This window comes from Glycomyces dulcitolivorans, from assembly GCF_003265355.1.
GTDB classification, from domain to species: domain Bacteria; phylum Actinomycetota; class Actinomycetes; order Mycobacteriales; family Micromonosporaceae; genus Glycomyces; species Glycomyces dulcitolivorans.
Map to the genome: position 1 here is coordinate 32,843 of NZ_QFRW01000095.1, position 56,233 is coordinate 89,075.

A 56,233-nucleotide genomic window follows, 5' to 3' on the forward strand; every position below is an offset into this window, starting at 1 on the left:
ACCGACGCGGTCCTGACCGCGCGGCGGCGGCGCGGCGGCCGTCCCAATCGCCCCGCCGGGCCGATGCAGCGCCGCGAAGCGCGCTGGGGCTACGCGTTCATCAGCCCCTGGCTCATCGGCTTCCTGCTGTTCTGGGCCGTCCCCATCGGCGCCTCACTCGTCTTCTCCACCCTCGACTTCCAGCTCACCGACCCCGACGCGACCACCTTCGTCGGCACCTCCAACTGGGAGCGGGCCCTGTCCGACCCCGACACGTGGACCGCCCTCGCCGCCACGTTCCGCTTCACCGTGCTCTTCCTGCCGCTCAGTCTCGTGGTCGCCCTCGGACTCGCGCTCCTGCTCAACTCCAAGCACCTGAAGTTCACCGGGTTCTTCCGGCTCCTGTTCTACGCGCCCTCGATGATCCCGCTGGTCGCCGGCGTCCTCATCTGGCAGCAGGTCCTCAACCCCCAGACCGGCTGGGTCAACCGCCTCATCGGCCTCACCGGCATCGACGCCACCGGCACCGACGGCATCCGCTGGTTCGACAACCCGATCCTGGTCCTGTTCGCCTTCAGCTTCATCGGCCTGTGGGGCATCGGCAACGCCATGATGGTCAACCTCGCCGGCCTCCAGGGCATCCCCACCGAGCTGTACGAGGCCGCCGAGATCGACGGTGCCGGCTGGTGGCGGCGCCTGCGCTCGGTCACCCTCCCGCTGCTGTCCCCGATCATGTTCTACAACCTGGTGATCGGCTCGGTCGCGATCCTCCAGTACTTCGTCGTCCCGTGGGTCCTCTTCGGCGCCACCGGCCGGCCCGGCGGCGCCAGCCGCTTCCTGCTCGTGCACTTCTACCAGCAGGCCTTCGTGTTCGGCGACATGGGCTACGGCGCCGCCCTCGCCTGGCTCATCTTCATCCTCGTCGCCCTCTTCACCGGCGTGCTCTTCGGCACCTCCCGGTACTGGGTCCACTACGGAACGGAGCGCTCGTGACCGCCACCGCCACCGCGCCGCCTCTCGACGCCGCCGACGCGCCCCCGCCCGCCGAGAAGGCCCTGCGCCGCAGGCGCCGCGGCATCACCGCCACCATCGTCACCACCCTCGGCGCGCTCCTGCTCGCCGTCGTCTTCCTCATGCCCCTGGGCTACGGCGCCGCCACCGCCCTCAAGGACAAGGACGGCGTCTCCGACCCGAACGCCGACATCCTCCCCGTCTCGGCCCTCACCTACGAGTACGACGGCGAGGTCCACGACGTCTACGCCGTCCCCATGCCCGACGGCACCACCCGCGACCTCGCCCTCATCGAACCCGGCCGCGAGTCGAGCGTCTTCATCGACCCCGACGACCCCGGCGCCGGCCCCGTCGAATGGGACGGCCGCTGGCGCACCCTCGAACCCGTCACCGGCCTCAACCCCCAGTGGGGCAACTTCGCCGAAGCCTGGAACACCATCTCGTTCCTGCGCCTGACCGGCTGGACCCTCATGTACGCCCTGGTCACCATGGTCCTGACCGTGGTCTCCTCCGCCGTCGTCGCCTACGGGTTCGCGCGCTTCCGCTTCCCCGGCCGCGGCCTCCTCTTCGGACTCCTCATGGCCACGATCCTCCTGCCCCCCGCGGTCACCCTCGTCCCCAAGTACGCGGTGTTCCTCCAGATGGGCTGGGTCGGCACCTACCTGCCGCTCATCGTCCCGCAGCTGTTCGCCAACGCCTTCAACGTGTTCCTGCTGCGCCAGTACTTCCTGACCATCCCCAAAGAACTCGAAGAGGCCGCCCGCATCGACGGCGCCGGCCCCATCCGCACCTTCCTGCGCGTCATCGTCCCCCAGTCGGTCCCGGCCCTGACCGCCGTGAGCCTCTTCCACTTCTTCTACGCCTGGAACGACTTCTTCGAACCGCTGCTCTACCTCGCCGGCAACCGCGAGATCGTCCCCATCGGCGTGGGCCTGAGCTACTTCAGCGGCGTCTACAACTCCGAGCCCCACCTCATCCTCGCCGCCTCGCTCCTGGCGCTGGCCCTGCCCGTCGCGATCTTCCTCGCGGCGCAGAAGGTCTTCGTCCAGGGGATCGTGGTCACCGGCGTGGACAAGTAGCCGGCGGACAAGCGACACCACCACCATCAAGGAGCACACCATGACCAGTCCCTTCCCCGACGGCTTCCTCTGGGGCGCCTCGACCGCCGCCTACCAGATCGAGGGCGCCGCCGCCGAGGGCGGCCGCGGACCGTCCATCTGGGACACCTTCGCCGCGACCCCCGGCAAGGTCAAGAACGGCGACACCGGCGCCGTCGCCTGCGACCACTACCACCGCTGGAGGGACGACTTCGCGATCGCCGCCGACCTGGGACTGCAGGCCTACCGCCTCTCGGTGTCCTGGGCCCGCCTCCAGCCCGCCGGGCGCGGCGACCTCAACCCCGAAGCCGTCGCGTTCTACCGCGAGCAGCTGGCCGACCTGCGCGCCAAGGGCATCCGCTCGGCGGTGACCCTCTACCACTGGGACCTCCCGCAGCCCCTCGAAGACGAGGGCGGCTGGCCCGAACGCGTCGTCGCCGAATGCTTCGGCGACTACGCCGGCCGCACCGCCCGCGCCCTGGGCGACCTGGTCGACGAGTGGATCCCGATCAACGAGGCCTGGTGCGCGGCCTTCCTCGGCTACCACGTCGGCGTCCACGCCCCCGGCCGCCAGGACCGGACCGCGGCCCTGCGCGCGGCCCACCACCTCAACGTCGCCCACGGCCTCGCCGTCACCGCCGTCCGCGAGCACGCCCCCGCGGGCAAAGTCGGCTCGGCGGTCATCATGACCGACATCGAGGCCGCCACCGACAAACCCGAGGACGTCGCGGCCGCGCGATTGTCCGACGGCGGCGGCAACCGGCTCTTCCTCGACCCGCTCTTCCGCGGCGCCTACCCCGAGGACATGCTCGCCCACTTCGCCCCCACCGGCGCCTTCGACGCCGTCCAGCCGGGCGACATGGAGCTCATCGCCGCGCCCCTGGACTTCGTGGGCGTCAACCACTACCACCGCTTCGTCGTCGAAGCCGACCCGAACGACACCCACCTGGGCAACCGGAGCCTGCCCCCGCAACACGCGGTCACCGGCTTCGGCTGGGAGATCCACCCCGAGAGCCTGCGCCGCGTCCTGGCCCGCCTCTCCGACGAGTACACCGACCTGCCGGTGTACATCACCGAATCCGGTGCGTCCTTCGAGGACTCCGTCGCCGCCGACGGCTCGGTCGACGACGCCGACCGCGTCGACTACCTCGACGGCTACATGCGGGCGGCCGGACGCGCGATCGAGCAGGGCGTCAACCTCCAGGGCTACTTCGTGTGGTCCCTGCTCGACAACTTCGAATGGGCCGAGGGCTACTCCAAGCGTTTCGGGATCGTCCGCGTCGACTACGACACCCAGCGCCGCACCCCCAAGCGCAGCGCCGAGTGGTACCGGGCCGTCATCGCCTCCAACGGCGCGTCCCTCGCCTGGTGAGACTCCCGGCTCGCGGGCTCTTGCCGGGCCCCGCGAGCCGGGCCTCAGGACGGGGGAGGACCGGCCGTGCCCCGCTCGATGAGCGCCACGTCCAACGAGACCGCCTGCGCCGGGCGGTCTTTCCCTGCGAGGCGGTCCATCATCAACCGGACCGCCTCGGCGGCCTTCCCCGGCAGGTCCTGCGCGATCGTGGTCAGCTTCGGGGTCACGTACACGGCGATCTCGGCGTTGTCGTAGCCGACCACCGACACGTCGCCCGGCACCGAACGCCCCGCGGCCGCCAGGCCCTCGATGAGGCCGATCGCGAGGATGTCGGCGGTGGTGAACACCGCGGTGACCTCCGGGTGCTCGGCGGCGAGGCGCCGCCCGTACGCGAGGCCCGCGGCGTGCGTGGTCTCCACTTCGGACGCCAGGGCCGGGTCGAAGGCGATGCCGTGCTCGGCGAGGACCGTCCGGTAGCCCTCGAAGCGCTGGCGCACGACGCCGGTGTCGGAGAACGCGGGCCCGGCGAAGGCGATGCGCTCGTGCCCGAGGCCGACCAGGTGCCTCGTGGCGAGGACGGCGCCGCCGAAGTCGTCGGAGCGCACTTCGAGGGCGAGCGGGTTCTCCGAGTAGGAGTCCATGGCGACCAGGGCGACGCCGCCGACGTCGGCCGCCGAGAGCCGGTCGATGACGATGTCGTTGAAGCCCAAGAGCACCGCGCCGTCCAGGTTCCACGAGCGCAGCGCCTCGGTGATCTCGCCGTGGCGGGAGATCCCGCGCAGCATCAGGTGGTAGTCCAGGCGCCGCAGCTCGCGCTCCAGCATGCCGACGACCTCGACGGTGTGCGGGTCGATCGTCAGGCTCGACTCACCGACGGCGGGGACGAGGAGCCCGACCAGGCGCGAGGAGCGGGCCGCGAGGCTGCGCGCCGAGGCACTGGGGACGTACCCGCGCTCCTTGACGATGCGCATGATCCGCTCGCGGGTGGCGGCCGAGACCCGGGCCTGCTTGCCGTTGACCACGTTGGACACGGTCATGAGGCTGACGCCGGCCTCCGCCGCGATGTCCTTCAGCGTGACGCCCAAGAGGGCTCCTCTCCATCAGGCGAGCGGTTACCGCACCCCCGCCGTTGACAAGTCTGACATCCGTCGTCTACGCTACCGTCCAAGGTATAGCGCTAAACCTAGCATGTGCAGGGAATCCACCCTGCCCTCACCCACCCCTAGGCCGCGCTCGACGGACGAACGGAGCCACATTGCAATCGCGACAGCAGCCCCCGGCGGCCCCCGAATGGTGGCGGAACGCGGTGATCTACCAGGTCTACCCGCGCAGCTTCGCGGACGCCGACGGCGACGGCACCGGCGACCTCGCCGGCGTGCGCGAGCGCCTGCCCTACCTCGCCGCCCTCGGCGTCGACGCGCTCTGGTTCACCCCCTGGTACCGCTCGCCGCAGGCCGACGGCGGCTACGACGTCGCCGACTACCGCGAGATCGACCCCGCCTTCGGCACCCTCGCCGACGCCGAGGCCCTCATCAGTGACGCGCTCGCCCTCGGTATCCGCACCATCGTCGACGTCGTCCCCAACCACGTCTCCTCCGAGCACGCCTGGTTCAAGGAGGCCCTCGCGGCGGCCCCCGGCGACCCCGCCCGCGACCGCTTCTGGTTCCGCGACGGCAAAGGCGAAGGCGGCGACGAGATGCCCACGAGGTGGACCTCCAGCTTCAGCGGCGACACGTGGACGCGCACCGCGGGCCCCGACGGCGAGCCCGGCCAGTGGTACCTGCACCTGTTCGCCCCCCAGCAGCCCGACCTGAACTGGAACCACCCCGACGTCGTCGCCGAGCACGAGGCGGTCCTGCGCTTCTGGTACGACCGCGGCGTCGCCGGCATCCGCATCGACTCCGCCGCGCTCATTGCCAAGGACCCCGACCTGCCCGAGGTGGGGGAGCACCACGCGCCCGGCGAGCACCCGCACCTGGACCGCGACGAGCTCCACGACGTCTACCGCGGCTGGCGCAAGGTCGCCGACTCCTACGGCGACGACCGCCTCCTGGTCGGCGAGGTGTGGCTGGAGGACATCGACCGGTTCGTGCGCTACCTGCGCGAGGACGAGATGCACATGGCCTTCAACTTCGACTTCATGACCCGCCCCTGGGACGCCGAGTCCCTCGCCGAGTCGATCCGCGCGACCCTCGCCGCCCACGCCGGCGTCGGCGCCCCGCCCACCTGGGTCCTGTCCAACCACGACGTCACCCGCCCCGTCACCCGCTACGGGCGCGAGGACTCCTCGTTCGCCTTCCTCGCCAAGCGCTTCGGCACCCCCACCGACCCCGCCCTCGGCGAGCGCCGCGCCCGCGCCGCCGCCCTCCTCACCGCGGCCCTGCCCGGCGTCCTCTACGTCTACCAGGGCGACGAACTGGGCCTGCCCGAGGTCGAGGACCTCCCTGAAGGCACCCGGCAGGACCCCATGCACTTCCGCACCAACGGGATCGACCCCGGCCGCGACGGCTGCCGCGTCCCCCTCCCGTGGACCGCCGAAGGCGACACCTTCGGCTTCAACACCACCGGCACCACCCCCTGGCTGCCCCAGCCCGCCGACTGGGGCCGCTACGCCGCGGCCCTCCAGGAGGCCGACCCCGGCTCCTTCCTCACCCTCTACCGCGACGCGATCCGCCTGCGCCGCACCGAACCGGCCCTGGCCGCAGGCGGCTTCGCCTGGACCGCCGCCGCACCCGGCACCCTCGCCTTCCGGCGCGGGACCGACCTGACCTGCGTCGTCAACTTCGGCGACGCCCCGGTCGACCTCCCCGCACACGCCGAGGTGCTGCTGGCCAGCGCCCCAGTAGTCGACGGCCGCCTCCCCGGCGACGCCGCCGCCTGGCTGCGGGACTGACCACCGCCACAACCGAACACGACCCCTCCAGCACACAGGAACCGACAAGGAGCAACGATGCTTACCTCTCGCGCCGCCGCAGCAAGGACCGCGGCCGCCCTCACCGCCCTCGGCGTCTCGGCCCTCGGCCTCGCCGCCTGCTCGGACGAACCCGACGACGGCAAGACCCACATCACCGTCACCATCGACGCCGGGCTCGAACAGGAGGCCATCGACGCCTTCGACGCCCGCGTCGAGCAGTTCGAGGACGCCAACCCCGACATCGACGTCGAGACCCAGGAGTACACCTGGACCGCCGGGACCTTCACCGCCCAGCTCGCCGGCGGCACCCTCCCCGACGTGTTCACCATCCCCTTCACCGACGGCCGCGGCCTCATCGAGCGCGGCCAGATCGCCGACATCTCCGCCTACACCGCCGACCTGCCGTACCGCGACGCGTTCAACCCCAACATCGCCGCCGCCGGCGAAGACCCCGACGGCAACCTCTGGGCGATCCCGATCGCCGCCTACGGCCAGGGCCTGCACTACAACCGGACCCTCTTCGAGGCCGCCGGCCTCGATCCCGACGCCCCGCCCACCACCTGGGCCGAGATCCAGACCGCCGCCAAGGCCATCAGCGACGCCACCGGCGAGGCCGGCTACTCGGTGATGACCAACGACAACACCGGCGGCTGGATCCTCACCACCGTCGTCAACGCCCTCGGCGGCCGCACCGAGGACGGCGACACCGCCACCATCGACACCCCGCAGATGCGGGAAGCCCTCACCCAGCTCCAGACCATGCGCTGGGACGACGACTCCATGGGCGACACCCTCCAGTACGACTGGGCCGGCATCAACCAGGACTTCGCGTCGGGCCGCATCGGCATGTACGTCTCCGGCGGCGGCAACTACGGGAACCTGTTCACCCAGAACGGCCTCGACCCCGACGACTACGGCCTGTCGATCCTCCCGCTCGCCGCCGACGCGAACGCCGGCATCCTCGGCGGCGGCACCCTCGCCGCCGTCAGCCCCGACGCCGAGCCCGCCGAGCAGGAGGCCGCGGTCGCCTGGATCGACTTCTACTTCATGGAGAAGCTCACCGACCAGGCCGCCGCCGTCGCCGACGCCGAGGTCAAGGCCGAGACCGGCCAGCCTGTGGGCGCCCCCGAGCTCCCCGTGTTCGACAAGGCCACCTACGACGAGCAGCAGACCTGGATCGCCGAGTACGTCAACGTCCCCGTCGAGCAGATGGCCCCCTACACCTCCCAGGTGTTCGACCAGCCCCTGCTGACCGAGCCCGTCTCGGCCACCCAGGAGGTCTACGCCGTGCTCGACACCGTCGTCCAGTCCATCCTCACCGACGAGAACGCCGACATCGACGCGCTCCTGGAGACGGCCCAGGCCGACGCCCAGGCCGCCATGGACGCCGCCGCCTAACCCGAAGGCCGACACCGACATGACCACCACCGACACCCGCCCCGCCGGTGTCACGGGAGACCAGGCCGGGCCGCGCAAAGCGGCCCGGCCCGGCCGCCCGGGCGCCCGCCTCGCCCGCGCCACCACGGGCCTGCACACCCTCGTCTTCCTCGCCCCCATGCTCGTCGTCTTCGGCGTCTTCTCCTGGTACCCCATCGCCCGCGCCGTCGTCATGAGCTTCCAGCGCACCAACCTCGTCACCGACCCCGTCTTCGTCGGCTTCGCGAACTTCCAGCAGGTCTTCGCCGACCCCCTCCTGTGGACCGCCGTCCAGAACACCGGCTACTTCGCACTCCTGGCCCTGCTCTTCGGCTACCCGATCCCGCTGGTCGCCGCGATCCTCATGAGCGAGGTCCGCAGACTGCGCGGCCTGTTCTCGGCCCTGGCCTACCTGCCGGTGGTCGTCCCGCCGGTCGTGGCGGTCCTGCTGTGGAAGCTGTTCTACGACGCGGGCGAGGACGGCGTCTTCAACACCGTCCTCGGCTGGCTCGGCATCGCCCCCATCGCCTGGCTCCAGGACGCGAACGCGGTCATGCCCTCCCTGGTCCTCGAAGCGACCTGGGCCGCCGCCGGCGGCACCGTCATCATCTACCTCGCCGCCCTCATCGGCGTCGACCCCAGCCTGTACGAGGCCGCCGAGATCGACGGCGCCGGCGTGTGGCGCAAGCTCTGGCACATCACCCTCCCGCAGCTGAGGGGCGTCCTGCTCATCACCTTCATCCTCCAGATCATCGGCACCGCCCAGGTCTTCCTGGAGCCGTTCCTGTTCACCGACGGCGGCCCCGCCAACCGGACCCTGACGCTCCTGCTGCTGATCTACCGGTACGCGTTCACCAACTCCCTCGGCGGCGACTACGGCGCCGCGGCTGCCCTCAGCCTCATGCTCGCGGTCGTCCTCGCCGCCTTCTCCATGCTGTACTTCCGCCTCACCCGATCCTGGAGCAGCTGATGGCCGCCGCCGCCAACGACCGGGGCCTGCTCGCCCCCACCGACCGCAAGCGCGCCAGCGTCCGCTGGAGCACCCGCGCCCTCCACGGCCTGCTCCTGGCGGTCCTCGCCGTCGCCGGGCTCGGGCCCATGCTCTGGCTCGCCAAAGCCGCCGTCACCCCCACCCAGGACACCCTCCGCCACCCCATGGCCCTGTGGCCGGGCGGCATCGACCTCGCCAACCTCACCGAGGCGTGGACCCGCGTCGAGATCGACAAGTACTTCTTCAACACCATCGCCCTCGCCGCCGGGTCCTGGGCCGTCCAGCTCCTGGTCGCCGCCACCGGCGGCTACGCCCTCGCCGTCCTGCGCCCCCGCATCGGCCGCTACCTCTCCGGCGCGGTCCTGGCGACCCTGTTCGTGCCCAGCGTGGTCCTGCTCGTCCCGCTCTACCTGACGATCCTCGACCCGCCCGTGCTCGGCACCTCCATGCTCAACACGTTCTGGGCCGTGTGGCTCCCCGCCGGCGCCAACGCCTTCAACGTCCTGCTCATGCAGCGCTTCTTCGCCAACCTCCCCAGGGAGATCTTCGAAGCGGCGAAAGTGGACGGCGCCGGGCCCTACCGCCTGTTCTGGTCCATCGTCCTGCCCATGTCGCGCCCGGTGATCGGCGTCGTCTCCGTCTTCGCCGTCATCGCGTCCTGGAAGGACTTCCTGTGGCCGATGCTGGTCCTGCCCGACCCGGCCCTCCAGCCGCTGTCGGTGCGCCTGCCGGCCCTCCAGCAGTTCGTCGAGCTCGACGTCTTCCTCGCGGCGCTGGCGATCTCCTCGCTCATCCCGATCGCGCTGTTCCTGGTCTTCCAGCGGCTCTTCCTCTCCAGCGCGGGGCTGGGCGGGGCGGTCAAGGGCTGAACCGCGGGCGGGGGACCGGCGCTGCTCCCGGCCCCCCGCCCGGCTTCGGCAGCCTTGTAAGTGCTTGCCCGGCTTGCACTATTGACAATGGTCTATCCCGATGTTAAAAAGACAGGGCTATTTAGAGAGAGCGCTCTCCCAGCGTATCCGCGCCGTCACGCGCTCTCTTCCACTGCACGAGAGGACGCCTCCGTGAGACCACCCCGAGTCCGCGCCCCCATCCGCAAGGCGCTCGCGATATCCGCCGCCGTACTGGCGGCCGCGGCCGCGGTCACCGTCGGCCTCACCCAAGCCGGGGCCGCCGAGACCGACGACCCCCAAGCGCAAGAGCAGGTCCAGGCCCAGGCGCTGACCTGGAGCGACGAGTTCAACGGCGCCGCCGGGACCGCGCCGGACTCGTCGAAGTGGAACTTCGACACCGGTGGCGGCGGCTGGGGCAACAACGAGCACCAGTACTACACCAACTCCACCTCGAACGCCGCCCACGACGGGGCCGGCAACATGGTGATCACCGCCCGCAAGGAGAACCCGGCGAACTACCAGTGCTGGTACGGCACCTGCCAGTACACCTCGGCGCGGCTGCTGACCCAGGGCAAGTTCACCCAGGCGTACGGCACGTTCGAGGCGCGCATCCAGATCCCGCGGGGCCAGGGCATCTGGCCGGCGTTCTGGATGCTCGGCGACGACATCGGCTCGGTCGGCTGGCCGCAGTCGGGCGAGATCGACGTCATGGAGAACGTCGGCTTCGAGCCGAACACGGTGCACGGCACCATCCACGGCCCCGGCTACTCCGGCGGCGCCGGACCCGGCGGGACCTACGGGATCGGCGAGCCGTTCGCCAACGCTTTCCACACCTTCGCGGTGAACTGGACGCCGACCTCGATCAGCTGGTCGGTGGACGGCGTCACCTACCAGACGAAGACCGCCGCCGACATCGGCGGCAACGAGTGGGTCTTCGACCACCCGTTCTTCCTGCTGCTCAACGTCGCCGTGGGCGGCAACTGGCCCGGCTACCCCGACGCCTCCACGGTCTTCCCGCAGACGATGAAGATCGACTACGTGCGCGTCTACTCCGGGTCGACCTCCTCGGGCGGGGCGATCACCGGCCTGGCCGGCAAGTGCCTCGACGTCGAGGGCGCCAACAGCGCCAACGCCACCCCGGTGCAGCTGTACACCTGCAACGGGACCGCGGCCCAGCAGTGGACGGTGCCCGGCGACGGGACGATCCGCGCGCTCGGCAAGTGCCTCGACGTGGCCAACTCCGGCACCACCGACGGCACCCCGGTGCAGCTGTACCAGTGCAACGGCACCGGCGCCCAGCAGTGGGTGTTCTCCGGCGCGAACGACATCGTGAATCCACAGTCGAACAAATGCCTGGACGTGCCATGGGCGAACTCCGCCGACGGCACGAACCTGCAGATCGTGACCTGCAACGGCAACGCCGCCCAGAAGTGGTACCGCTGACCTGACACGCGATGAGGGCCGGAGGGGATCAGCGACCCCTCCGGCCCTCATGCGTTCGGCCCCTAGGAGACCGGGTAGGCCTCGTCGAGCGCGAGGTTGAGCTCCACGACGTTGACCGCCGGGTCGCCCATGAAACCGAGGAACCGGCCGGTCGTGTGCTCCTCGACCAGCGCCTCGATGTCCGCTTCGCTCACGCCGCGTTCGGCGGCGATGCGGGCGGTCTGGAGCCGGGCGTACTCGGGGCTGATGTGCGGGTCGAGCCCGGACCCCGAGGCGGTCACCGCGTCGGCCGGGACGGCCGGGTGATCCGAGGCGTCCCCTTCGACCGGCGTGATGATCGCGGCCGCATAGTCCCCGCCGTACTCGGCGCATTCGACCTGCACGCCTTCATATTCGGCCAGGAACGGCGCCTCCACGGTCCCGCACTCCTCGTTCAGGCTCACCACCCGGGTCACCTCACCGGTGGTCCCTTCGGAGTAGAACACCCCCAGGACCGCGCCGACCGCGCTCGCACCGGAGTCGGTGCAGTACGGCCGCGACCCGTCCACGCCCTCGCGCGCACCGATGGCAAAGGACCGCTCGCACACCTGCGTGAGCAGGCTCTTGGCGGCGTTCGCGTCCCCGTCCCAGCCCAGATCCGGGTCGGGCAGGGCGTCCACGACGTCCTCCGGCCCCAGGTTCGAAGCCCCGGTGACGAGCGGGTCGTAGTCGCCGGTCTCGCCGACGGCCATCGAGGGGCGCGACTGGAAGTACTCCAGGAGCGCGTTCCCGTCCGCGTCGGTGAACGACTGGCCCAGGAGCGAGGAGCCGACGACGTTCCCGGCCTCGTCGTAGATCAGCGACCCCTCGGCCCGGTCGTCGAGCCCGGGTATCTGCGCCACCGCGAGGATCGCGAGCGGGTACAGGACCCCGGTGATCAAGGTGAGGACCAGCAGCGCGCGGAGCGCGGCCAGGTGCTGGGCGACCCAGCGCGGCAGACGTGCCATTTCTATGCCATCCCAGGGATCAGGGCGACCAGCAGGTCGATGAGTTTGATGCCGATGAACGGCGTGACGATGCCCCCGAGTCCGTAGACCAGGAGGTTGCGGCGCAGCAGCGCCGAGGCCGACCCGGGCTTGTAGCCGACGCCCTTGAGCGCCAGGGGGACCAGCGCGATGATGACCAGCGCATTGAACACCACCGCCGAGACGATCGCCGACTCCGGGCTGGCCAGGCGCATGATGTTGAGCGCGTCCAGCCCGGGGTAGATCACGGCGAAGATCGCCGGGATGATCGCGAAGTACTTGGCGATGTCGTTGGCGATGGAGAACGTCGTCAAAGCGCCGCGGGTCATGAGCAGCTGCTTGCCGATGGCGACGATCTCGATGAGCTTGGTCGGGTCGGAGTCGAGGTCGACCATGTTCCCGGCCTCCTTGGCCGCCGAGGTGCCGGTGTTCATCGCGACGCCGACGTCGGCCGCGGCGAGCGCGGGCGCGTCGTTGGTGCCGTCGCCGGTCATGGCGACCATGCGCCCGGCCTCCTGCTCGCGCTTGATGAGCGCCATCTTGTCCTCGGGCTTGGCCTCGGCGAGGAAGTCGTCCACGCCGGCCTCGGCCGCGATGGCCTTCGCGGTGCGCGGGTTGTCGCCGGTGACCATGACGGTGCGGATGCCCATGGCCCGCAAGCGGGCGAACCGCTCGGCCATGCCCTCCTTGACGACGTCCTTGAGGTAGATCACCCCGAGGACCCGCGCCGCTTCGCCGTCCCGGTGCTCGGCCACGGCCAGCGGGGTGCCGCCCTCGCGGGAGACCTGGTCGACCAGGTCGTCCACGCGCGGGTTCGGGTCGCCGCCGCAGGAGCGGACCCACTCGATGACTTGAGCGGCCGCGCCCTTGCGGATGCGGTGCACCGTCCCGTGCTCGTCCAGGTCCACCCCCGACATGCGCGTCTGGGCGGTGAACTCGATCCACTCGGCGTGCGCCAGCTCCCCGGCGTCGCGCTCGCGCAGCCCGTAGGACTCCTTGGCGTACACCACGATCGAGCGCCCCTCAGGGGTCTCGTCGGCGAGGCTCGACAGCTGCGCCGCATCGGCCAGGTGCGCGGCCGAGACGCCGGGCACCGTCAGGAACGAGGACGCGCGGCGGTTGCCGTACGTGATCGTCCCGGTCTTGTCCAAAAGGAGCGTGTCGACGTCGCCGGCGGCCTCCACGGCCCGGCCCGACATCGCCAGGACGTTCCGCTGCACGAGCCGGTCCATGCCGGCGATGCCGATCGCCGACAGCAGCGCCCCGATCGTGGTCGGGATGAGGCACACCAGGAGCGAGACCATGACGATCCCGGTGACCCCGTTCCCGTCCAGCACCGCGGAGTCGGGTGCGGCGGCCATGTAGTCCTTGGAGAACACCGCGACCGGCTGCATGGTCACGACCGCGAGCACGAAGATGATCGTCATCGCCGACAGCAGGATGTTCAGGGCGATCTCGTTGGGCGTCTTGCGCCGCTCGGAGCCCTCGACGAGGGCGATCATGCGGTCCAGGAAGGACTTGCCGGGTTCGGCGGTGATCTTGACGACGACCCAGTCCGACAGGACCCGGGTGCCGCCCATGACCGCGCAGCGGTCGCCGCCGGACTCGCGGATCACCGGCGCCGATTCACCGGTGATCGCCGACTCGTCCACCGAGGCGATCCCGGTGACCACATCGCCGTCGCCGGGGATCGTCTGCCCGGCCTCGACCAGCACGTAGTCGCCGCGCTTCAACTCGGGCGCAGGGACGTCGACCGTCTCCACCTGCGGGGAGGTGATGTCGGGGTCCTGCTTCGCGAGCTTGCGGGCGACGGTGTCGGTCTTGGCCTTGCGCAGCGAGTCGGCCTGGGCCTTGCCGCGGCCTTCGGCGATCGCCTCCGCGGCGTTCGCGAACAGCACCGTCAGCCACAGCCACACGGTGATCAGCCACGCGAACACGCTCGGGTCGCCGATCGCCAGGACCGTGGTGAACAGGGCCCCGATCTCGACGATGAACATGACGGGGTTGCGCCACATCAGGCGCGGGTCCAGTTTCCTGAGCGCCGACGGCGCGGACTTGACCCACTGCCCGGGGTCGAGCAGTCCGCCCTTGGCCTTCGGCGCCACTGTTGCCATTGAGGACATTGCGAGGGTCTCCTATCGGAGCCCCTCGGCCAGCGGGCCGAGGGCGAGGACGGGAAGGAAGGTCAGCGCGATGAGGACGAGCGTCACGCCCACGACCATGCCGACGAACAGGGGCCGGTGCGTCGGCAGCGTCCCCGCCGAAGCCGGCACCGGTCGCTGCCGCGCCAGCGACCCGGCCAGCGCCAGGACGAACACGATCGGCAGGAACCGGCCGAACAGCATGCACAGGCCCAGCGCGGTGTTGAACCACGGCGTGTTCGCACCGAAGCCCCCGAACGCGGACCCGTTGTTGTTCGACGCGGACGTGAAGGCGTACAGCATCTCCGAGAGCCCGTGAGGGCCCGCCTCCTGCATCGAGTCCAAATTGACCGGCAGCGCGAACGACGCCGCGAGGCCGGTCAGCAGCAGCGCCGGGGTCACCAGGAAGTACAGGCTCGCGAGCTTCATCTCCCGGGCCCCGATCTTCTTGCCCAGGTACTCCGGGGTCCGCCCGACCATGAGGCCGGCGACGAACACCGTGATCACGGCGAGCACGAGCATCCCGTACAGGCCGCCGCCGACGCCGCCGGGGGCGACCTCGCCGAACATCATGTTCAGGATCAGGACCCCGCCGCCGAAGGACGTGAACGAGTCGTGGAAGGAGTTCACCGCGCCGGTCGAGGTCAGCGTGGTCGCCGCGGCGAACAGGCTCGAATCCCCGACGCCGAAGCGGACCTCCTTGCCCTCCATGGCGGCCGTGACCGCCTGCGGCACGGTCCCGTTCGCCATCGACTCGAAGCCGAACACGGCCGCGATCGAGGCGAGCGCCAGCACCGACATGACCGCGACGATCGCGTACCCCTGCCGGTTGTCCCCGACGATGCGCCCGAACGTGCGCGGCAGTGCCACCGGGATCATCAACAGCAGGTAGATCTCGATGAAGTTCGTCCACGAGGTCGGGTTCTCGAACGGGTGCGCCGAGTTGGCGTTGTAGAACCCGCCGCCGTTGGTGCCCAGCTCCTTGATGGCCTCCTGGCTCGCGACCGCGCCGCCGGTGATCGACTGCGTGTCCCCGGTCGCGGTGACGGCCTGTGTGACGTCGGTGAAGTTCTGCACCACGCCGCCCGCGACGAGGACGATCGCGCCGATCGTTGCGATCGGCAGCAGCACCCACACGGTGATCCGGACCAGGTCGACCCAGAAGTTCCCGAGCTTGTCGGTGGCCTTGCGCGCGAACCCGCGCACCAGCACGACCGCGACGGCGATCCCGACCGCGGCCGACACGAAGTTCTGGACCGCCAGACCCGTGGTCTGCACCAGGTGCCCCATCGTGGACTCACCCGAATAGGCCTGCCAGTTCGTGTTCGTCACGAACGACACGGCGGTGTTCCACGAGACGTACGGGTCCACACCCGCGAACCCGAGGCTCAGCGGCAGGAACGCCTGCAACCGCAGGAAGCCGTACAGGAAGAGGACGCTCACGGCCGAGAAGGCGAGCACGCTCTTGGCGTACCCCGCCCAGTTCTGCTCCTCGCCGGCCCGCGCCCCGATGACGCGGTAGATCCCGCGCTCGACGCGGTAGTGGGTCTCGCGGGTGACGACGCGGTAGATGTAGTCGCCGAGCGGCCGGTAGGTCGCGGCGAGCGCCACGGCCATCGCCGCGATGAAAACAATGCCCGCAGTGGTGGCGCTCATCAGAAGCGCTCCGGTTTCAGCAGGGCGATCACCAGGTAGACCCCGATGAGGACGGCCAGGACGAGGCCGATGGCGTTGACGGCGCTCACAGCTTCTCGACCGCCTTCACGAGCAGGCCCAGGACGATGAAGCACAGCACCGTCAGCGCCAGGTAGGCAAGATCGGGCATCGGTTCCTTCTTCTCAGAGACGGGGAAGGCGCGGGAGTCACCGCGCCGCCGGACCAGGGGGTCGCGCCCGGCGGAACCGAGTGAACGCCGCCCCGGGCCCCTTGCCCAGAGCACCTGACGCCTTCGCTACGTCCCGGCGCCCCTTCTTGACAGGCCGCTGACAAGCGCCCGCGAAAATCCCCTGAACGGATCTAATCAGTCGAATAGCCCCCATTCGGGAAAACCTGGCCGTACAGTCCCCTTCATCGGCGCCTCGCCGCGGCCGCCCGACCCGGTTCCTGCCATGCGACCGGGCCGGCCGGCCGCGGCGAACCCGTCGCGCCGCGCACCCGAGGGAGTCCACATGAGGCGCACCGCCGTGCCCGCCGCGACCGCCGTCCTCGCCTGCGCCGCCCTCGCGGCCTGCGGCGCCGACTACGACGGGAACGGCTCCTCCAAGGCCCGCGCGGGCGTCGCCGACGTCCAGGAGACCGTCACCAGCGTCGACTGGGGCGCCTGCGACCTCCAGGCCATGTACGGCAACGAGGAACTCGACGCGGCCGAAGCCGCCTGGGCCGAGGCCCTCGAATGCGGTTCCGTCCGCGTCCCGGTCGACTACGAGGACGCCGGCGGCCTCCAAGTCCGCATCGCGATGGTCCGCCACCCCGCCACCGGTTCGACGCGCACCGGCTCGCTCCTGGTCAACCCCGGCGGGCCCGGCGGCTCCGGCATCGAACTCGCCCAGTACCCGTTCCTGCCCGACGCGGTCACCGCCGCCTTCGACGTCGTCGGCTTCGACCCGCGCGGCGTCGGCGCCAGCGCCGACCTCGACTGCGGCGACGAGACCGCCTTCGATTCGGCCGTCACCGACGTCGCCGCCACCGACCCGGCCGCGATCACCGACGCCCAGACCGGCGCCCTCGAAGACGGCGCCTCCGACTTCTCCGGCGAATGCGCCCAAGAGGAGGACCCGGTCTTCCTGGAGCACATCGGCACCGCCAACGTCGCCCGCGACCTCGAAGTCATGCGCTCCGCGCTCGGCGACGACGAGCTCACCTACCTCGGCTACTCCTACGGCACCTACATCGGCCAGCTCTACCTGTACCTCTACCCCGACAAGGTCCGCGCCATGGTCCTCGACGGCGTCATGCGCACCTCCGGCACCGTCCTGGACCTCGCCGAAGGCCAGGCCACCGGCTTCGAGACCGCCTGGCAGGCCTTCGTCACCTACTGCCTCACCGTCGACGGCTGCCCGTTCACCTCCACCGAGACCGCCGACGCCGAACTCACCGCGATCCTCACCGGCGCCCAAGAGAAACTCGGCGGCGCGATCACCGTCGCCGAGATGCTCGACCTGGTCTCCCAGAGCCTCTACTCCGAAGCCAAATGGACCGCCCTCGAACAGATCCTCGCCGCCGTCGCCGCCGGCTCCCTGGAGCAGTTCGTCCAAGACCTCCAAGACCTCGCCGGCGACGACGGCGCCGCCCGCGGCTTCCCCCGCCGCCTCCCGCCCATCCCGGTGCCCCAACGCGACTCCGACGCCGACTTCTACGGCGTCCAGTGCGTCGACCGCGACAACCCCGGCCACTTCGGCGCCTACCGCGACTCCGCCCAAGACGCCTACGCCAACTCCAGCCTCTTCGGTGCCGGGATCGCCTGGAGCTACCTGCCGTGCGCCACCTGGTCGGCCTCCGAACCGAACCCGTCCTCCATCGACGGCGACGGCGCCCCCGCCACGGTCCTGGTCGGCAACAGCGGCGACCCCGCCACCCCCTACGCCTGGGCCCGGTCCGTCGCCGACGAGCTCGACAGCGCCGTCCTGATCACCTACGAAGGCTCCGGCCACACCGCCTACGCCCTCGGCCACGCCTGCATCGACGACCCCGTCACCGCCTACCTGGTCGACCTCACCGTCCCCGCCGAGGGCATCAGCTGCCCCCAGGAGCTCCAGTGACCTGACACAGTGGACCCCAGTACGGTGGGTCTCACTGGCGCGCGTACACCGACCGGTCACCCTGAAGCATCTGGCAAGATGTCCCAGTCGCTCCGGGAGCCGCAATGCGGCGGAAGCGACGCCTGACCGTCGATGTGACGAAAGAAGCGCGAATGCACATTCCCCCCTGCCATGCACGGACGGAGGCGCCCGCATGGTCGACATGACCTGGTTCGAAGCGATCGTGCTCGGGATCGTCCAGGGCCTGACGGAGATGCTGCCGGTGTCCTCCTCGGCGCACCTGCGGCTCACCTCGGCGCTGTTCTTCGAGGAGGACGCGGGGGCGTCGTTCACGGCGGTCACGCAGCTGGGCACCGAGACGGCGGTCCTCATCTACTTCTGGAAGGACATCGTCCGCATCCTCGTGGCCTGGTGGAAGGGCCTGTGGAACAAGGAGGAGCGCGGCGGCACCGACTACCGGCTCGGCTGGTACGTCATCATCGGCACCATGCCGATCGTGTTCTTCGGCCTCATCTTCAAGGACGCCATCCGCGACGGCGCCCGCAACCTGTGGCTGGTGGCCTTCAGCCTCATCTTCTTCGGGCTCCTGCTCGCGCTGGCCGAACTGGTCGGCAAGAAGACCCGCACGTGGGACGACTTCCGCATGAAGGACGGCCTGATCCTCGGCTTCGCCCAGGCCGGCGCCCTCATCCCCGGCGTCTCCCGCTCGGGCGGCACCATCACCGCGGGCCTGTTCATCGGCCTGGACCGGGCGGTGGCCGCCAGGTACTCGTTCCTGCTGGCGATCCCGGCGGTGTTCGGCGCGGGCATCCTCAGCCTCGGCGACGTGTTCGAGCCGGCAACCGAGGGCTCGGTGCCCTCGGGTGCGCAGATGCTCGTGGCCACGATCATCGCGTTCATCGTCGGCCTCGGCGCGGTCCACTGGATGCTCAAGTGGGTCGCCAAGCACTCGGTCTTCATTTTCGTCTGGTACCGCTGCATCCTCGGCGTGATCGTCGTGATCATGCTGGAGACGGGCTTCCTCCAGGCCACCTGAGCCGCAACGAGGAAGGGCCGGTCCCCGCGGGGACCGGCCCTTCCTCGTCTACCGGCGAGACTCCGCTGCCGCCAGCGCGGTGACCGAGGCCAGGAGTATCAGCGAGCCAACGACCGTCGCCGCCTTCAGCGGCTCACCGAGGACCGTCACCGCCAACACCGCCGCCGTGACGGGCTCGATCAGCATCATCACCGACGCCGTGGCCGCCCGCACCCGGGCTGCGCCCGCGAAGTACAGCGGATACGCCAGCGCCGTGGTGAACGCCGCGAGGTAGGCCATGAGCGCCCACCCCTGGACGACGTCGCCGCCCTGGGGGAGGAGCCCCTCGAACCACGCCGGCACGACCAGCACCAGAGCGCCGATGCCGAAGGACCACAAGGTGATCGCGAACGCGTCCTCCCCGCGCTGCCCGGCGCTGCGGCCCAGCAGCGTCACGGCCGCGTACCCCGTGGCCGACAGGACCGCGAGCAGCGCCCCGGCCGGGTCCACGGTGCCGTCGCCGCCGACCAGGACCGCGAGTCCCGCGACGGCCCCGGCGACGGCGAGCAGGCCGCCGCGCCCGATCCGCTCGCCCAGTAGCAGGCGCGCCCCGAACGCGGTGAGGACCGGCCCTGAGCCGAGCGTCAGGAGCGTCGCGACCGCGACCCCGGTGGCCTCCACGGACGCGAAGTAGGCGGTCTGGAAGACCGCCATGCCGACGCCGGCGCCGACGAGGTGCCCCAGGCGGCCCCGCAGCGGTTTGCGTTCCGTCCTGCGCCTGGTGATGACGCAGAACGCGCCGAGCAGTACGAGGCCCCCGAGGTGGCGCCAGAAGGAGACCGCGAAGGGCCCGATGTCGGTGGCGGCGTAGACGAGGTCGGCCGCGGCGCCGGTGGTGCCCCAGGCGAGGCCGGTGACGGTGAGGAAGGCGAGCCCGCGCCGGGCCGAACCGGTCCCGGGGCGCGCTTCAATGAGAGTGGACATGCGTCCTCCAGAGGAGAGTCGAAGAAGAGGTCTCTCGTCTGCGGGCATGCCGCCGAAACGCGACCGGCCACGGACCGGTCGCGGTGCTCAGATGCCCGCCCTAGCGGACGGGCGGGGAGATGCCGAAGCGCATGGGCGCCACCCTACACGCCCGAACGCGAACGCGACTCGGGCACGATCGCCGACGGCAGGTACCGCCGGTAGTTCCACACCAACACCAGCGCGCACCCGACCGCGAGCCCCGCCACGGCCAGCAGCAGCACCGCCGCCGGGACCCCGGTCCCCGCCGCGAGCGCCGCCAGCAGCGCCGGAGAAGCGAACCCCAGATACGACACGGCGTAGAACACGCCCGTCATCCCCGCCAGGTCCTGCGGCGCGGCGATCCGCTGCACCTCAAGGAGCCCCGAGACCATCGCCGTCCCCATGCCCGCCCCGGCCAGCACCGCCGCGGCCACACCGAGCGGCCACGACTGCCAGTGCGCGGCCGCGGCCACCAGCACCACCGCGGCGGCGATCACCGCCAGCCCCGCGAGCAGCCCGCGCGCCGAATCCTTCGAGTCGATGTGCTTCGCCAAGGGCTGCACCGCCGCCGACGCCCCCAGCGCGGTCGCCGTCAGCAACGTCGCGTACGCGATGCCCCAGCCCTCCGTGGCGCCCGCCAGCAGCACCGGCAGGTACCCGTACCCGATCGCCGAGATGGCGAACACCCACGGGCCGCCCACGAGCACGACCCGCGTGAACCGCCGGTGCCCCTTGACCCGCAGCCGGCTCCCCAGCGACCCCGGCACGCCGACCCTGGCCGTCTCGGGCGCTTTCAGCACCAGCCACGCGAACGGCAGTGTCAGCGCCGCATGGATGACGAACGGCACCTGCTCGGGCCACGGCCCCCACTGCGCGATCAGCCCCGCGACCACGGCCCCGGCCGCCGACCCGAGCGAGAACGACAGCGTCGCCCGCCGCGCCCCCGCGCCCGTGTCCGCCTCCGGGTCGTGCGGCCACTGCGAGAGCTCCTTCATCCACGCCGTGCCCACGCAGGTCGCCGTCCCCACCGTGATCCCGGCCAGCAACCGGCCCAAGCAGATCATCAGCGCCCCCGACTCGCCGAACGCCAGCGCCGTACTGGCCGCGATCGCCGCGACCACGCCCGCGAACATGACCGGCCGCCGCCCGTACTTGTCGCTGAGCGCCCCCGACAGCAGGAACGCCGGCACCAGACCCAGTACGTACACGCCGAGGAACCCGTTCACCGCGGTCGTCGAATAGTGCTGGCGCTCTTGGTAGAGCAGGAGCAGCGGGCTGAACTGGTTCCCGGCCCACGAGGTGAAGAACATGACCGCGAACAGGATCCGCCAGGCCTGAGTCCGTGTCGGCGCGACGACTTCGGGCGGCGCCGCGACGGCGCTCACGCCAGGCCCTGATGACGCGAGAGGTGCAGGTCCAGCACCGCGTGGTACCCCTCGGCGTCATGGCGACCCAGGCACGCGGCCATCTCGCGGTGCTCCCTGAACGACAGGTCCAGCACCACGTCGCTGCTGGAGAGGACCAGGAACGCCAGCCGCAGCTGCCGGTCCCGCAAGAGGTCGAAGAAGTGCGCGGCGATCGGATTGCCCGACAGGCCGATGACGGCCGCGTGGAAGTCGCAGTCGGCCTCGACGTACGCCGCCAGGTCCCCGGCCGCCAGAGCCGCCTCCTGGCGCTTCAGCGGCGTCCCCAGGGCCGCCTCGACCTCTGCCGCGTCGGGCCCCTGCGCGGCGATCCGCGCCACTGCGGTCCGCTCCAGGATCCCGCGCATCTCCACCAGGTCGGCCACCTCGGTCACCGACACCGGGTTCACCGTCGCGCCCTGCCTGGACCCCAGCGTGATGAGCCGCTCGGCCGCCAGCCGCAGGAACGCCTCGTGCACGGGCGTGCGCGACAGCTCCAGCTCCTCGCAGATCCGCCCCTCCGAGAGCCGCTCGCCCCCGGGGAGTTCGCCGGTGAGGATGAGCTGCTTGGTGTACGCGTACGCGCGCTCGGCCGCCGCCTGTCCCGTCATGGGTCAGGACGCTACCACTTGCATGCAACGATGCATGCATCGATTCCGGGTAGTGAGACGGCGCTGCGGGGCGCCCTCAGCTGGCGCCGCGCTGGCGCACCGCGTACCCGGCCTTGCGGTTGAGGTCGGCGATCTGCCGGTCGAGCCAGTCGATCTCGGTGAGGTTGGTGGACCGGTGGATCTGCATGAGGCCCTTGCGGAACGGCGAGTCGAGCTGCTCGGGCGGGATGGGCGCCCCGGTCGCGTCGAAGAACAGCTGCGCGGGCTGGTCGAGGAACTCCCGCCGCCGCGCGAGCACGAGCGCCTGCTCGCGCGGGTTCTCCAGGTGGTGGAGGAACGCCAGCAGCACGTACCACTTGTTGTCGTCGGTGATGAAGCCCGGCTCGGGGTCGCGCAGCCACCGCCGCAGCTGGTCGGTGCCGGTCTGCGTGATCTCCAGCATGTGCCTGGGGGCAGCGACGGAGCCCGGCGCCGTGCGCCGGGTGAGGCATTGCGCGTCTTCAAGTTTCTTGATCGTCGGGTAGAGCGTACCGTCCGCGACGGGCCGCACATGCCCGGCCAGGCTCGCCACGCGGTTCTTCAAGTCGTACCCGTGCAGGGGAAAGTCCCTGAGGAATCCCAGAATCGCCATCTTCAGCATGCGTCCATTATGCCATATCTTTCAATATACATCGGCTCCGAGGTTTAAAGACCTCCTTGTCAGCCAACGAAAGTGCCCACCCCAAAGCACGAGCACGGGCTCCGCCCGCGCACTCACCAAAAAGGAAGGCCCTCGCAGGTTCCCTGGTGCAAGGCCCTGCGAGGGCGGAATTCGGTCGATGTGGAGGCTCAGTCGAGCAGCTGGGCGTAGCGCCGGACGGTCTCGCGGATCGCATCGGAGTGGAGGTAGATGTCGTCGAGGGAGTCGAGCGGGTACCGCGTCTCGGTCTTCGCCGCGTCGAAGAGGCCGAGGTACCGCTTCGCCTTCCCGTTGAAGTGCAGGCGGGCGATGGGCTTGCGGTTGTTGTCGTCCATGATGATCGCGCAGTAGCTCTTCGCGTCGCGCTGGACGATGCGGTGCGGTTTGACCTCGCTGCAGGCGATCGCCTTGATGATCTGGTAGCCGCCGATCTCCTCGAGTGTGGTCTCGACGCCCGATTCGGCGGGTTCGGGGGCCTCCTCACCCGGGTTCTCGACCGCGCCGCTCATCTCGGGTTCGGCGGTGGCGGGGAAGGACGACCCGAGTGCGGTCTGGAGCCGGCTGTTGACCTGGTCGTTGAGGAACTGCGCGGACGCCTTGGCGACCAGCGGAGTGAAGTGCTCCCGGACGCGCTGGGTGATCGACCCTTCATAGACCCTCGCGGTGAGGAACCGGACCCACTCGGGCTCGGTCTCCTTGAACAGCGCGGCCAGGGTCCGCTTGATCTGCCCGATGTACTTGAGTTCCTCGGCGGCGTTGATGATCGAGTCGAGGTCGAACGACTCCTTGGTCAGCTTCCGGAGCTCCGGCAGGAGCGTCTCGTCGAGGTCGTCCAGGTCGAGCACCAGGAACGGCTTCTCGTCCATGCGGTTGGGGGCGTCGAGGTCGGTGAAGAACCGGTACTCCAAGCCGTTGGTGAGCACTGCGATCCTGGCGTTGGTCGCCGCGAAGTACCGGAAGAGCTGCGAGGCGTGCTCGAAGGTCAGCGGATCCTGGGGGCGCTTGCACTCGATGAGGATCTGCACCACGCCTTCGTTCACGATGGCGTAGTCGATCTTCTCGCCCTTCTTCAGGCCGACGTCCGCGATGAACTCGGGGACGACTTCGTGCGGGTCGAAGACGTCGTAGCCGAGCACGCTGGAGATGAACGGCATGATGAAGGCGTTCTTGGCACCTTCTTCGGTCTGGATCAGATCACGCTGGTTCCGTACCTTCGTGACCAGTGCGGCGATACGCTCGTTGAAGTCCATGTCTCGCTCCTTTGCAAAAGCATGGCAGTGATGAAGGCGCTACTTCGGGTAGCAGAGCGTATAGCGCCGTTGCAGGCCAAGGCAATAGACCTTCGGGCCCTGAAACGGCGACGGCCGGCCATTCTGGAGTCCCTCGCATCGCACACGTCGGCAGAAATCCGGTGGTCGTGCGAATAGACCCGACTTGCGCGGTCAGACGAGGCGGAAGTACCAGAGGGCCAGGTAGGCGGTGCCGACGATGAGAGCGATGACGAGGAGGAGGACGAGCCAGCCGGCGGCGGCCTCGAAGACGCCGGGGCGGGCGGACTCGCCGGTCGCGGCGGCGACGGGCGCCCAGACGGTCTCGTCGAGGATGCGCATGGGCGCGAGGGCCTTGGCGCTGGGGTACCAGGCGCGGGACTGCTCGACCAGGGCGGTGCGGTTGGCCGGCTGGAGGCGCCCGCGCCGGTTGTAGGAGAACAGGGCCACTTCGGACTCGTCGGCGAGGGCTGCGATGTCGGCGGGCACGGGCATGCTGGTGTACAGGCGCCGCTTGCGGTCGGGGGAGCCGGTGCCGACGATCATGGGGACGTCCTCGGCCGTCACGGCGAGCCCGGGGGACTTGACGGCGGCGACCGTGCGGGCCGATTCGACCGCGGCCTCCCACTGCGGGACGGGCAGGTACTCGCCGTCGCCCTTGTCGAGGTGCCGCAGGTGCGCCTGGACGAGGCTGAGGAGGGCGTACGTCTGGGGCGGTACGTCGGACGGCATGTTCATGTCGTGAAGTCTCACATACCGTCGCCGCGGCCGCACCTGTCCGAGCCCTGGGAGGGGACCGGTCTCAGAACGGCTCGATCTCGGCGCCCAGGAGCTGGAGGCGTTCGGCGAGGTGCTCGTAGCCGCGGTGGATGACGTTGATGTGCCGCAGCTCGGAGGTCCCGCGGGCCCGGAGCATCCCCAGCAGCAGCACCACGGCCGGCCGCAAGGCGGGCGGGCAGGTGACCTCGGCGCCCGACCACAGCACCGGTCCGTCCACATAGATCCGGTGCGGGTCGAGCAGGCGGATGCGCGCGCCGAGCCGGTTGAGCTCGGTCAGGTAGATCGCGCGGTTCTCGTACACCCAGTCGTGGATCATCGTCGAACCCTCCGCGCAGGAGGCGATGAGCGCGAAGAACGGCAGGTTGTCGATGTTGAGCCCGGGGAAGGGCATCGGGTGGATCTTGTCCATGGGCGCGCGCAGCCGCGAGGGGTGCACGGTCAGGTCGGCCAGGCGGGTGCGCCCGTTCTCGGCGAGGTACTCGGGGCCGCGGGCGTACTCCAGGCCCATCTCCTCGGCGAGCGCGAGTTCGATCTCGGTGAACTCGATGGGGACGCGCCGGACGGTGATCTCCGATTCGGTGACGATCGCCGCCGAGATGAGGCTCCACGCCTCGATCGGGTCCTCGGAGGGCGCGTAGTCGACGTCGGCGTCGAGGTCCTCGCGGCCGTGGACGGTGATCGTGGTGGTCCCGGCGCCGTTGATGCGGATGCCCAGGTGCTCCAGGTAGAAGCACAGGTCCTGGACCATGTAGTTGCAGGAGGCGTTGCGGATGACGGTGACGGCGGGGAACCTGGCGGCGGCCATGATCGCGTTCTCGGTGACGGTGTCCCCGCGCTCGGTCAGCACGATCGTGCCGGGCGGGTCGACCCGGTCCTTGACGGTGGCCCGGTACGCCCCCGCGGAGGTCTCCACCGACAGTCCGAAGCGGCGCAGCGCGACCATGTGCGGCTCGACGGTGCGGTCGCCGAGCTGGCAGCCGCCGGCGAACGGCAGCTCGAACTCGGGGTAGTCGTGCAGCAGCGGGCCCAGGAACATGATGATCGACCGGGTCCTGCGGGCCGCGTCGGCGTCGATGCGGGTCAGGTCGAGGCGCTCGGGCGGGGTCAGGCGCAGGTCCTGGCCGATCCACTCGTAGTGCACGCCCATCGAGGCGAGGACCCGCAGGATCCGGTTGACCTCCTCGATGCGGGCGACGCGCCGCAGCGTCGTGGTCCCGCGGTTGAGCAGGCTCGCGCACAGCAGCGCGACGCACGCGTTCTTGGAGGTCTTCACGTCGATCGACCCCGAGAGCATGGTGCCGCCGGTGACGCGCAGGTGCCTGGGGGCGTCGCCGCCCGCAGCGCTCTCGTAATCGGACATGCGGCCAGCGTAACGGAGACGAGTGTCCGAATAGGCCCGTTCGTGTTCGATGGACGCCGGGCTCAGCCGACCGGGTTGATGCCCTCGGCGGCCCTGATGCGCTCGTCGAGCAGCTCCATGACCGCCGCCACGGAGGGCCGCCTCGCCCCGCCGCGCAGCGTCACGGCCCGGAAGTGCCGGTAGGGCGTGTACGGCCCGCCGATCGGCACGCGCACTAGGTCGAGGTGGTGCGGCAGGTCCACCAGCCGCGGGATCAGGGCGACGCCCATGCGGTGGTCGACCATGATCGCGATGACCGGCCACTCGCGGGCCTCGCCGGTGACGGTGGGCCGGAACCCCGCGTTGGAGCACGCCGTCAGCACGTGACGGCGGTGGATCGACCCCGGCACGCCGATGATCCACGGCTCGCGCTCCAGGTCGCGCAGGTCCGCCTTGTCCTCGGCCGCCACCCAGTGGTCTGCGGGCACGACGAGGTCGAACGGGTCGTTGAACACCGTCTGGGAGTCGAAGCGGATGTCCTCGGGCGGCGGGTTGTCCGGGGTGGCCTCGACCAGCGCGAGGTCGGCCTCGCCGGCGAAGAGCAGGTCGAAGCTCTCGGACGCCTCGGCCTCGCGCAGGCGCAGCTCCAGTTTCGGGTAGCGGTCGCGGGCGGCGTCGACGAGCGGGGCGAGGAGGGTGGCGATGGCGGTGGGGAAGCCGCACAGGCGCAGGAGCCCGGACGGTTCGCCTTCGGTGGCCTGGAGTTCGGCCTCGGCCAGGCGCCACATGGCCTCGATGGCGTCGATGTGGGCGATGAGGATCTGCGCGGCCGAGGAGAGTCGCACGCCGCGTCCGACGGGTTCGAGGAGCGGGACGCCAAGATCTTTGGAGAGCAGGCGGATCTGCTGGGAGGCGGCGGAGGTGGACATGTGGAGGGCCTTGGCGGCGCCGGAGACGGTGCCGTGGTGCGCTATCGCCCGCAGGACGTGCAGACGCCGGAGGTCGATCACCTGTGGCCCCAATCCCTTTAGTCGTCGCTTCACGATGAGTTTCGCAAACCATCGTCACCCAAGTGTTGTAGCCCGGACGAATGGGACCTTAACCTCGATCGTGAGCGTGATGTCGGCGTGCTGTGCCGGCGAGTGGGCGCTCGACCCAAGACGATCCCCGACGCCTTTGTGAGGAGGCCGCCGCATGTCCGGCTCGCAAGCTTCGCCAGAGCAGGTCATGCCCTGCTGCCCGTACTGCGGTTGGCCCGACGATGATCCGGTGACGACCGTGTCCCGGCACACCGGGGCCACCGGCGCCACGATCTGGACGCGGTGCATCTGCGGGTCCCTCCAGATGCGCGTGCCCCGCGGCGGGGTCCTGGAGGTCTGCGCGCGGAGCAGACCGAGCGGCCACCCGGCCGCGACCCTGTAGCGCCCCTCCCGCACTCCCTTCCCTCTCCTTTCTGCTCGCGCCCGATACGGGCGCGGGTTCCTTCCTGCCTGCCGTCTTCGCGAAAAAGGGTTCATTCCAATGCACGACTTCGACGTCCGGATCTTCCTCCAGATCATCGGCGCGCTCCTGTACATCACCAACTTCCTGCTGCTCCAGACCCACCGCATCCACGCGACGAAGCCCGCGTCCCTGGGCCTGGTCATCTCGGCGTGCTCGATCCTGCTGACGGCGGCGATCATCGGCCACGACTGGGGCCTGATCCTCCTCGAAGGGACGTGGCTGTTCATGGTCACCACCACGCTCGTCATCCGCCAGCGCGCGGCGCGGCGGCGGTCGCTGCTGGAGCGGGAGGCGGCGGCTTCGGCGGTGCCTGCCCGTGCGGCCCTGGCGGAGCCGGTGGTGGTGCGGGAGGCGGAACTGGCCGGTGCGGCGGTGTTAGGGCCGGTTAGGCTCTGGGCGTGGTTATCCGAGTGCTCATCGCAGACGATCAGGAGATGGTCCGGGCCGGGTTCCGGGCCATCATCGACGCGCAGCCCGATATGGAGGTGGTCGCGGACGCGCCTGACGGTGTGGTGGCGGTGTCGGAGGCGCGGCGGTTGAAGCCGGACGTGTGCCTGTTCGACATCCGGATGCCGCGCCTGGACGGTTTGGAGGCGACGCGGACGCTGCTGGCGGGGGCGAACGGGACGGGGCCGCGGGTGGTGGTGGTGACGACGTTCGACACCGACGAGTACGTGTACGGTGCGCTGCGGTCGGGTGCGACGGGGTTCCTGCTCAAGGATTCGGGTCCGACGCTTTTGGTGGAGGCGGTGCGGGCGGCGGCGAGCGGGGAGTCCCTGGTGTCGCCGTCGGTGACGGTGCGTTTGCTGGAGCGGTTGAGCGAGCCGGTGAAGGACGGTTCGGCGGCGGTGCGGGTGCTGACCGAGCGGGAGTTGGACGTGGTGGAGCTGGTGGCGCGGGGGAAGACGAATGCGGAGATCGCGGGGACGCTGTTCGTGTCGGTGTCGACGGTGAAGACGCATCTGGAGGCGGTGCGGGCGAAGCTGCCGGCGCGCAACCGGGTGGAGATCGCGGCGTGGGCGTGGGAGCACGGCGTCGTCGGCTGATGCGGGGTCGGTTCTGATGCAGGGTTGTTCGTGATGCGCGGTCTGGCGGTCGAGGTGTCGGTGACGGAGTCGGTGGTGACTCGGTCGCGGTTCGTGTGCTCGCTGTACCGGGTGGCCTCGGATGCGGAGGCGCGGGAGCGGATCGCCTCGCACCGGCGTGAGTTCTGGGACGCCTCGCACAACTGCACGGCGTACGTGCTCGACGGGGGCCGGATCGCGCGGTCGAACGACGACGGCGAACCGGCCGGGACCGCCGGCCTCCCCATGCTCGAAGTGCTCCGCGGGCGCGACTTGACCGATGTCCTGGCGGTGGTGACCAGGTATTTCGGCGGCGTGAAGCTCGGCGCCGGCGGTCTGGTGCGCGCCTACGGTGGTGCGGTGTCGGCGGCGGTGGAGGCGGCCGGGACGGTCGAGCTCGACACCTGGCCGCGGCTGCTGGTCCGCGTCGACTACGCCACGGCCGGGAGCCTCGAAGGGCTGCTGCGGCTGCGGGAGGACGTGCGCCTGTTGGAGGTGTCGTTCACCGAGGTGGTGACGTTCGATCTCGCGTGTGCGGACGCGGAGCTGCTGGCGGCGTGGGTGGCGGGGCAGTCTGGTGGGACGGGTGAGGTGGAGCCGGCCGGGTCGGTGCGGGTGGAGCTGTAAGATCCGTGTTGTGACCGATAACAATGTGCTGTTGCCGAACCCCTTCATCCTTGAGCGCGCCGACCCGCAGATCCTGCGGCACGAGGACCGCTACTTCTTCACCGCGACCGTCCCGGCGTACGACCGGATCGTGCTGCGCGGGGCCGACACCCTTGCGGGCCTGCGCGAGGCGGCGGAGACGACGATCTGGGTCAAGCACCCCGAGGGTGCGATGGGGTCGCACATCTGGGCGCCGGAGCTGCACCGGGTCGGGGACGGCTGGTACGTGTACTTCGCGGCCGGGGAGGCCGACACGGACACCGGCGACGTGTGGAGGATCCGCATGTACGTCCTGGAGAACCTGAACGAGGACCCCCTGGCCGGGGAGTGGACCGAGAAGGGGCAGATCGCCACCCCGATCGACTCGTTCTCCCTGGACGCCACCACCTTCGCGCACGGGGGCCGCCAGTACCTGTGCTGGGCGCAGCACGACCCGGGCCTGGCGGGGTCGAACACGAGCCTGTTCCTCGCCGAGCTCGCCAACCCCTGGACGATCAAGGGCGACCCGGTCGAGATCTCGCGCCCCGAGCTCGACTGGGAGACGATCCGCTTCGCCGTCAACGAAGGCCCCTACGCCCTGGTCCGCAACGGGAAGGTCTTCATCACCTACTCCGCGTCGGGCACCGGCGCCGAGTACTGCGTGGGCCTGCTGTCGGCCGACGCCGAAGCGGACCTCCTCGACCCCGAGTCATGGTCCAAGAGCCCGGTCCCGGTCTTCACCACCAGCGCCGCCAACGGGATCTTCGGCCCGGGCCACAATGCGTTCACCGTCGACGAGGACGGGCGGGACCTCCTGGTCTTCCACGCCCGCGCCTACGAGGAGATCACCGGCGACCCCTTGGACAACCCCGACCGGCACTGCCGCGTGCAGCCGTTCGGCTGGCGTGAGGACGGCACCCCCGATTTCGGTGCGCCCCTGCCCGAAACCGCGGCCTAGGCGCGTCGGCCGGTCGGCCGAGGCGCGGGCGGTCCCTTGGGGACTACGGTGAGGGTCCCACCCCCATTGGAGGCCCCATGAAAGCCGTCGTCCAGGACCGGTTCGGCCCGCCCGAGCAGGTCCTCCGTCTCACCGACACCGACCGGCCCGAGCCGGGCCCCGGCGAGGTCCTCGTCCGCCTCCGGGCCACCAGCGTCAACACGCCCGACTGGATCGCCGTCGCCGGCGTCCCCTACGTGCTGCGCCTGTCCACCCGCGCCAAAGGCGCGATCCGCGGCACCGACATCGCCGGCACGGTCGAAGCCCTCGGCGACGGCGTCACCGGCCTCGCGGTCGGCGACGCGGTGTTCGGCAGCAAGTGGGGCAAGGGCTTCACCGGGGCCGGGACGTTCGCCGAGTACACCGTCACCACCGCCGCCCAGCTCATCCCCAAACCCGAATCAATCTCCTTCACCGACGCCGCGGCCGCGGTCATGTCCGGCCTGACCGCCCACGCCGCCGTCGTCGACGCCTTCCCGACCGGACCCGGCACCCGCCTGCTCGTCAACGGCGCCTCCGGCGGCGTCGGCACCTTCGCGATCCAGATCGCCAAGCACCGCGGCGCCCACGTCACCGCCGTCTGCGGCCCGGGGAACCTCGACCTCGTCAAAGAACTCGGCGCCGACCGCGCCATCGACTACACGGCCACCGACTTCACCACCGAACCCGACCGGTACGACGCGATCCTCGACAACGTCCTCAACCACCCGCCCCGCCGCGCCTTCCGCGCCCTCGCCCCCGGCGGCGTCTACCTGCCCAACAGCATCGGCAACTCCGGCGGCCTCCTCGCCGGCCTCGCCAAGATGGCCAGCGCGACCCTCCTCGGCGCGATGGGCCGCGCAACCGTCCGCACCGTCGACGGCAACTTCACGCCCGAGCGCCTGGCCGCGGTCGCCGCCCTCCTCGAAACCGGCGCCGTCACACCCGTCATCGACCGCGTCTACCCCCTGGAGGAGACCGCGGCCGCGGTGGCGCACATGTACTCCCACCGCGCCCGCGGCAACATCGTCATCGAGATGGGGGACTAGATCCTGGTCTCCCAGTAGTTCTCGCTGATGATCCAGCCGTTCGTCCACTCCCAGGCGAAGCGCCAGCGGATGAGATGGCCCTCGGCGAGGTCCTTGTTGCACCCCGTCCACGCCTTGGCGGTGCCGAGGTCGTCGATGCACTTCCCGGCCCGGGCCGAGTCCAGGTCGTCCCAGTACACGGCCACCGAGTAGCCGTCGGTGCGGTTGTCCTTGCGCCGTAGGGCTGGACGCACGCCTCCCCGGCGCCGAAGACGTAGGTGTCGATGGTGCACTCCCGTGCGGCGGAGTACCAGTCGAGGTTCACCGCGTAGTTGATCTCGTACGCCGCGGCCGGGGAGGCGGTCGCGATCACGATCCCGAACGCCATGACGAGCGTCCCGAGCACTGCGGCAATGCGCTTGCGCATCTGCCCTCCTGAAAGGTGAGAGGTCGCCCCGCCCGATCGGGCGGGCACCGCCCTCATCCTTCCAGAAACCGAGCACAACAGACCCCGGCCGGAGGCGAGCATTCCTGCGCCCCAGCGAGTCTCGGCTCAGTCCCCGGTGTCGCGGCGCAGCCGCTTGGTCTGCGAGCGGCGCTTCTTGTCCTCCAGGCGGCGCCGCTTCTGCCCCTTCGACGGCTTCGTCGCCCGCCGCGCCGGCGGCGGGGCCGCGATCGCACGCCGCATCAGCTCACCGAGCCGCTCGGCCGCGGCCTCCCGGTTGCGCAACTGCGACCGGAACTCCGACGCCGCGATCACCACCGTCCCCTCCACCACGCGCGAACCCAGGCGCGCCAGCGCCCGCTCGACCAAAGCGGGCGGGAACGCCGTCGTAGCAGCGAGGTCGAAGACGAGTTCGACGCGCGAGTCGGTGGTGTTGACGCCCTGCCCGCCCGGCCCTGAGGAGCGGGAGAACCGCCAGCGCAGCTCGGCGTCGGGGATCGCGTACTGGTCGGTGACGGTGACGGGCATCGTGGTGCTTTCAGGCTTCGAGTGCGGTGCGGGCCCAGCGGACGAGCATCGCGAAGATCGGGCGGCGCCGCTCCAGGACCGCGTGGTCCTCGGCGGTGTCGTAGTCGGCGCTGGCGACGGTCTTGCCCGCGGCGAGGCGCTGGAGCATCGCGGGGGCGAGCCAACAGTACTTGGCGGCCCCGGCGGCCGCGACGGCTTTTCGCACCGCGGCCTCCTCCCGGAACCCGGCACTGCCAAGCCCCTCCAGGTACGCGCCGATGAGCGCGGCCTCCGCCTCGTCCAGGCGGTCGACGGGCTGGTGCCCGTCGAAGAACGTGTCGGCGACCAGGTTCGCCAGGTCCTCGCCGATCGCCCCTTGCCCGGTGAACGACCAGTCGAACAGCGCGAACTCGCCACCGGGCCGCTGGTAGAGGTTCATCGGCCACACGTCCAGGTGGCACACCGTCTGCGGCGCCGCCTCAGTGAGCGCGAACAGGTCGCCGCGCCGCTCCCACACGACCCGCAGCCCTTCCCGCAGATCCTCGGGCCAGTGCGCGGCCGCGACCGGCAGGTCCCAGTCCACGGGCCCGAAGTCGCGCCTGCCGGCGTACTGGCGCAAGAACCCCCGCGAATGCCACTCCGACTCCGCCACCTCGCGGCCCTGGACGGCCCCGAGCCGCCGCGCGAACTCGGCGAGGTTCTCGACGCTCAACTCCCGGCCCGGCACGCCCTCGACGTGTTCGAGCCACAGCTCCAGGCTCCCGTCGGCCCGCTCCCCGGCCGCCAGCAACCCCGGCGCCCCGATCCCGGCCTCGCGCCCATAGGAGCCGGCGAACCCGCTCGCATAGGCCAGGTACTCGCGCCGCCAGTAGTTCCAATGCCGCGCATCATCCGACGCCTGCCAGTGCGCGAACCCGCCCCCGCCGGCCGTCAGATGCTTGAGCACCGCCTTCCCGCCAGACCCGGTGACCGCCCAGATCCCGCCGGTCGCCTGGTTCCCGGTGTTGTGCGCCAACGCAGCAGCGGTATGGACGTCCCCGACGGGGGAGAAGCGAGGGTCATCGAGCACGCCGACGATTATGCCAGCGCCCCATGCGTCTCACGAGTCGAGGAGTTCGCCCATCCAGTCGCTCACCGCGCCGGTGTTGCGGGGCGGTCCGTCGCCGGTCCCGTCGCTGGAGCACCGGTCGGTGGTGTCGGTGTCGCAGGTGCGGAGGTCGACGGCGACCGCGGTGCGCAGCGGCTGCGGTCCGGCGCTGGCGGCGTTGAACTGCGCCCACCGCGACAGCGGCACCGGGCCGGTCGCGGTGAACGGTTCGGCGGCGGCGACGTCCCCGCCGGTCCCGGTGCCGACCGGGACGCATGCGGGCAGGAGCAGCCGGTCCTCGGCCGGGAACGCCGCGGTCTGCGAGTGCGTGGTCTCGGTCGATCGCGTGTGCTCGGCGGGGTCGGCGTAGCGGTCGGTGAGGTGGAGGTCGTCCAGGCGCAGCGTCAGGCCCGGATCGGTGCCGCATTCGGGCGGCAGGGCGTCCTGGGGCCACCACGAGTTGGGGCCCCACAGGCCGGACTCGTTCGCGTCGCCGGTGTCGAATCCGAGCCCGTAGTAGTCGACCATGGGGGTCGCGGCGGGGTCGAGGTTGGCGGTCTGGGTGAGGAACAGGTGGTCGGCCCTCCACCCGTCTTCGTCGTCCTTGCCGAGGAAGGCCGCCATGTCGGGCGGGCCGTGCCGGTCGCCGCGGACGCAGGACTGGAGCAGCACCGGGGCGCCTCCGGTGGTGATGCGGGCGTTCAGGCAGTGGGGTCCGCCCTCGGTGGCCGTCTCGGCGGCGACCGCGAAGCGCAGGCCGGTGCCGAAGGCGTCCTCGTAGGACTCGAAGCGGACGGCGGTGACGGCGAGGTCGGCCTCCCACACCAGGTCGATGACCGCTCCGGTGGCTGTGAGCTGTGCCGAGCCGCCGCGGTCGTCGATGCCGTCGCCGAGCCCGGCCGCCTCGGCGGGCGGTGCGGCGGCGAGATCGGCCGCGTCCCAGTCTGACCGGTCGCTCGCGGTCGGCACGAGGCCGCGGGCGGTCTGGGACAGGTCGTTCCAGAAGACCGCGGCCAGCGCGACCGCCAGGGCGGCGAGGGCCGCGATCCACTTCGTCCGCACCGGGAACCGGTCGAGGGCAAGGAGAGGGGGCACGCCGTGGATGCTACCGGCGAACCGGCCCGGCCGGGGTGCGGCAAAGGTCGTGCCGGCCGCCGACCGGCACGGCCTTCCGCGAAGGCTATGCCTGGTCGGAGAAGTCCTGGATGGTGATGGCGACGGTGCCGGTCTCGTCGGAGGCGTCGAGGTCGACGGTGAAGTGCATGGTCCAGTCGCGGTCGCCGGCGGGGTCGTCGATGGTCTGGCGGACGGTCCAGGTGCGGCCGTCCTTGGCGATGTCGAGGAATTCGCCGCCGCGGGCGGGGCCGGCGGTGCCGATGTCGTCGTGGGCGGCGAAGTACGCCTCCAGGGCGGTGTCCCATTTGGAGACGGGCCAGCCGGTCTCCAGGGCGGCGAGGTCGGCGGGGCGGTCGGCGGCGGCGAGTTCGACGTGGCGGAACGCGGCGTTGCGGACGGCGATGGTGAAGGCCCGCTCGTTGTCGGTGAACGCCCGGGCAGGGCGCCCGGTGTCGAGGTCACCGTCGTCGTCGGCGGGGTTGGTCAGCTGCTCCCACTCGTTGATCAGCGAGGAGTCGGTCTGGCGGATCGTCTCGCCGAGCCACGCGGTGAGGTCGTCGAGCTCGGGGCCGCCGGTGTCCTCGGGGAGGGTCTGGACGAGCGCCTTGTACGCGCTCGACAGGTACCGCAGGAGCAGGCCCTCGGCGCGGGGGAGGCTGTAGAGGGCGATGTACTCGCCGAAGCTCATGCGGCCCTCCCAGATCTCGCGGAGGATCGACTTGGGTTCGAGCTGGTAGTCCGCGGCCCACGGGTGGCCGGTCTTGTACGCGTCGAACGCCTCGTCCAGCAGCTCCGCCAAAGGCTTCGGGTAGTCGACTTCGGCGTCTTCGAGCTGGTTCATGCGGTCGTAGTAGTCCAGGCCGTCGGCCTTCATCGCGTTGATGGCCTCGCCCTTGGCCTTGCTGCGCTGCGCGGCCAGGATCTGCCCGGGGCCCTCCAGGGTGGCTTCGACGATGGAGACGACGTCCATCGGGTAGTCCTCGCCGTCCTTGTCCAGCAGCTCCAGGGCCGCGAGGGCGAACGGGGCGAGGGGCTGGTTCAACGCGAAGTGGTCGGGCAGGTCGACGGTGAGTTTGACGGTGCCGCCGTCGATGACGATGATCCCCGCGTCCCGCAGCGTGCGGGCGATCGTCAGAGCGGTGCGGGCCATCTTCAACTGGGTGGCGCGGTCGGCGTGGGAGTCCTCGATCAGGGTGCGCACGTGCGTGAAGGTGTCGCCGCCGCGGCCCAGGAGGTTGATGAGCATCGCGTGGGTCATGCGCATGCGGGAGACGAGCGCCTCGGGCGGGGCCTCCGACAATCCCAGGAACGTCTCCTCGGACCAGCCGACGAAGCCCTCGGGGGGCTTCTTCTTCGCCATCTTCTTGCGCTTCTTGGGGTCGAGGCCGAACTTCTGCTGGGCCTTCTCGTTCTCGATGACGTGCTCGGGGGCCTGGCAGACCACGAACCCCTCGGTGTCGAACCCGGCCCGGCCGGCGCGGCCGGCGATCTGGTGGAACTCGCGCGCACGCAGGCGCCGGGTGCGGCGCCCGTCGTACTTCGTCAGCCCGGTGAAGACGACGGTGCGGATGGGGACGTTGATGCCCACGCCGAGCGTGTCGGTGCCGCAGATGACCTTCAGCAGGCCCTGCTGGGCGAGGCGCTCGACCAGGCGCCGGTACTTCGGCAGCATCCCCGCGTGGTGGACCCCGATCCCCGAGCGCACGAGGCGGGCGAGGGTCTGCCCGAACTTCGTGGTGAACCGGAACCCGCCAAGCGCGGCACTGATCGCGGCCTTGGCGTCCTTGTCCACCAGGTTCAAGCTGGCGAGCGCCTGCGCCGTCTCCAGTGCGGCGGCCTGCGTGAAGTGCACGATGTACGCGGGGGCCTTCTCGGACTTGACGATGATCTCGACGGTCTCGTGCAAAGGCGTCTTGCGGTACTCGTAGTGCAGCGGGACGGGGCGGGTCGCGGAGGCGACGAGGGCGGTCTCGCGGCCGGTGCGCCGCGTCAGGTCCTCCTCGAAGAACGCCGTGTCGCCCAAGGTCGCGGACATGAGCGTGAACTGCGCCCGGTGGAGTTCGAGGAGCGGGACCTGCCAGGCCCAGCCGCGGTCGGGTTCGGCGTAGAAGTGGAACTCGTCGGCCACCACCGAATCGCAGTCCAGGCCGGAGCCTTCGCGCAGGGCGAGGTTGGCGAGGATCTCGGCGGTGCAGCAGATCAGGGGCGCGTCGGGGTTGACGGCGGCGTCGCCGGTGAGCATCCCGACGTTCTCGTGCCCGAACTGCTCGCACAGCTCGAAGAACTTCTCCGACACCAGGGCCTTGATCGGCGCGGTGTAGAACGAGGTCCGCTGGTTGGCGAGGGCGTTGAAGTGCGCGGCGGCGGCGATGAGCGACTTGCCCGACCCGGTCGGGGTCGCGACGATGACGTTCTGCCCGGTGCAGATCGCCAGCAGGGCCTCTTCCTGGTGCTCGTACAAGGCGATGCCCGAATCCTCCGCCCACTGGGCGAAGGCGGCGTACACGTCGTCGGGTTCCGGTCGGTCGGTCCCGGGCAGGTAGTCGATGAGGCTCACGTGTACCAATGGTGCCCGCACCCGCAAGGCCGGGGCAAACCGGGCCCGCTAGTGGTCGTAGGTGACCAGTACCGGAGCGTGGTCGGACCACCGCTGGTCGTGCGCCGCGGCCCGGTCCACCCACGCCTTGGTCGCCTTCGCCGCGAGCCCGGCGGTGGCGACGTGCAGGTCGATGCGCCAGCCCGCGTCGTTGTCGAACGCCCGCCCCCGGTACGACCACCACGAGTACGGCCCCTCCACCCCCGGGTGCAGGGCGCGGACGACGTCGACGAACCCGCGGGTGCCGTACACGTCGGTCAGCCACGCCCGCTCCTCGGGCAGGAACCCGGCGGTCTTCTTGTTCGACTTCCAATTCTTCAGGTCCGCTTCGGCGTGGGCGATGTTCCAGTCCCCGCACACCAGGTACTCCCGCCCCAGGCCCGCCGCTTTCGCCGCGGCGGTGACGAGGTAGTCGGCGAAGGCGCCCATGAACCGCTCCTTCTCCTCCTGCCTGGGCGTGTCCGTCTCACCCGAGGGCAGATACAGCGACGCCACCGTCAACCCCGGCAGGTCGACCTCCGCGTACCGCCCGGACCCGTCGAACTCGGTCGACCCGAACCCGATCCGCGACGCCTCCGGCGCCTGGCGGGTGAGGACCGCCACGCCCGCGCGGCCCTTCGCCGTCAACGACGGCGCCAGCACCCAGTGCCAGCCCCCGGCCTCCGCGGCCTCGGCGGGAATCTGCGCCTCGTCGGCGCGGACCTCCTGAAGCAGCACCACGTCCGCTTCGACATTCGTGAGCCATTCGACCAGGCCCTTCTTGGCGGCGGCCCGGACTCCGTTGACGTTGGCGGTGGCGATGGTGCGCATGCGCCCACCCTAACGCGCCCCACCGACCCTCCCCGGCATCGCCGCGAGACCCACGCCTGGCGCGGCCGGGACGGACCCGGACCGGACGCGAGGACCCCATAGACTACGGGGCATGACACAGGTGGCGGGCCGCGAGCGAGCGCCCTGGGGCGGACGTACATGGGCGCGCTGGGCCGTGGCCGGCCTCGCCGCGGCGGCCGCCGCACTGGCCCTGCCCCAACCCGCCCAAGCGTTTGAGGAACCGGAGGCCGCCGGGATCGTCATCGTCGGCGTCCCCGGCCTCACCTGGTCCGACATCGACGAGAGCGTCACCCCGAACCTGTGGGACCTGGCCGACCAGGGCGCCTCGGCGGCGATGAGCGTGCGCACCCTCGGCTCGTGGACGTGCCCCGAAGCCGGATGGATCTCCCTGGGCGCCGGCGAGCGGGCCGGCGGGGTCGCCCCCCGCGACGCCCAGTGCTCGGCCCAGTCCAGCCTCCAGCCGCCCGCCGACACCGGCGAGGGGTGGACCGTCGAAGGCTGGGACGCCTTCATCGAAGCCAACAGCGCCTTCAACTACGGCGCGCGCCTGGGCTCCCTGGCCGACGCGCTCGCCGAAGCCGCCCTCCAGCAGGAGGCCGCCGCGGCCGAAGCCGAGGCCGAAGGCGAAAGCGCCCCTGAAATGAACCCGGGGTCGTGCGTGGCCGGGATCGGGAACGGCGCCGCCCTCGCCGCCGCCGACACCGAAGGCCGCATCGCCTACTGGGCGCCGGGCCTGGAATCCCTCCCCGAAGCCATGGCCGCGTGCGACGTCGTGATCGTCGACCCCGGCGTCGTCGTCGGCGACACCGCCGACCACGCCCCCGACACCACCACCGACTACGACCAGCTCGGCGAGGACGACACCGAAGTCGGCACCGAAGAAACGAGCCCGGTCGAGGACGCCGGGGAGATCGAACCCGAGGCCGACCCCGTCCGCGCCGCCGCCGCCCAGCAGGCCGACACCGCCGTCGCCGAGGTCCGCGACGCCCTCCCCGAGGACTGGCGGCTCATCGTCGCCGGCATCTCCGACGCCTCGGCGCCCTCCTCGCTCCACCCGGTCCTCTACACCGGGCCCGGCGTCGAACGGGGCGAACTCACCTCCTCCACGACCGGCCGCGACGGCTACATCCAGCTCACCGACCTGACCGCGACCGCCCTCGCCGTCGTCGGCGCCGACATCCCCGCCACCGTCGCCGGCGCCCCCGTCGCCGTCCGCCCCGACGAGGGCCACACCGCCGCCGGCGCGGTCGCCAAAGGCACCGACGAGACCGCCGCGTCCGCGGCGAACGCCGACGTGTCCCCGAACTTCTACTGGAGCCTGTCCTTCACCGGCGTGCTCGTCATGTTCCTCGCCGCGCACTACACCGCCGGGAAAGACCGGTTCCGGCGCACCGCCCGCACGGTCCTGATCGCGTTCTCCACCGTCCCGGTCGCCGCGCTCATCGCCGGCATCCCCCCGTGGTGGCGCGCCGACCACCCCAAGCTCGCGTTCTGGGGCCTCATCGCCGCCGGCGTCATCATCCTCACCACCGCCGTGTCGCTGCCGTGGACGCGCCAGGGCGTGCGCCCGGTGCTCATCATCGCCGGCGTCTGCGCCGGACTGATCGCCGTCGACCAGATCTCCGGCGCCACCTGGCCCCTGCACACCCCCATGGGCTACACCGCCCAAGCCGGCGCCCGCTTCACCGGGCTCGGGAACTACGCGTTCAGCGTCTTCGCCGCCGCGATCCTCCTCCTCGTCTGCTTCATCCCCTGGAGAGGCCGCACCCGCGTCTGGGGACCCCTCGCCATCGGCGTCTGCTCGGTGATCATCGTCGGCGCCCCGATGCTGGGCCGCGACATGGGCGGCACCCTCACCCTCGTCGCCGCCGGCATCCTGTGCTGCCTGAAACTGTGGGGCCGGCGCCTGTCCCTGGGGTCGCTGGCGCTCGCCGGCGGCATCGCGTTCGCCGTGTTCGCCGTCGGCGGCATCCTCGACTACCTGCGGCCCGAAGAGGACCAGACCCACCTGGGCCGGTTCGTCGGCTCCGTCCTCGACGGCTCCGCCCAGCTCATCCTCATCCGCAAGGCCCGCGCCGCCCTGGGCACCATCGACGAGTCCATGGCGTTCATCTCCTTCGCCGCGCTCATCGCCGCCGTCCTCATCTGGCGCGTCCGCGCCCCCATCCGCACGAGTCCCGTCGCCGCCGCCGTCGTCGGCCTGACCACCGTCGCCGTCATCGGCGGCCTGGTCAACGACTCCGGCATGGCCATCCCCGGGTTCACCGCCGCCCTCGGCTTCGGCCTCCTCGCCGTCGCCGTCGGCCCCCGCCCCGACACCCCCGCCCCGATCGAAGCCGAGGAAGCGACAAAAGCCCCGGCAGCGACCTAAGTCGCGCCCCGCACCCCCGGTCCGCCCGGTCACTGACCGCAGCGGGGTAGGGTGTGGCGCATGCGCGTGGCCACCTGGAACATCAACTCGCTCAAAGCACGACTGGAGCGGGTCCTGGCCTGGCTCGCCAGCGCCGACGCCGACGTGGTGTGCCTCCAGGAACTCAAGTGCGCCACCGCCGACGTCCCCGTCGAGGCGTTCAAGACCGCCGGGTACGACGTCGCCGCCTGGGGGACCGGGCGCTGGAACGGCGTCGCCATCCTCTCCCGCGTCGGCCTGGCCGACGTCCGCGAAGGCATCGCCGGGCAGCCGGACTTCGACGGCCAGGCCGAACCCCGCGCCCTGACCGCCACCTGCGGGGGCGTGCGGGTCCAGACGCTGTACATCCCCAACGGCCGCGACACCGCCGACGCGCACTTCCCCTACAAGCTCGCGTTCCTCCAGGCCCTCGCCGCCGACGCCGCATCAGACGCCGCCGCCGACCTGCCGTTCGCGGCCATGGGCGACTACAACATCTGCCCCACCGACGACGACATCTGGGACGTCGACGAATGGACCGGCACCACCCACATCACCCCCGCCGAACGCGAAGCGCTCGACGCGGTCAAGGCCGCCGGGCTCGCCGACGTCTTCCCCCGCGCCCTCAAATACGATCGCCCGTTCACGTTCTGGGACTACCGCAACCTCGACTTCCCCAAGAACCGCGGCATGCGCATCGACCTCGCGCTCGCCAACCCCGCGTTCACCGCGGCCGTCACCGACGCGTTCGTCGACCGCAACGAACGCAAAGGCAAAGGCGCCTCCGACCACGCACCCCTGGTGATCGACCTCGACCTGTAACACCCGACCGCGCGGCCACCCCACCAGACCACGAGCCGCGCCCGAACCGCCGGAAGGGCTGACCTCCACCCGTGCGCCACAAGATCCTCTCCGCGCTGCTGCTCGTCGCGCTCCTCGCGCTGATCCCCGCACCCGCCGCGGCCGAACCCGACGAGGAGACCCTCGAAGCCGACCTCGCCGAGGCCATCGCCGCCGTCAACGACGCCCAAGGGGCCGTCGACGAGGCCAACGCCCGCGCCGCCGACCTCGCCACCCAGATCGCCGACACCCAGGCGCGCTTCGACGAGCTCCAGACCGCGCTCAACGACTACGCGCTCTACCTCCACACCGAAGGCGACCTCCAGCAGACCAACGCGATCCTCTCCTCCACCGACACCCAGGACCTCATCGACGCCATGACGTTCACCGGGTTCCTCGGCGACGAACGCGCCGCACTGCTCAACGACGCCGGGGACCTCCTCACCCAGCTCGAAGCCGAGCAGGCCGCCCACGCCGACACCGTCGAAGAGGCCGCGCAGGCCCTCGACGACGCCGAGAAAGCCCAGGAAGACCTCGAAGAGCAGCTCGACGAGCTCCGCGCCGAAGAAGCGTCGGGCCCCGGCTCGGACGGCGGCGCCCCCGCCGCGGAGTCCTACGACGGCGGCGACGGCGGCTGCACCGAGGACGACCCCACCACCTCCGGGTGCCTGACCCCCCGCACCCTCCACATGTACAACGAGACCAAAGAGGCCGGCTTCGACCACTACGTCTCCTGCTACCGCTCCGGGGGCTCGGGCGAGCACCCGCTGGGGCGCGCCTGCGACTGGGCCGCCGACGCCTCCGGGTTCCAGAACTCCGACGCCTCGGGCGACGACAAGGCCTACGGCGACCAGCTCGCGTCCTGGTACGTCAACAACGCCGACGCCCTCGGCGTCGAATACGTCATCTGGTACCGCCAGTTCTGGTCCCCGGGCTCGGGTTGGCGCTCCTACTCCGGGCAGGACGGCACCCCCGCCGGCGACCACACCAACCACGTCCACGTGTCCATGCAATAAGAGGGAGCCGTCATGACCGACCTCAGGCACCAGTACCTCGCCGCGGCCGCCACCGCGCTCGCCCTCCTGGACACCGACGCCGTCGCCGACCACTGGAGCGAGCCCTCGGCGCTCGAAGGGTTCACCGTCGGCGGCCTCGCCGCGCACCTGGCCGCCCAGATCACCGGCGTCCCCCACGCCCTCGACGCCGACCACGCCGGCAAGGAGGTCATCGGCCTCCACGACCACTACGCGCGCGCCGCCTGGCTGGCCGCCGACATCGACAACGACTACAACACCGCCATCCGCGACGGCGGCGAGAAAGCCGCCATCGGCGGCCACGGCGCAGTCCTGGCCGACACCACCGCCGCCCTGGAGCGCCTGACCGGGACCCTCCCGGGCCTCAAAGGCACCCTCACCACCGGCAATCCGCGCTGGCCCTACGCCACGACCCTCGACGACTTCCTGACCACGCGGATCCTCGAACTCGTCGTCCACGCCGACGACCTCGCCTACTCCACCGGCCTGGACACCCCCGCCTTCGACACCGAGGCGTTCGCGACCGCGACCGGGCTGCTCGCCCACCTGGCCGCGGCCCGCCACGGCCAGGCCGCGCTCGTGCGCGCCCTCGCCCGGACCGAGCGCGCCCCGGGGACCATCAGCGGCCTGTGACACGGCGCGTGCGTATATGAGGCGGACACGCGCCGCGGCCGGGTAGGGTCGCGGCCATGGTCTCCCCGCCGATCCCGACGGTCCGACGCGGCCTGTTCGCCGCCGCATGGCTGCTGGTGGTCCTCGCCGGACTCATCGGCGCCGTCTGGGGCGTCGCGTGGGCCCTCGAAGGCGGCCCCCAGCCCTCCGCGAACGCCGTCGAGCAGGCCGTCCACATCGAGCTGCCCGAGGGCACGGAGGTCCTGGACGCCGACCTGACCCAGGCCCAGCCGCCCACCCCCGGCGACCGGGCCGAGGCCACCGTGTCGGTCCCGGCCGAGTCGTTCGGGGAGTTCATCGACGCCAACGGCATGGACGCCCCGCTCGTGGCGGGCGTGACGCCGGCCGGGACCGCCTCGGGCGTCATCCCGGCCGGGTGCACCGACGAGGTCTGCTACTCGGCGACCATCGTCGTCACCGACGAGGCCGTCGAAGTCAACCTCACCGTCACTCTGCTTTAGGCGAAGAGGGCGGGTTCGCCGCGCTCCAGGCCCAGCAGCCACTCCTTGCGCCACAGCCCGCCCGCATACCCCGTGAGCTTGCCGTTGGAGCCGATGACCCGGTGGCAGGGGACGACGATCGCGATCGGGTTGCGCCCGTTCGCCAGCCCCACCGCCCGCACCGCCTTCGGGTCCCCGAGCCGCTGCGCCACATCCAGGTACGACCAGGTCTCGCCGTAGGGGATCTGGACCAGTTCGGCCCACACCCGGTGCTGGAACCCCGTCCCCTCCGCGGCCAGCGGCAGGTCGAAGTCCTTCAGCTCGCCCGCGAAGTAGGCCAGGAGCTGCTCCTCGGCCGCGTCCAGGACGGGCGTGTGCTCCTCGGGGCCCCAGGCGTCCTTCATCTCCTCCACGCCCATGTGGACGTAGGTGAGTCCGTCTTCGACCGCCGAGACCGCCATCAGTCCCAGCGGGGACTCGAACTTCACATGCCTCGCATCGGTGCGCATCATGCGCTCGCCTTCTCTCGTTCGTCACTGTCGTCGTCGGGTATGCGGTTCGTCGGGTGCTCGCTGCTGGCCCACAAATACTGGACCGCGTAGGCGCGCCAGGGCCGCCACGCCTGCGAGCGCGCTTCCAGGGCCTTGCCGGCGCCGAGGCCGAGCGCCTCGGCGCCTTTGATGACGCCGAGGTCTTTGACGGGGAACGCGTCGGGGTCGCCGAGGGCGCGCATGGCGACCATCTCGATCGTCCACGGCCCCACCCCCGGCACCGCCGCCAACTGCGCCCGAGCGGCCGCCCAGTCCGCACCCGGCCCCAGCTCCACGTCCCCGCCCGCCAACGCCCCCGCCAGAGCGAGCACCGTGCGCTTGCGGGTCCCGGGCATGGGCAGGTGCGCCGGGTCGGCCTCGGCCAACACGGCAGGCTCAGGGAACAACCTGGTGAGTCCGCCTTCGGGGTCGTCGACGTGTTCCCCGTACCGCTCGGCCAGTCGCGCGGCGACCGTCGCGGCCGAGGCGGTGGAGATCTGCTGGCCGATGACGGCCCGGATCGCGTACTCGGCCGCATCCGCCTTCCGCGGCACCCGCCGCCCCGGGGTCTTCGCGACCAGGGGCGCGAGCGCCTCATCCCCGCCGAGGGCCTCCATGGGGGCGTGCGGGTCGGCGTCGAGGTCGAGCATCCGCCGACACCTGGCCACCGCAGCGGTGACGTCCCGCAGGTCCGCTACCCGCAACCGGGCCTCGACGTACCCGGGCCCCGGTCTGAGGGCCGCGATCCCCGGCCCGCCGGGCAGGCGCAGGGTCCGCCGGTAGGCGCCGTCCCGCCACTCCTCGACCCCGGGGGCGCTGGCGGCGGCGAGGTGGCCGAACAGGTTCGAGGGTTCGAAGGGCTCGCGGTAGGCCAGGCGCAGCGAGATCGCCCCGCCCCCCGCGGGCCTGGTTTTCGTCTTGGCGCGCAGTTCGGTGGGGGAGCAGGCGAAGACCTCGGCGACGACGCGGTTGAACGCCCGGATGGAGGAGAACCCGGCGGCGAAGGCGACCTGCCCCATCGGCAGGTCGGTCGACTCGATCAGCGTCCTGGCCACCTGGGCCCTTTGGGCACGGGCCAGCGCGGCCGGCCCGGCCCCGACCTCGGCGATCAACAGCCGCTCCAGTTGGCGGAGCGAGTAGCCGAGGCGCTGGGCGAGTCCGGCGGCGCCGTCGCGGTCGACGACGCCTTCGCCGATCAGCCGCATCGCCCGCGCGCACACGTCCGAGCGCCAGTCCCAGGCCGGTGACCCGGGGGAGGCGTCGGGCCGGCAGCGTTTGCACGCCCGGTACCCGGCCTCCTGGGCGGCCGCGGCCGAAGCGTAGAAGCGCTGGTGTTCGCGCTTGGGTTTGACCGCCGGGCACGAGGGTCGGCAGTAGATGCGGGTGGAGGTGACCGCCAGGAACACCCAGCCGTCGAAGCGGGCGTCGCGTCCGGCGACGGCGGCCTGCAGCTGCTCCTCGTTGCCAAGTATTTGAAGATCGGCCATAGGTACTAGCGTGCCTGCCGGGTACGACAACGGCTAGCCAGAAATCGACATCACGATTCGGGCAGCTGGAGCCGGTCGACCGCCTCGCGGGACCTGCGCGCGGGGCGGCGGTCGTAGCGGGCGGTGGTCGCGGGGGAGGCGTGCCCGACCAGGGACTGGGTGATGGCGAGGTCGACGCCGGCGTCGAGGAGCTCGCCGATGAAGGTGCGGCGGAAGTCGTGGGGGGTGTGGCGGCGCTGCCCGGCCTCGACCAGGCGCTTCGTGAGCAGGTCGGCGATGGCCTGGCCGGTCATGCCCGAGAGCTGGTTCCCGTTGAGCTTCAACTTCCCGGCCTTGTTGATCGGGCAGAACAGGGCCCCGGGGGTGTTGCCGCGCACGGCCATCCACCGCTCGATCCGCGCCTGCGCGGCTTCGGTGACGTACACGGCGCGTTCCTTGTTGCCCTTGCCGACGATGCGGATGGCGCGCTCGGCCTTGTCGTAGTCGACCAGCCGCATCGAAGCGATCTCACTGCGGCGGCATCCGGTGGAGTACAACGTGGCGAGGACGGCGGCGTCGCGGGCGCCGGCGGGCCCGGGGTCGGCGTCGCACGCGTACAACGCGGCCCCGAGGGCTTCGCCGTCGACCTGCTGGCCGACCGGGAGCCTTTGGGCTTTGACCGGTTGCAGGTCGCAGGCTCTCTGGTAGTCATCGGCGGCCATCAGGTCGAGCCGCCACGCCTCCTTCAACACCCGCCTGAGCGCCGCGAGGTGCTTGTTCACATAGGCCCCCGACCAGCCGGCGTCGATCATGGCCGCCCGCAGCCGGGAGGTGTGCTCGTAGCGCAGCAGGTGCCACGGCTGGCCCTCACCGGTCGTGCTCGCGTCACCGGAGAGGAGCTGGGCGATGCGGTCGAGGCACCCGCGCATGGTCCGCCGCGACTCGGCCGACCCGAGCGAGTCCAGATAGGCCCGGTACGGGTCGGCGCCCGGGGAGACGACGACGGTGCGGTCGCTCCAGTCGATGCCCGTCAAAGAGTTCCCTGCCGCCCCGCTGCCTGCCATGGACCCCACCCTAAACGACCGGTCCGACACGCGGGCCGGGCCCGGCGGCAAGCGCTCTGCGCCCGGTAAGGCCCGGCTCACCAGAGTGGACCGGCTGCGGCATGGGAGGATCGGGCCATGAGCTCGGGCTTCCACACCACGACCATCGAAGTCCACACCGGACGGCGCGAGTCGATCCGCAACCTCACGGGCGAATGCGAGGGCTTCCTGTCCTCCATCGGCGCCCGCGAGGGCCTGCTGAACGTGTTCGTCCCGCACGCGACGGCCGGGATCGCAGTGATCGAGACCGGCGCGGGCTCGGACGAGGACCTCCTGGACGCGCTCGGGGAGCTCCTGCCGCGCACCGACCGGTGGCGCCACCAGCACGGCTCGATCGGCCACGGCAGGGACCACGTCCTGCCGGGCCTGGTCGCCCCGCACGCGACGCTCCCGGTGGTGGCCGGACGGCTCGCCCTGGGCACGTGGCAGTCGGTGCTCCTGGTGGACACCAACCGCGACAACCCCGACCGGACCGTCCGGCTCTCCTTCCTCGGCTAAGCCGCCGCGTTCAAGCGGTCGCGCTGCCCGGCGTCGAGCTTCAACGCCACACCGGCGGCGGCCTCCTCCAGCTGCGCCACCGACGACACCCCCACCAGGGGGATGATCGGCGCGTCGTGGCCGGCCAGCCACGCCAGGACCACCTGGTTGCGCGTCGCCCCCGTCTCCGAAGCCACCTCGTCCAACACCTTCAACCGGGCGTCGGTCCCGGGGTGCGCGTAGTGCTCCCCGAGCGGCTTCTTCACATACGCCCCCGACAGGAGCGACGAATACGCCAGCAGCGCGGTCCCCGGCGTGTTCGCCAGGTAGTCGAGGTCGTCCTCACTCGCGTGCACGTGCCCGCCCTCGGGCAGGCGCGTCCCGGGCCGCGGCTTGAGGTACGAGTACCGGTTCTGCATCGCCGTGTACGCCGCCGACCCCGTCCCGGCCGCGATCCCCCTCGCCTGCTCGACGCGCCACGACGCGGCGTTCGAGGCCCCGACCATGCGGGCCTTCCCCGCTCGCACGGCGTCGTCGAACCCCGCCACCGTCTCCGCCAGCGGCGTGTCCCGGTCGTCGCGGTGCGCCCAGAACAGGTCCACCCGATCGGTCCCCAACCGCGCCAGGGACTCGTCCAGCGCCGCCCCGATCCGCTCCCGCGACAGCGGCTCGGAATGCTCCATGCCCCCGCCGAAGAACAAGGGCCGGCGCCCGGCCTTCGTCGCCAGCACCACCGCATCCCGCGTCCCGCGCGCGGCGAACCAGCGGCCCAGCAAAAGCTCGGACTGGTCCCCGGTGCCGTCCCCGTCCCAGAACATGTAGCAGTTGGCGGTGTCGACGAAGTTCCCGCCCAGCTCCAAGAACCGGTCCAGAATCTCGAAGCTCAACGCCTCGTCCTGCACCGTGCCCAAGGCCATCGCCCCCAGGCACAGCCGCGACACGCCGATGCCGTCCGGTCCCAATGCGATCCGCTCCACAGCAGTCTCCGTCTCTCTCGTTCGAACTTGCTGTGGACGACGCTAGGACCTGGAGTGCACTCCAGTGCAAACCCGCAGGCCAGCGCCCACCACCCACCCCCATCGAGACAGCGACTATCCTCGATCCACGTGGACACCACCTCGCGGGGCGCCTACACGATCGGCGAATGCGCCCGCCGCTCCGGCTTCACCATGGACACCCTCCGCTACTACGAGCGCATCGGACTGATCGGCGACATCGCCCGCACCACCACCGGCCAGCGCCGCTTCAACGACGAGCACCTCGAATGGCTCGGCGTCCTCAAATGCCTGCGCGACACCGGCATGCCCGTCGAGCAGATGCACCGCTTCGCCACCCTCGTCAAAGACGGCGACCACACCATCGCCGAGCGCATCGCCCTGCTCGAAGCCCACAAGACCGCCGTCGACGCCCGCATGGCCGACCTCGTCGCCAAACGCGACTACCTGCTCGGCAAGATCGACTACTACCGCTCCGTCGCCCCGTAACCGGGCGAGGCTCACTGCACCGGATCGAGGCCGATGAGGCCGCGCGCGTAGTTGACCGTCGACCGCTGATACCTGGGCAGGTGCGGAGCCAACGCGACCAGCGCGACCGACAGGCCCTCACGGTCGCGCCCCAGCTTCGCCAGCGTCAGCGCCTCGCACATCGCCAGCGCATCGTCATAGGCGTCCGACCCGCGGGCCTTCTCGTCTGCGATCAGCTTCAGCGCCTGCTCGGGGCGGCCGGTCTCGCGCAGCGAGGACGCCATCTGGATCGACACCCGACGCCGCCGCACCCCCGACAAGCCCGCAGCGACCGCCCGCTCGTAGTAGCCGACCGCCGTCTCGGTGAACCCGGTCGAGTCGTGCGCGCCCCCGACCTCGAACAGCGCCACCGCATCCTCCGGGCCGCGCTCGGCGGCGAGGTCCTTCATCGCCTGCACGAACTCCTCGCGGCCCATGTCGTCGAGCCGCTCCCACAGCGCCGCACAGCGCGCTTCCCATGCCTCATCAGTCACAGACGCGAACCCTACCCGCGTTAATGCGGTGCGCGCAGGCCGTCCCCGAGCGCACCCAGCGCCCCCAGCAACGCCACCCGCTCCCCACCATCCAACGCCTCATAGACCGGCGCGTCGAGCCGGTTCGTCTCCGCCTCGACCGCCTCCCACACCGGCCCCGACGCCAACGCCTTCACCTGCGCCACACTCAACCCCGCCGCACCCCACGCCGCTCGGTGCGCATCCGCCCGGTGATGCCGCAGCGCCTCCAACCGCGCCACCAGCAACTGCGACCACGACGCCCCCTCCGGCTCCCACACCGGCGTCAACGCCCGAAACACCGGACCACCACTCGCCTGACCCGCCTCCAGCAACCGCCCGATCAAGGTCGCCGCGACCACAACCGCGTCCATCCCCGGCATCGTCCCGATCGGCCGGTACGACCACAACCGCTCCGCCGCCGCAGTGAACACCCGATTAGCCTCCACCACCACCTCCCGCCCCACCGCAGTCAACGACCAAAAGCCCCCCGACCGCACCACCAGCCCCCGATCCTCCTCCGCCGCAGGGTCGAACGCGAAATACACCATCCGCGCCGCCAACGCCCCCTCCGGCACCGGATGGTCCAGCAGCGCATAGAACGCATCCACCTCCACCCCCGGCACCAGACCCCGCGAGCCGTACAACTCCCGGACCTCCGCATACGCACTGTGGCGCACCGACACATGGATCCGGTCGATCACCGGGCGAATCACCGCTTCGAACGACACAGGCGCACTCCAGACCAACACGGCGGCATAGGATCAGACCCCATGATCCCACCCGGACCCCGTACCGCGCTGGCTGCCGAGACCACCCGCCTCTCCCAGGCCCTCCACACCATCACCGCATGGGACACCCCCACCCGCTGCACCCCCTGGGACGCCGCCGGCCTCACCGCCCACATCACCATGACCATCGCCCGCCTCGACCACATGCTCGACGCACCTGAACCACCCGAAGCCACCGTCACCGCCGCCGGCTACTACACCCCCGACCAACGCTTCTCACCCGAAGGCAACCGCGAACGCATCGACACCGCCACCCAAGCCGCACTCGCCGGCGGACCGGCCCTCACCGCCGACTTCGACGCCACCTGCCACCGCATCCTCACCCGCTGCGCCACCGAACCCCCAGGCCGGCGCGTCTACACCCGCTACGACGACCCCATGACCCTCGACGACTTCCTCACCACCCGCGTCCTCGAAGCCGCCGTCCACGGCATCGACCTCGCCGACGCCCTCGACCAGCCCCGCTGGACCACCCCCGAAGCCCGGCACCACCTCACCGCACTCCTCCTCGGCCCCGCACATGAGAGCGCGCTGGCCGACCTGGGCATGGACGCGGTCGACTTCATCGCCAAGGCCACCGGCCGCGACCCGTTCGGGCCCAGTGAGAAAGCCCGAGCGGAGTCGCTCGGGCTCACCTGGCTGACGCTGGGCTAACACGCGGAGGCGTAGTCCAGCAGCGCCGTCTGCTCGGCCTCGTCCACCGACAACGACCACTCCTTCTTGACCTCGACCCACGCCCAGATGTAGGCGCACCAGACGGTCTCGTCCTCGGGCATCCACTCGGCGGGGTCCTGGTCGGACTTGGACCGGTTCGAGGCGGCGGTGACGGCGATGAGGTGCCAGGAGTTGCCCAGCCAGTTCGCATAGGACTGGCGGTCCTCGGTGGTCCAGTCGACCGCGCCGGACCCCCACGCCTCCTTCAACGGCACGAAGTGGTCGATGTCGATGTCCCCGGAGGCGGTGACCGTGGCGGCGTCGTACATCGACACCCATTCGCCGGTCATCGCACCGTCGCAGTCGGCCTCGGTGAGGTTCCCGGACCGGTCCTGGGCGACGAGGACGTCGTCGCGGGCGTCGCACCCGTTGCCGTCCTCGTCCCTCCAGTGCGGGAACAGGTCCCGGTCGTAGCCCTCGTCGCGCTCCTCGGCCACGGCCAGCGCCTCGATGTCGGCCGTCAGCGCGACCGCATCGACGGTGACGGTGAACGGGGCGGTGTCGGAGAACTCGGTACTGACCTGCGACCCGGTGCCGTCGCCGGAGGCGGCGTCCGACGAGGCGTCGTCGATCGCATCCGACAGTTCGGAGCAGCCGGTGGCCGTGAGCAGGAGCATGGGGGACAGCAGCAGGGCGAGGCGGGAGGCGCGCATCACATTCGTCCTTACAGGAGGGAGCGGCGGGGCGGACACGGCCAGGGTGCCCCAGCCGTCCGCAACGTAACACGATCAGGCCGGTCGAACCAGGTCCGCCTCTGCTAGATTCCCCCGAATGATCGTCTGGCTCAACGGCACCTTCGGCGCCGGCAAGACCACCACCGCGCGCCTCCTCCAGCAGACCCTCCCCGCACGGGTCTTCGACGCCGAGCACATCGGATACCTCCTCAGAGGCATCATGGGGGACCTCCCGCACCGCGACTTCAAAGAGTTCCCGCCCTGGCGGGCCCTCACCGTCGAGACCGCCCGCCACGTCCTCGACCACGCCGGCGGCACCCTCGTCATCCCGCAGACCGTCCTCGAACACGACTACTGGACCGAGCTCATGGACGGCTTCGACAAGCACGCCATTCCCGTGCGCGCCTACACCCTCCACACCGACCGCACCGCCTTCACCCGCCGCGTCACCGCCGACGCCGACGAACCGACGGCCCTCCAGTGGCGCCTGGACCACCGCGACCCCTACGAGGCCGCCCTCGGCACCTGGCTCGCCGACCGCACCACCGTCATCGACAACACCGATGCCACCCCCGAGCAGGCCGCCGACCGGATCCGGGCCGACCTGGCACGGGGAAACGTGCCAACTCCCTGAAAACGTCACACCCGGGCGCGACGATGAGGACGACAAGCCACACGACACGGCAAAGGAGCCCGCCATGGCCTACCTCGTCCTCATCGGCACCCGCAAAGGCCTCTTCACCGCCACCAGCGACGACCGCCGCCACTGGTCGGTCGACGGCCCCGCCAAACTCGACAAGGACGGCTTCACCGCCGTCGCCGAGATCTACGCCGCCGCCGCCGACCCCGCCACCGGCCGCGTCCTCATCGGCGCCTCCACCTTCTTCGGGCCCTCCATCTGGCGCTCCGACGACTACGCCCGCACCTGGAGCGAACCCGAGAACGCCCCCATGGCCTTCCCCCAGGACCTGCCCTACCGGCCCCTCGACTTCTCCGAGACCGCCGGGATCGACCAGCCCGACAGCCCCGAGACCAACACCGTCAAACGCATCTGGCAGCTCGCCTTCGGCCCCGGCCAGCGCGTGTGGGCCGGCGTCGAACCCACCAGCCTGTGGACCTCCGACGACGGCGGCCAGACGTTCACCTTCAATCAGGCCCTGTGGGACCACCCGCAGCACACCACCTGGGCCTCCGGCGCCGGCGGGCCCGCCGTCCACACCATCGTCACCCACCCCGGCGAACCGGAGAAGCTCACCGTCGCCATCTCCTCGGGCGGCATCTACCAGACCGAGGACGACGGGCACTCCTGGCACGGCATCACCAAGGGCATCACCGTCGACTACGGCCCCGACGAGGCGCCCGAGTCCGGCCAGTGCATCCACAAGGTCACCCGCGACTCCGAGGGGACCCTGTTCGTCCAGAGCCACGGCCCCGCCTACCGCGCCGGCAAAGACGGCGGCTGGACGAACATCTCCGCGACGCTCCCCTCGAACTTCGGGTTCGCCATGGTCGCCCACCCCACCGAGGCCGGCACCGTCGTCGCCTGGCCCGTCGGCGAGTCCATGGACCGCACCCCGCCCGGTGCGCGCATCGCCGCCTGGCGCACCACCGACGGCGGCGACACCTGGGCCTCCTGGTCCCACGGCCTCCCGGACGAGAACTACTACGGGACCGTGATGCGCGACGGCGCCTGCACCGACGGCGACCAGGCCGACCCCGGCTGGTACTTCGGCACCCGCTGCGGCGACGTGTGGGCCGCCGGCGACGACGGCACCTGGCACCAGGTGACCGCCCACCTGCCCGACGTGCTGTGCGTGCGCGCCATGGTGACCCCGTGATGGTCGACGTGAAGATCCCCGCCGCGCTCGCCTCCGAGTGCGGCGGCGAGCGCCACCTGGCCGTCGACCTCGCCGACGACGCCACCCTCGCCGACCTGCTCGACGCCGTCGCCGCCACCCACCCCCGCCTCGGCCGGCGCCTGCGGGACGAATCGGGCAGGCTGCGGCGGTTCGTCAACGTCTACATCGGCGACGAGGAGTCCCGCCGCCTCCAGGGACTCGACACCCCCTTGGGCGGCAGAGAGATCCAGATCCTCCCCTCCATCGCCGGAGGATGAGACGCGAAAAGGGGCCGCCCGGTGGGCGGCCCCTTTCACGATTTCGTGCTAGGACTTGCCGTTGATCGACACGACGTCGACGACGAACACGAGCGTCTCGTTCGGGCCAATGACGCCGCCGGCGCCCGAGGCGCCGTAGCCGAGGGCCGGCGGGATGACGATCAGGCGGCGGTCGCCGACCTGCGCGCCCAGGAGCCCGTCGTTCCAGCCCTGGATGACCGGGGCCGAGCCCAGCGGCGAGACCGCGAACGGCTGCGCGCCGCGGTTCCAGGACGCGTCGAACTCCTTGCCGTTCGACCAGTTGAAGCCCGCGTACTGCACCGCGACCGAGTCGCCGGCCACGGCTTCGGCGCCCGAGCCCTCGACCACGTCGTGGACGAACAGCTCACCGGGAGCGGCCGCGTCCGGGACGGTCACGACCGGGCGGGACCCCGTGTCCTCCGACACCGACACCTCGACGCCGTCACTGATCTGCACCACGCTGATTTCCCCTTCACCTTCATTCGACGAGCCGCCGTCCTCGGCGGCACCGCATCCGGCCAGCAGCACCGCACTCGCGGCAGCCACCGGCACGACAAACCTCAACAGCCTATGCACCACCGCGAGAACCTACCACCCACACCCCCCGGGCGCCGTCCTCGCCTATCCTGGACCCCGACCCGAACGCAGGAGAGACCACGCGCATGCAACCCGCCACCGACCACGTCACCGAGCTGCTGCGCGCCCTCACCGTCCAACTCCGCCTCCTCAACCACCAGGTGTCCGACCGCCTCGGCCTCCAGGACGTCGACCTCGAATGCCTCGACCTCATCGGCCGCACCGGACCCCTGACTCCCTCCGCGCTCTCGCGGGCCGCCGACCTCCACCCCGCCACCGTGACCGGAGTTTTGGACCGCCTGGAGTCGGCGGGGTGGATCCGGCGCGAGCGGGTCCCGACCGACCGGCGGGCGGTGCACCTGACGGCCGAGGACGCCCGGACCGGGGAGGTCCGGGCGCTCTACGAGCCGCTGCGCGCCTCGATCGCCGAGGTCTGCGCCGATTTCACGCCCGAGCAGCTGGCGACGATCGGCGCGTTCCTCGACCGGATCGTCGACGCCGGCCGCCAGGCCACCGACGACCTCGCGGGCCGTCAGTAGGCCACGGCGAGGATCTTCCCGGCCGCACCCGGATCGGTCGCGGCCTCCAGCATGGAGGCGGCGAGATCGGCCCGTGAGATCGTCCACCCGTTCCTGGGGTTCTGGCCGACGGCGGTGCGCCAGGCGCCCTTGGCGGGCCCGTCCGTCAACCGCGGCGGGCGCACGATCGTCCAGTCGAGCCCCGAGTCGATGACGACGTCCTCCATGAGCGCCAGGTCCGCGTAGTGCTCGGCGAGCGCCCGCTTGACGATCGGCGTCAACACGCGCAGCACCAGCCCGTCGCCGGGATCGGTCCGCGGCTTGTCCGGCCGCACTGGAGTGGGGACCGTCCCGATCGGCGCGGCCGAGAGCACGACCAGGCGCCCCACCCCCGCGGCACGCATCGCCTCGATGATCGCGACCGTGCCGGTCCGGGCGACCCCGGCGTCGTGCTTCCCGGTGGCGCCGAGCGCCGAGACCACGACGTCGGCCCCCGCCACCGCAGCGGCCAGCGCGTCCGCATCGGGAGTGCTGAAGTCGATGCGGGCGTGGGGGGTCGCGGGCGGGAGTTTGCCGGGGGAGCGCACCAGCGCGGTGACGTCGTGGCCGGCGGCCAGGGCCTGGTCGAGGACGAGGCGGCCGGTCGCACCGGTGGCGGCGGCGAGGACGAGTTTCATGGGGTCTCCAAACCGAGAAGTCATACGGATTCCATACTATCTCGATTTCGTAGCGACTCGCCTAGGCGTGCGGTCGCCGACTACGCTTCAAAGACCACCCGATCCCATGCGAGGAGCCGCATTGACCCTCCCGGTCCAGCCGACGGGCCCGGCGCCCGTGCACCCCGTCCGCCGCGCCCTCACCCTGTGGGGCGCGCTCGCCGCGCTCCTGTGGGCCGTCCTGGCCGCCGACCTCGTCCTCCCGGCGCACCTGACGGCGTGGGGGATCACCCCGCGCACCCTCGACGGCCTCGTGCCCGGCGTGCTCGCCGCCCCGTTCCTCCACGCCGACGCCGCGCACCTCGCCGCGAACACCGTGCCCCTGGTCGTCATGGGCGTCATCTGCGCGCTGCGCGACCGGCGGGGGATGTGGGCCGCACTCGGGACCTCGCTGGTCGTCTCCGGGCTCGGGGTGTGGCTGATCTCCCCGGCGAACTCGGTGACCGTCGGCGCCTCCGGCGTCGTGTTCGGACTGTTCGGGTACCTGCTCGCCCGCGGGATCTTCATGCGCAAGATCGGCGACTTCCTCATCGCCGCGCTCATCTTCGTCGTCTACGGCTCGCTCATCTGGGGCGTGCTGCCCACCAGCCCGTACATCTCCTGGCAGGCCCACCTCTTCGGGTTCCTCGGCGGCATCGCCGCCGCCATCGGCGTCGCCCGCTCGCGCCGCGCCAAGGCCGCCTGACCGACCCCGCCACCAGCGCGAACAGCCCTGCCGGGCACCCCGCGATTGACAGTGCCACCCCCATAGCACTATAGTGCTAACATCCTAGTGAAATAGAGAAAGTTGTGATCGACTTCCACCTCGAACCGCGCTCCGGCGTGGCCCCGTACATGCAACTCGTCCACCAAGTGCAGCAGGCCCTGCGACTCGGCATGCTCACCGTGGGGGACCAGCTGCCCACGGTCAAGCAGGTCGTCGCCAAGATCGCCATCAACCCCAACACCGTCCTCAAGGCCTACCGCGAACTCGAACGCCAAGGACTCGTCGCCCCCAAACCCGGACGCGGCACCTTCGTCACCGCCACCCTCGCCGCCGGCGACCTCGACGCCCACGCCGAACTCAAAACCGCACTCGGCCAATGGATCACCCGAGCCCGCACCGCCGGACTCGACGACGACGCCATCCACGCCCTCTTCGACACCACCATGAGAAGGACCACGTTAGGAAACCACCATGACCACCCCAGTCCTCACCGCACACGCGCTCACCAAGCGCTACGGCAGCCACAACGCCCTCACCGAA

General features: G+C 71.0%; 59 protein-coding genes and 1 pseudogene (1 of these 60 only partly in view). 31 read left to right on the plus strand and 29 right to left on the minus strand.

Annotated elements, in window-relative coordinates:
- The 3 genes from DI269_RS12005 to DI269_RS12015 form a co-directional block, all read left to right on the plus strand.
- Positions 1–972 (plus strand): carbohydrate ABC transporter permease (locus tag DI269_RS12005; RefSeq protein WP_198667346.1); only part of this gene is annotated, 972 nt, incomplete at its 5' end.
- Positions 969–2,069 (plus strand): carbohydrate ABC transporter permease, encoded by a 1,101-nt coding sequence (locus DI269_RS12010; protein WP_198667347.1) that lies wholly within the window; start codon positions 969–971, stop codon positions 2,067–2,069. The genes DI269_RS12005 and DI269_RS12010, both read left to right, overlap by 4 nt.
- A 40-nt stretch (positions 2,070–2,109) precedes the next feature.
- Positions 2,110–3,459, plus strand: coding sequence for a GH1 family beta-glucosidase (locus tag DI269_RS12015; protein ID WP_112136185.1), 1,350 nt, complete (start codon positions 2,110–2,112; stop codon positions 3,457–3,459).
- A 44-nt stretch (positions 3,460–3,503) separates the two neighbouring features.
- On the opposite strand, the gene DI269_RS12020 is transcribed toward DI269_RS12015, so the two are convergent.
- Positions 3,504–4,526: a LacI family DNA-binding transcriptional regulator gene (locus DI269_RS12020; protein WP_112136187.1), complete on the minus strand. Its 1,023-nt coding sequence runs from the start codon at positions 4,524–4,526 to the stop codon at positions 3,504–3,506.
- Positions 4,527–4,696: 170 nt separating this feature from the next.
- Here DI269_RS12020 and DI269_RS28645 point away from each other — a divergent pair, with 170 nt between their 5' ends.
- The 5 genes from DI269_RS28645 to DI269_RS12045 all read left to right on the plus strand — a co-directional run bounded on the left by DI269_RS28645 (position 4,697) and on the right by DI269_RS12045 (position 11,095).
- On the plus strand, positions 4,697–6,334 hold the full coding sequence (locus DI269_RS28645) for a glycoside hydrolase family 13 protein (RefSeq protein ID WP_112136189.1): 1,638 nt from the start codon (positions 4,697–4,699) through the stop codon (positions 6,332–6,334).
- Positions 6,335–6,391: 57 nt separating this feature from the next.
- Complete coding sequence (locus DI269_RS12030) at positions 6,392–7,753, plus strand: ABC transporter substrate-binding protein (RefSeq protein ID WP_112136191.1); 1,362 nt, start codon at positions 6,392–6,394, stop codon at positions 7,751–7,753.
- A gap of 19 nt (positions 7,754–7,772) precedes the next feature.
- On the plus strand, positions 7,773–8,741 hold the full coding sequence (locus DI269_RS12035) for a carbohydrate ABC transporter permease (protein ID WP_112136194.1): 969 nt from the start codon (positions 7,773–7,775) through the stop codon (positions 8,739–8,741).
- Entirely contained in the window at positions 8,741–9,631 is an 891-nt protein-coding gene (locus tag DI269_RS12040) for a carbohydrate ABC transporter permease (protein ID WP_112136196.1), read from the plus strand. The genes DI269_RS12035 and DI269_RS12040 overlap by 1 nt, the downstream gene beginning before the upstream one ends.
- A gap of 192 nt (positions 9,632–9,823) precedes the next feature.
- A complete protein-coding gene (locus tag DI269_RS12045) occupies positions 9,824–11,095 on the plus strand; it encodes a ricin-type beta-trefoil lectin domain protein (protein WP_232822713.1) in 1,272 nt (423 codons plus the stop codon).
- Between the two features lie 62 nt (positions 11,096–11,157).
- Here the strand turns inward: DI269_RS12045 and DI269_RS12050 are convergent, their stop codons facing one another.
- From DI269_RS12050 to DI269_RS27030, 5 genes are read right to left on the minus strand one after another with little or no spacing between them, the layout of a single operon-like run.
- Positions 11,158–12,081, minus strand: coding sequence for a potassium-transporting ATPase subunit C (locus DI269_RS12050; protein ID WP_112136200.1), 924 nt, complete (start codon positions 12,079–12,081; stop codon positions 11,158–11,160).
- 2 nt (positions 12,082–12,083) lie between these two features.
- Positions 12,084–14,222: a potassium-transporting ATPase subunit KdpB gene (gene kdpB / locus DI269_RS12055; RefSeq protein WP_112136202.1), complete on the minus strand. Its 2,139-nt coding sequence runs from the start codon at positions 14,220–14,222 to the stop codon at positions 12,084–12,086.
- Between the two features lie 12 nt (positions 14,223–14,234).
- Positions 14,235–15,896 carry a potassium-transporting ATPase subunit KdpA gene (kdpA, locus tag DI269_RS12060; protein ID WP_112136204.1) on the minus strand — a complete coding sequence of 554 codons (1,662 nt, stop codon included), beginning with the start codon at positions 15,894–15,896 and terminating at the stop codon, positions 14,235–14,237.
- Positions 15,896–15,985 (minus strand): K(+)-transporting ATPase subunit F, encoded by a 90-nt coding sequence (kdpF, locus tag DI269_RS12065; RefSeq protein ID WP_112136207.1) that lies wholly within the window; start codon positions 15,983–15,985, stop codon positions 15,896–15,898. Before kdpF ends, kdpA begins: the two co-directional genes overlap by 1 nt.
- Positions 15,982–16,179 carry a hypothetical protein gene (locus tag DI269_RS27030; protein ID WP_157974922.1) on the minus strand — a complete coding sequence of 66 codons (198 nt, stop codon included), beginning with the start codon at positions 16,177–16,179 and terminating at the stop codon, positions 15,982–15,984. The genes kdpF and DI269_RS27030 overlap by 4 nt, the downstream gene beginning before the upstream one ends.
- 229 nt (positions 16,180–16,408) lie before the next feature.
- Here DI269_RS27030 and DI269_RS12070 point away from each other — a divergent pair, with 229 nt between their 5' ends.
- Positions 16,409–17,998: an alpha/beta hydrolase gene (locus DI269_RS12070; protein WP_112136209.1), complete on the plus strand. Its 1,590-nt coding sequence runs from the start codon at positions 16,409–16,411 to the stop codon at positions 17,996–17,998.
- A 202-nt stretch (positions 17,999–18,200) separates the two neighbouring features.
- Positions 18,201–19,034: an undecaprenyl-diphosphate phosphatase gene (locus DI269_RS12075; RefSeq protein ID WP_112136322.1), complete on the plus strand. Its 834-nt coding sequence runs from the start codon at positions 18,201–18,203 to the stop codon at positions 19,032–19,034.
- A gap of 48 nt (positions 19,035–19,082) precedes the next feature.
- On the opposite strand, the gene DI269_RS12080 is transcribed toward DI269_RS12075, so the two are convergent.
- From DI269_RS12080 to DI269_RS27760, 8 genes are all read right to left on the minus strand, one after another.
- Positions 19,083–19,997: a DMT family transporter gene (locus DI269_RS12080; RefSeq protein WP_112136211.1), complete on the minus strand. Its 915-nt coding sequence runs from the start codon at positions 19,995–19,997 to the stop codon at positions 19,083–19,085.
- Between the two features lie 143 nt (positions 19,998–20,140).
- The gene (locus DI269_RS12085; protein ID WP_198667348.1) at positions 20,141–21,403 is read right to left on the minus strand and encodes an MFS transporter; all 1,263 of its coding nucleotides are present in this window, start codon (positions 21,401–21,403) and stop codon (positions 20,141–20,143) included.
- Positions 21,400–22,032, minus strand: coding sequence for a GntR family transcriptional regulator (locus DI269_RS12090; protein ID WP_112136213.1), 633 nt, complete (start codon positions 22,030–22,032; stop codon positions 21,400–21,402). The genes DI269_RS12085 and DI269_RS12090 overlap by 4 nt, the downstream gene beginning before the upstream one ends.
- 76 nt (positions 22,033–22,108) lie before the next feature.
- Positions 22,109–22,672: a PadR family transcriptional regulator gene (locus DI269_RS12095; RefSeq protein WP_112136215.1), complete on the minus strand. Its 564-nt coding sequence runs from the start codon at positions 22,670–22,672 to the stop codon at positions 22,109–22,111.
- A gap of 188 nt (positions 22,673–22,860) precedes the next feature.
- Positions 22,861–23,961, minus strand: a complete 1,101-nt coding sequence (locus DI269_RS12100) for a type I restriction endonuclease (protein ID WP_112136217.1) — start codon at positions 23,959–23,961, stop codon at positions 22,861–22,863.
- A gap of 192 nt (positions 23,962–24,153) precedes the next feature.
- Positions 24,154–24,717, minus strand: coding sequence for a hypothetical protein (locus tag DI269_RS12105; RefSeq protein WP_112136220.1), 564 nt, complete (start codon positions 24,715–24,717; stop codon positions 24,154–24,156).
- Between the two features lie 64 nt (positions 24,718–24,781).
- On the minus strand, positions 24,782–26,119 hold the full coding sequence (locus DI269_RS27755) for a UDP-N-acetylglucosamine 1-carboxyvinyltransferase (RefSeq protein WP_198667349.1): 1,338 nt from the start codon (positions 26,117–26,119) through the stop codon (positions 24,782–24,784).
- Positions 26,120–26,181: 62 nt separating this feature from the next.
- Positions 26,182–27,108, minus strand: a complete 927-nt coding sequence (locus DI269_RS27760; RefSeq protein WP_198667350.1) for a LysR family transcriptional regulator — start codon at positions 27,106–27,108, stop codon at positions 26,182–26,184.
- Positions 27,109–27,367: 259 nt separating this feature from the next.
- Here DI269_RS27760 and DI269_RS12115 point away from each other — a divergent pair, with 259 nt between their 5' ends.
- From DI269_RS12115 to DI269_RS12135, 6 genes are all read left to right on the plus strand, one after another.
- The gene (locus DI269_RS12115) at positions 27,368–27,520 is read left to right on the plus strand and encodes a hypothetical protein (protein WP_198667351.1); all 153 of its coding nucleotides are present in this window, start codon (positions 27,368–27,370) and stop codon (positions 27,518–27,520) included.
- A 99-nt stretch (positions 27,521–27,619) separates the two neighbouring features.
- Positions 27,620–28,141, plus strand: coding sequence for a hypothetical protein (locus DI269_RS28200; RefSeq protein ID WP_232822715.1), 522 nt, complete (start codon positions 27,620–27,622; stop codon positions 28,139–28,141).
- The gene (locus DI269_RS12120) at positions 28,036–28,647 is read left to right on the plus strand and encodes a response regulator (RefSeq protein ID WP_232822721.1); all 612 of its coding nucleotides are present in this window, start codon (positions 28,036–28,038) and stop codon (positions 28,645–28,647) included. Before DI269_RS28200 ends, DI269_RS12120 begins: the two co-directional genes overlap by 106 nt.
- Before the next feature lie 33 nt (positions 28,648–28,680).
- Positions 28,681–29,292, plus strand: coding sequence for an IMPACT family protein (locus DI269_RS12125; RefSeq protein ID WP_112136330.1), 612 nt, complete (start codon positions 28,681–28,683; stop codon positions 29,290–29,292).
- Between the two features lie 31 nt (positions 29,293–29,323).
- Positions 29,324–30,268 carry a glycoside hydrolase family 43 protein gene (locus tag DI269_RS12130; protein ID WP_198667352.1) on the plus strand — a complete coding sequence of 315 codons (945 nt, stop codon included), beginning with the start codon at positions 29,324–29,326 and terminating at the stop codon, positions 30,266–30,268.
- Positions 30,269–30,345: 77 nt separating this feature from the next.
- Positions 30,346–31,335 (plus strand): NAD(P)-dependent alcohol dehydrogenase, encoded by a 990-nt coding sequence (locus tag DI269_RS12135; protein ID WP_112136230.1) that lies wholly within the window; start codon positions 30,346–30,348, stop codon positions 31,333–31,335.
- Here DI269_RS12135 and DI269_RS12140 read toward each other — a convergent pair.
- From DI269_RS12140 to DI269_RS12165, 6 genes are all read right to left on the minus strand, one after another.
- Positions 31,332–31,568, minus strand: coding sequence for a hypothetical protein (locus DI269_RS12140; protein ID WP_157974923.1), 237 nt, complete (start codon positions 31,566–31,568; stop codon positions 31,332–31,334). The two genes, DI269_RS12135 and DI269_RS12140, sit on opposite strands and share 4 nt — an antisense overlap.
- A 299-nt stretch (positions 31,569–31,867) precedes the next feature.
- Positions 31,868–32,287 (minus strand): alternative ribosome rescue aminoacyl-tRNA hydrolase ArfB, encoded by a 420-nt coding sequence (gene arfB / locus DI269_RS12145; RefSeq protein ID WP_112136235.1) that lies wholly within the window; start codon positions 32,285–32,287, stop codon positions 31,868–31,870.
- Between the two features lie 10 nt (positions 32,288–32,297).
- Complete coding sequence (locus tag DI269_RS12150; protein WP_157974924.1) at positions 32,298–33,335, minus strand: aminoglycoside phosphotransferase/kinase family protein; 1,038 nt, start codon at positions 33,333–33,335, stop codon at positions 32,298–32,300.
- A 30-nt stretch (positions 33,336–33,365) separates the two neighbouring features.
- Positions 33,366–34,448, minus strand: a complete 1,083-nt coding sequence (locus tag DI269_RS12155; protein WP_157974925.1) for a hypothetical protein — start codon at positions 34,446–34,448, stop codon at positions 33,366–33,368.
- An 85-nt stretch (positions 34,449–34,533) separates the two neighbouring features.
- A complete protein-coding gene (locus DI269_RS12160) occupies positions 34,534–37,026 on the minus strand; it encodes a DEAD/DEAH box helicase (RefSeq protein WP_198667353.1) in 2,493 nt (830 codons plus the stop codon).
- A 48-nt stretch (positions 37,027–37,074) separates the two neighbouring features.
- Positions 37,075–37,875: an exodeoxyribonuclease III gene (locus tag DI269_RS12165; protein ID WP_112136246.1), complete on the minus strand. Its 801-nt coding sequence runs from the start codon at positions 37,873–37,875 to the stop codon at positions 37,075–37,077.
- A gap of 112 nt (positions 37,876–37,987) precedes the next feature.
- Between DI269_RS12165 and DI269_RS27035 the strand changes: the two genes are divergently transcribed.
- The 5 genes from DI269_RS27035 (at position 37,988) to DI269_RS12190 (ending at position 43,292) form a co-directional block, all read left to right on the plus strand.
- A complete protein-coding gene (locus DI269_RS27035) occupies positions 37,988–40,267 on the plus strand; it encodes a hypothetical protein (RefSeq protein ID WP_157974926.1) in 2,280 nt (759 codons plus the stop codon).
- 60 nt (positions 40,268–40,327) lie between these two features.
- Positions 40,328–41,107 (plus strand): exodeoxyribonuclease III, encoded by a 780-nt coding sequence (locus DI269_RS12175; RefSeq protein WP_112136251.1) that lies wholly within the window; start codon positions 40,328–40,330, stop codon positions 41,105–41,107.
- A 71-nt stretch (positions 41,108–41,178) separates the two neighbouring features.
- Entirely contained in the window at positions 41,179–42,141 is a 963-nt protein-coding gene (locus tag DI269_RS12180; protein WP_112136254.1) for a coiled-coil domain-containing protein, read from the plus strand.
- Between the two features lie 12 nt (positions 42,142–42,153).
- Positions 42,154–42,792: a maleylpyruvate isomerase N-terminal domain-containing protein gene (locus DI269_RS12185; RefSeq protein ID WP_112136256.1), complete on the plus strand. Its 639-nt coding sequence runs from the start codon at positions 42,154–42,156 to the stop codon at positions 42,790–42,792.
- 56 nt (positions 42,793–42,848) lie between these two features.
- On the plus strand, positions 42,849–43,292 hold the full coding sequence (locus DI269_RS12190; protein WP_112136259.1) for a hypothetical protein: 444 nt from the start codon (positions 42,849–42,851) through the stop codon (positions 43,290–43,292).
- Here DI269_RS12190 and DI269_RS12195 read toward each other — a convergent pair.
- Genes DI269_RS12195 through DI269_RS12205 form a run of 3 tightly spaced genes read right to left on the minus strand, consistent with a single transcriptional unit; the run spans position 43,289 to position 46,331 of the window.
- Entirely contained in the window at positions 43,289–43,783 is a 495-nt protein-coding gene (locus tag DI269_RS12195) for a methylated-DNA--[protein]-cysteine S-methyltransferase (protein ID WP_198667354.1), read from the minus strand. The two genes, DI269_RS12190 and DI269_RS12195, sit on opposite strands and share 4 nt — an antisense overlap.
- Positions 43,780–45,288, minus strand: coding sequence for an AlkA N-terminal domain-containing protein (locus DI269_RS12200; RefSeq protein WP_112136262.1), 1,509 nt, complete (start codon positions 45,286–45,288; stop codon positions 43,780–43,782). Before DI269_RS12200 ends, DI269_RS12195 begins: the two co-directional genes overlap by 4 nt.
- Positions 45,289–45,338: 50 nt before the next feature.
- Entirely contained in the window at positions 45,339–46,331 is a 993-nt protein-coding gene (locus DI269_RS12205; protein WP_112136264.1) for a tyrosine-type recombinase/integrase, read from the minus strand.
- A 117-nt stretch (positions 46,332–46,448) separates the two neighbouring features.
- Between DI269_RS12205 and DI269_RS12210 the strand changes: the two genes are divergently transcribed.
- Positions 46,449–46,868: a secondary thiamine-phosphate synthase enzyme YjbQ gene (locus tag DI269_RS12210; RefSeq protein WP_112136266.1), complete on the plus strand. Its 420-nt coding sequence runs from the start codon at positions 46,449–46,451 to the stop codon at positions 46,866–46,868.
- On the opposite strand, the gene DI269_RS12215 is transcribed toward DI269_RS12210, so the two are convergent.
- Positions 46,865–47,824: an aldo/keto reductase gene (locus DI269_RS12215; protein WP_232822716.1), complete on the minus strand. Its 960-nt coding sequence runs from the start codon at positions 47,822–47,824 to the stop codon at positions 46,865–46,867. The genes DI269_RS12210 and DI269_RS12215 overlap by 4 nt on opposite strands.
- Positions 47,825–47,947: 123 nt before the next feature.
- On the opposite strand from DI269_RS12215, the gene DI269_RS12220 reads away from it, so the two are divergent.
- Complete coding sequence (locus DI269_RS12220; RefSeq protein WP_408612293.1) at positions 47,948–48,331, plus strand: MerR family transcriptional regulator; 384 nt, start codon at positions 47,948–47,950, stop codon at positions 48,329–48,331.
- A gap of 11 nt (positions 48,332–48,342) precedes the next feature.
- Here the strand turns inward: DI269_RS12220 and DI269_RS12225 are convergent, their stop codons facing one another.
- Both DI269_RS12225 and DI269_RS28650 read right to left on the minus strand, forming a co-directional pair.
- Positions 48,343–48,843, minus strand: coding sequence for a tetratricopeptide repeat protein (locus DI269_RS12225; RefSeq protein WP_112136269.1), 501 nt, complete (start codon positions 48,841–48,843; stop codon positions 48,343–48,345).
- Positions 48,844–48,863: 20 nt separating this feature from the next.
- Entirely contained in the window at positions 48,864–49,592 is a 729-nt protein-coding gene (locus tag DI269_RS28650) for a hypothetical protein (RefSeq protein ID WP_157974927.1), read from the minus strand.
- Positions 49,593–49,634: 42 nt separating this feature from the next.
- On the opposite strand from DI269_RS28650, the gene DI269_RS12235 reads away from it, so the two are divergent.
- Entirely contained in the window at positions 49,635–50,306 is a 672-nt protein-coding gene (locus DI269_RS12235; protein WP_157974928.1) for a maleylpyruvate isomerase N-terminal domain-containing protein, read from the plus strand.
- Here the strand turns inward: DI269_RS12235 and DI269_RS12240 are convergent.
- Complete coding sequence (locus tag DI269_RS12240; protein ID WP_112136276.1) at positions 50,303–51,019, minus strand: HNH endonuclease family protein; 717 nt, start codon at positions 51,017–51,019, stop codon at positions 50,303–50,305. The two genes, DI269_RS12235 and DI269_RS12240, sit on opposite strands and share 4 nt — an antisense overlap.
- A gap of 118 nt (positions 51,020–51,137) precedes the next feature.
- Between DI269_RS12240 and DI269_RS12245 the strand changes: the two genes are divergently transcribed.
- The 3 genes from DI269_RS12245 (at position 51,138) to DI269_RS12255 (ending at position 53,156) form a co-directional block, all read left to right on the plus strand.
- Positions 51,138–51,674: an AAA family ATPase gene (locus tag DI269_RS12245; RefSeq protein WP_112136278.1), complete on the plus strand. Its 537-nt coding sequence runs from the start codon at positions 51,138–51,140 to the stop codon at positions 51,672–51,674.
- 64 nt (positions 51,675–51,738) lie between these two features.
- Entirely contained in the window at positions 51,739–52,878 is a 1,140-nt protein-coding gene (locus tag DI269_RS12250) for a WD40/YVTN/BNR-like repeat-containing protein (protein WP_112136280.1), read from the plus strand.
- Entirely contained in the window at positions 52,878–53,156 is a 279-nt protein-coding gene (locus DI269_RS12255) for a MoaD/ThiS family protein (protein ID WP_232822722.1), read from the plus strand. Before DI269_RS12250 ends, DI269_RS12255 begins: the two co-directional genes overlap by 1 nt.
- Positions 53,157–53,204: 48 nt before the next feature.
- Here DI269_RS12255 and DI269_RS12260 read toward each other — a convergent pair whose 3' ends face one another.
- Positions 53,205–53,636 (minus strand): FKBP-type peptidyl-prolyl cis-trans isomerase, encoded by a 432-nt coding sequence (locus DI269_RS12260; RefSeq protein ID WP_232822718.1) that lies wholly within the window; start codon positions 53,634–53,636, stop codon positions 53,205–53,207.
- Between the two features lie 203 nt (positions 53,637–53,839).
- On the opposite strand from DI269_RS12260, the gene DI269_RS12265 reads away from it, so the two are divergent.
- Positions 53,840–54,292, plus strand: coding sequence for a MarR family winged helix-turn-helix transcriptional regulator (locus DI269_RS12265; protein ID WP_112136285.1), 453 nt, complete (start codon positions 53,840–53,842; stop codon positions 54,290–54,292).
- Here DI269_RS12265 and DI269_RS12270 read toward each other — a convergent pair.
- A complete protein-coding gene (locus tag DI269_RS12270; protein ID WP_112136287.1) occupies positions 54,286–54,948 on the minus strand; it encodes an NAD(P)-dependent oxidoreductase in 663 nt (220 codons plus the stop codon). The genes DI269_RS12265 and DI269_RS12270 overlap by 7 nt on opposite strands.
- Before the next feature lie 121 nt (positions 54,949–55,069).
- On the opposite strand from DI269_RS12270, the gene DI269_RS12275 reads away from it, so the two are divergent.
- The 3 genes and pseudogenes from DI269_RS12275 to DI269_RS12285 all read left to right on the plus strand — a co-directional run.
- Positions 55,070–55,672 carry a rhomboid family intramembrane serine protease gene (locus DI269_RS12275; protein ID WP_157974929.1) on the plus strand — a complete coding sequence of 201 codons (603 nt, stop codon included), beginning with the start codon at positions 55,070–55,072 and terminating at the stop codon, positions 55,670–55,672.
- Positions 55,673–55,776: 104 nt separating this feature from the next.
- Positions 55,777–56,142: pseudogene (locus DI269_RS29060) on the plus strand (GntR family transcriptional regulator); the annotation flags it as partial.
- 22 nt (positions 56,143–56,164) lie between these two features.
- Positions 56,165–56,233 carry the beginning of an ABC transporter ATP-binding protein gene (locus DI269_RS12285; RefSeq protein ID WP_112136293.1) on the plus strand. It continues 825 nt past the right edge of the window, so the window shows 69 of its 894 coding nt (coding positions 1–69); it begins with the start codon at positions 56,165–56,167; its stop codon lies off the right edge, out of view.

Coding starts and splice junctions, on each gene's coding strand:
- DI269_RS12050 (WP_112136200.1), bottom strand. CDS start 12,081: ATGGCACGTCTGCCGCGCTGGGTCGCCCAGCACCTGGCCGCGCTCCGC.
- DI269_RS12090 (WP_112136213.1), bottom strand. CDS start 22,032: ATGACGGGACAGGCGGCGGCCGAGCGCGCGTACGCGTACACCAAGCAG.
- DI269_RS27035 (WP_157974926.1), top strand. CDS start 37,988: ATGACACAGGTGGCGGGCCGCGAGCGAGCGCCCTGGGGCGGACGTACA.
- kdpB (WP_112136202.1), bottom strand. CDS start 14,222: ATGTCCTCAATGGCAACAGTGGCGCCGAAGGCCAAGGGCGGACTGCTC.
- DI269_RS12080 (WP_112136211.1), bottom strand. CDS start 19,997: ATGTCCACTCTCATTGAAGCGCGCCCCGGGACCGGTTCGGCCCGGCGC.
- DI269_RS12250 (WP_112136280.1), top strand. CDS start 51,739: ATGGCCTACCTCGTCCTCATCGGCACCCGCAAAGGCCTCTTCACCGCC.
- DI269_RS12035 (WP_112136194.1), top strand. CDS start 7,773: ATGACCACCACCGACACCCGCCCCGCCGGTGTCACGGGAGACCAGGCC.
- DI269_RS12240 (WP_112136276.1), bottom strand. CDS start 51,019: ATGCGCGCCTCCCGCCTCGCCCTGCTGCTGTCCCCCATGCTCCTGCTC.
- DI269_RS12210 (WP_112136266.1), top strand. CDS start 46,449: ATGAGCTCGGGCTTCCACACCACGACCATCGAAGTCCACACCGGACGG.
- DI269_RS12175 (WP_112136251.1), top strand. CDS start 40,328: ATGCGCGTGGCCACCTGGAACATCAACTCGCTCAAAGCACGACTGGAG.
- DI269_RS12100 (WP_112136217.1), bottom strand. CDS start 23,961: ATGGACTTCAACGAGCGTATCGCCGCACTGGTCACGAAGGTACGGAAC.
- DI269_RS12125 (WP_112136330.1), top strand. CDS start 28,681: ATGCGCGGTCTGGCGGTCGAGGTGTCGGTGACGGAGTCGGTGGTGACT.
- arfB (WP_112136235.1), bottom strand. CDS start 32,287: ATGCCCGTCACCGTCACCGACCAGTACGCGATCCCCGACGCCGAGCTG.
- DI269_RS27755 (WP_198667349.1), bottom strand. CDS start 26,119: ATGTCCGATTACGAGAGCGCTGCGGGCGGCGACGCCCCCAGGCACCTG.
- DI269_RS12235 (WP_157974928.1), top strand. CDS start 49,635: ATGATCCCACCCGGACCCCGTACCGCGCTGGCTGCCGAGACCACCCGC.
- DI269_RS12105 (WP_112136220.1), bottom strand. CDS start 24,717: ATGAACATGCCGTCCGACGTACCGCCCCAGACGTACGCCCTCCTCAGC.
- kdpA (WP_112136204.1), bottom strand. CDS start 15,896: ATGAGCGCCACCACTGCGGGCATTGTTTTCATCGCGGCGATGGCCGTG.
- DI269_RS12015 (WP_112136185.1), top strand. CDS start 2,110: ATGACCAGTCCCTTCCCCGACGGCTTCCTCTGGGGCGCCTCGACCGCC.
- DI269_RS12040 (WP_112136196.1), top strand. CDS start 8,741: ATGGCCGCCGCCGCCAACGACCGGGGCCTGCTCGCCCCCACCGACCGC.
- DI269_RS12200 (WP_112136262.1), bottom strand. CDS start 45,288: ATGGCCGATCTTCAAATACTTGGCAACGAGGAGCAGCTGCAGGCCGCC.
- DI269_RS12255 (WP_232822722.1), top strand. CDS start 52,878: ATGGTCGACGTGAAGATCCCCGCCGCGCTCGCCTCCGAGTGCGGCGGC.
- DI269_RS12195 (WP_198667354.1), bottom strand. CDS start 43,783: ATGATGCGCACCGATGCGAGGCATGTGAAGTTCGAGTCCCCGCTGGGA.
- DI269_RS12265 (WP_112136285.1), top strand. CDS start 53,840: ATGCAACCCGCCACCGACCACGTCACCGAGCTGCTGCGCGCCCTCACC.
- DI269_RS12135 (WP_112136230.1), top strand. CDS start 30,346: ATGAAAGCCGTCGTCCAGGACCGGTTCGGCCCGCCCGAGCAGGTCCTC.
- DI269_RS12075 (WP_112136322.1), top strand. CDS start 18,201: ATGACCTGGTTCGAAGCGATCGTGCTCGGGATCGTCCAGGGCCTGACG.
- DI269_RS12190 (WP_112136259.1), top strand. CDS start 42,849: ATGGTCTCCCCGCCGATCCCGACGGTCCGACGCGGCCTGTTCGCCGCC.
- DI269_RS12245 (WP_112136278.1), top strand. CDS start 51,138: ATGATCGTCTGGCTCAACGGCACCTTCGGCGCCGGCAAGACCACCACC.
- DI269_RS28200 (WP_232822715.1), top strand. CDS start 27,620: ATGCACGACTTCGACGTCCGGATCTTCCTCCAGATCATCGGCGCGCTC.
- DI269_RS12185 (WP_112136256.1), top strand. CDS start 42,154: ATGACCGACCTCAGGCACCAGTACCTCGCCGCGGCCGCCACCGCGCTC.
- DI269_RS12070 (WP_112136209.1), top strand. CDS start 16,409: ATGAGGCGCACCGCCGTGCCCGCCGCGACCGCCGTCCTCGCCTGCGCC.
- DI269_RS12270 (WP_112136287.1), bottom strand. CDS start 54,948: ATGAAACTCGTCCTCGCCGCCGCCACCGGTGCGACCGGCCGCCTCGTC.
- DI269_RS12120 (WP_232822721.1), top strand. CDS start 28,036: ATGGTCCGGGCCGGGTTCCGGGCCATCATCGACGCGCAGCCCGATATG.
- DI269_RS12095 (WP_112136215.1), bottom strand. CDS start 22,672: ATGCTGAAGATGGCGATTCTGGGATTCCTCAGGGACTTTCCCCTGCAC.
- DI269_RS12030 (WP_112136191.1), top strand. CDS start 6,392: ATGCTTACCTCTCGCGCCGCCGCAGCAAGGACCGCGGCCGCCCTCACC.
- DI269_RS12165 (WP_112136246.1), bottom strand. CDS start 37,875: ATGCGCACCATCGCCACCGCCAACGTCAACGGAGTCCGGGCCGCCGCC.
- DI269_RS12205 (WP_112136264.1), bottom strand. CDS start 46,331: ATGGCAGGCAGCGGGGCGGCAGGGAACTCTTTGACGGGCATCGACTGG.